At 52.4% G+C, this 41,739-nt stretch carries 34 protein-coding genes, 1 tRNA gene and 1 pseudogene; 25 read left to right on the plus strand and 11 right to left on the minus strand.

The features are described 5' to 3' along the window. Positions 1-50: 50 nt before the first annotated feature. Both FJ146_13760 and FJ146_13765 read left to right on the plus strand, forming a co-directional pair. Positions 51-491: an NfeD family protein gene (locus FJ146_13760; GenBank protein MBM4253034.1), complete on the plus strand. Its 441-nt coding sequence runs from the start codon at positions 51-53 to the stop codon at positions 489-491. A 30-nt stretch (positions 492-521) separates the two neighbouring features. Continuing rightward, positions 522-1,433, plus strand: a complete 912-nt coding sequence (locus FJ146_13765; GenBank protein ID MBM4253035.1) for a paraslipin — start codon at positions 522-524, stop codon at positions 1,431-1,433. A 27-nt stretch (positions 1,434-1,460) separates the two neighbouring features. Here the strand turns inward: FJ146_13765 and FJ146_13770 are convergent, their stop codons facing one another. Continuing rightward, positions 1,461-2,987, minus strand: a complete 1,527-nt coding sequence (locus FJ146_13770; GenBank protein ID MBM4253036.1) for a hypothetical protein — start codon at positions 2,985-2,987, stop codon at positions 1,461-1,463. A 271-nt stretch (positions 2,988-3,258) separates the two neighbouring features. Between FJ146_13770 and fbaA the strand changes: the two genes are divergently transcribed. The 5 genes from fbaA to FJ146_13795 all read left to right on the plus strand — a co-directional run bounded on the left by fbaA (position 3,259) and on the right by FJ146_13795 (position 9,225). Further along, positions 3,259-4,326: a class II fructose-bisphosphate aldolase gene (gene fbaA / locus FJ146_13775; protein MBM4253037.1), complete on the plus strand. Its 1,068-nt coding sequence runs from the start codon at positions 3,259-3,261 to the stop codon at positions 4,324-4,326. After that, complete coding sequence (locus FJ146_13780; protein ID MBM4253038.1) at positions 4,327-5,295, plus strand: RluA family pseudouridine synthase; 969 nt, start codon at positions 4,327-4,329, stop codon at positions 5,293-5,295. It abuts the gene before it with no gap. A gap of 56 nt (positions 5,296-5,351) precedes the next feature. Next, positions 5,352-6,851 carry a hypothetical protein gene (locus FJ146_13785; protein MBM4253039.1) on the plus strand — a complete coding sequence of 500 codons (1,500 nt, stop codon included), beginning with the start codon at positions 5,352-5,354 and terminating at the stop codon, positions 6,849-6,851. Continuing rightward, positions 6,835-7,578 (plus strand): hypothetical protein, encoded by a 744-nt coding sequence (locus FJ146_13790; GenBank protein ID MBM4253040.1) that lies wholly within the window; start codon positions 6,835-6,837, stop codon positions 7,576-7,578. The genes FJ146_13785 and FJ146_13790 overlap by 17 nt, the downstream gene beginning before the upstream one ends. A gap of 135 nt (positions 7,579-7,713) precedes the next feature. Further along, positions 7,714-9,225 (plus strand): DUF1566 domain-containing protein, encoded by a 1,512-nt coding sequence (locus tag FJ146_13795; GenBank protein ID MBM4253041.1) that lies wholly within the window; start codon positions 7,714-7,716, stop codon positions 9,223-9,225. Here the strand turns inward: FJ146_13795 and FJ146_13800 are convergent. Next, positions 9,202-10,407 carry a threonylcarbamoyl-AMP synthase gene (locus tag FJ146_13800; protein ID MBM4253042.1) on the minus strand — a complete coding sequence of 402 codons (1,206 nt, stop codon included), beginning with the start codon at positions 10,405-10,407 and terminating at the stop codon, positions 9,202-9,204. The genes FJ146_13795 and FJ146_13800 overlap by 24 nt on opposite strands. Continuing rightward, on the minus strand, positions 10,304-11,542 hold the full coding sequence (locus FJ146_13805; GenBank protein ID MBM4253043.1) for a hypothetical protein: 1,239 nt from the start codon (positions 11,540-11,542) through the stop codon (positions 10,304-10,306). Before FJ146_13805 ends, FJ146_13800 begins: the two co-directional genes overlap by 104 nt. 245 nt (positions 11,543-11,787) lie before the next feature. Between FJ146_13805 and lipA the strand changes: the two genes are divergently transcribed. The 14 genes from lipA (at position 11,788) to FJ146_13875 (ending at position 25,530) form a co-directional block, all read left to right on the plus strand. Then, complete coding sequence (lipA, locus tag FJ146_13810; protein ID MBM4253044.1) at positions 11,788-12,732, plus strand: lipoyl synthase; 945 nt, start codon at positions 11,788-11,790, stop codon at positions 12,730-12,732. A gap of 26 nt (positions 12,733-12,758) precedes the next feature. Next, on the plus strand, positions 12,759-13,640 hold the full coding sequence (locus FJ146_13815) for a lysophospholipid acyltransferase family protein (protein ID MBM4253045.1): 882 nt from the start codon (positions 12,759-12,761) through the stop codon (positions 13,638-13,640). 122 nt (positions 13,641-13,762) lie between these two features. Further along, a complete protein-coding gene (locus FJ146_13820) occupies positions 13,763-14,314 on the plus strand; it encodes a hypothetical protein (protein ID MBM4253046.1) in 552 nt (183 codons plus the stop codon). Continuing rightward, positions 14,311-14,781, plus strand: a complete 471-nt coding sequence (locus FJ146_13825; protein MBM4253047.1) for a hypothetical protein — start codon at positions 14,311-14,313, stop codon at positions 14,779-14,781. Before FJ146_13820 ends, FJ146_13825 begins: the two co-directional genes overlap by 4 nt. Positions 14,782-14,792: 11 nt before the next feature. Next, complete coding sequence (locus FJ146_13830) at positions 14,793-15,551, plus strand: matrixin family metalloprotease (protein ID MBM4253048.1); 759 nt, start codon at positions 14,793-14,795, stop codon at positions 15,549-15,551. Further along, positions 15,548-16,225, plus strand: coding sequence for a hypothetical protein (locus FJ146_13835; GenBank protein MBM4253049.1), 678 nt, complete (start codon positions 15,548-15,550; stop codon positions 16,223-16,225). Before FJ146_13830 ends, FJ146_13835 begins: the two co-directional genes overlap by 4 nt. A gap of 58 nt (positions 16,226-16,283) precedes the next feature. After that, the gene (locus FJ146_13840) at positions 16,284-17,456 is read left to right on the plus strand and encodes an acyl-CoA dehydrogenase (protein MBM4253050.1); all 1,173 of its coding nucleotides are present in this window, start codon (positions 16,284-16,286) and stop codon (positions 17,454-17,456) included. Between the two features lie 142 nt (positions 17,457-17,598). After that, on the plus strand, positions 17,599-19,902 hold the full coding sequence (locus tag FJ146_13845; protein ID MBM4253051.1) for a tetratricopeptide repeat protein: 2,304 nt from the start codon (positions 17,599-17,601) through the stop codon (positions 19,900-19,902). A gap of 418 nt (positions 19,903-20,320) precedes the next feature. Beyond that, complete coding sequence (locus FJ146_13850; protein ID MBM4253052.1) at positions 20,321-20,599, plus strand: hypothetical protein; 279 nt, start codon at positions 20,321-20,323, stop codon at positions 20,597-20,599. A 152-nt stretch (positions 20,600-20,751) separates the two neighbouring features. Further along, positions 20,752-22,227, plus strand: coding sequence for a hypothetical protein (locus tag FJ146_13855; protein ID MBM4253053.1), 1,476 nt, complete (start codon positions 20,752-20,754; stop codon positions 22,225-22,227). A gap of 16 nt (positions 22,228-22,243) precedes the next feature. After that, positions 22,244-23,461, plus strand: a complete 1,218-nt coding sequence (locus FJ146_13860; GenBank protein ID MBM4253054.1) for a hypothetical protein — start codon at positions 22,244-22,246, stop codon at positions 23,459-23,461. A gap of 38 nt (positions 23,462-23,499) precedes the next feature. Then, positions 23,500-24,576, plus strand: a complete 1,077-nt coding sequence (gene mtnA, locus FJ146_13865) for an S-methyl-5-thioribose-1-phosphate isomerase (protein ID MBM4253055.1) — start codon at positions 23,500-23,502, stop codon at positions 24,574-24,576. Positions 24,577-24,630: 54 nt separating this feature from the next. Further along, positions 24,631-24,707 (plus strand) — tRNA-Val (locus FJ146_13870). 325 nt (positions 24,708-25,032) lie between these two features. Then, positions 25,033-25,530: a hypothetical protein gene (locus FJ146_13875; protein MBM4253056.1), complete on the plus strand. Its 498-nt coding sequence runs from the start codon at positions 25,033-25,035 to the stop codon at positions 25,528-25,530. 105 nt (positions 25,531-25,635) lie between these two features. On the opposite strand, the gene FJ146_13880 is transcribed toward FJ146_13875, so the two are convergent. Further along, positions 25,636-26,547: a 2-oxo acid dehydrogenase gene (locus FJ146_13880; protein MBM4253057.1), complete on the minus strand. Its 912-nt coding sequence runs from the start codon at positions 26,545-26,547 to the stop codon at positions 25,636-25,638. A 178-nt stretch (positions 26,548-26,725) separates the two neighbouring features. Here FJ146_13880 and FJ146_13885 point away from each other — a divergent pair, with 178 nt between their 5' ends. Beyond that, on the plus strand, positions 26,726-27,628 hold the full coding sequence (locus FJ146_13885; protein ID MBM4253058.1) for a pirin family protein: 903 nt from the start codon (positions 26,726-26,728) through the stop codon (positions 27,626-27,628). A gap of 168 nt (positions 27,629-27,796) precedes the next feature. On the opposite strand, the gene FJ146_13890 is transcribed toward FJ146_13885, so the two are convergent. Next, positions 27,797-28,111: a hypothetical protein gene (locus tag FJ146_13890; protein ID MBM4253059.1), complete on the minus strand. Its 315-nt coding sequence runs from the start codon at positions 28,109-28,111 to the stop codon at positions 27,797-27,799. Between the two features lie 438 nt (positions 28,112-28,549). Further along, positions 28,550-28,654, minus strand: a pseudogene (locus tag FJ146_13895) (DUF2497 domain-containing protein). 597 nt (positions 28,655-29,251) lie between these two features. On the opposite strand from FJ146_13895, the gene FJ146_13900 reads away from it, so the two are divergent. Next, a complete protein-coding gene (locus FJ146_13900) occupies positions 29,252-30,337 on the plus strand; it encodes a hypothetical protein (GenBank protein MBM4253060.1) in 1,086 nt (361 codons plus the stop codon). 162 nt (positions 30,338-30,499) lie between these two features. On the opposite strand, the gene FJ146_13905 is transcribed toward FJ146_13900, so the two are convergent. Then, on the minus strand, positions 30,500-33,103 hold the full coding sequence (locus FJ146_13905) for a hypothetical protein (GenBank protein ID MBM4253061.1): 2,604 nt from the start codon (positions 33,101-33,103) through the stop codon (positions 30,500-30,502). A gap of 42 nt (positions 33,104-33,145) precedes the next feature. Beyond that, positions 33,146-37,801, minus strand: a complete 4,656-nt coding sequence (locus FJ146_13910; GenBank protein ID MBM4253062.1) for a hypothetical protein — start codon at positions 37,799-37,801, stop codon at positions 33,146-33,148. Between the two features lie 704 nt (positions 37,802-38,505). Here FJ146_13910 and FJ146_13915 point away from each other — a divergent pair. Continuing rightward, positions 38,506-39,009 (plus strand): hypothetical protein, encoded by a 504-nt coding sequence (locus tag FJ146_13915; protein ID MBM4253063.1) that lies wholly within the window; start codon positions 38,506-38,508, stop codon positions 39,007-39,009. 69 nt (positions 39,010-39,078) lie between these two features. Here the strand turns inward: FJ146_13915 and FJ146_13920 are convergent, their stop codons facing one another. The 3 genes from FJ146_13920 to FJ146_13930 form a co-directional block, all read right to left on the minus strand. Beyond that, positions 39,079-39,798, minus strand: coding sequence for a nucleotidyl transferase AbiEii/AbiGii toxin family protein (locus FJ146_13920; protein MBM4253064.1), 720 nt, complete (start codon positions 39,796-39,798; stop codon positions 39,079-39,081). A 28-nt stretch (positions 39,799-39,826) separates the two neighbouring features. Next, positions 39,827-40,432 (minus strand): hypothetical protein, encoded by a 606-nt coding sequence (locus FJ146_13925; GenBank protein ID MBM4253065.1) that lies wholly within the window; start codon positions 40,430-40,432, stop codon positions 39,827-39,829. Positions 40,433-40,650: 218 nt separating this feature from the next. Continuing rightward, positions 40,651-41,031 carry an ATP-binding protein gene (locus FJ146_13930; GenBank protein MBM4253066.1) on the minus strand — a complete coding sequence of 127 codons (381 nt, stop codon included), beginning with the start codon at positions 41,029-41,031 and terminating at the stop codon, positions 40,651-40,653. 286 nt (positions 41,032-41,317) lie between these two features. Here FJ146_13930 and FJ146_13935 point away from each other — a divergent pair, with 286 nt between their 5' ends. Beyond that, positions 41,318-41,521: a hypothetical protein gene (locus tag FJ146_13935; protein ID MBM4253067.1), complete on the plus strand. Its 204-nt coding sequence runs from the start codon at positions 41,318-41,320 to the stop codon at positions 41,519-41,521. The last annotated feature ends 218 nt before the right edge of the window (positions 41,522-41,739 follow it).

Consider the following 41,739-nt stretch of genomic DNA (forward strand, 5'->3'; position numbering starts at 1 on the left):
CTTTGCCGAACACCACGTGTGGCGTACGTAAGTACTCAGGGAAGGTGGCGATGGAATTCACGGCGAATCATGCATTATGGTGGCTAGGGCTGGGTGTGGCGCTACTCGCCATGGAAGTCCTCACAACGAGTTTTGGCTTCATCTTCTTCGGGATTAGTGCGCTTTTTGTCTCCGTGATTTGCTGGCAATTTGGCCTAGCCGACGTCATTTGGGAGATGGTGGTCTTCGCGGTCATGGGTGGCGTTTCGGTGCCTTTATTCCGGAGTCGCGTGCGCGCTCTGCTCAACAGATCGAAAAATATAAGTATCGATACTGGTAAAGAGATGCTTTTGACTGCGGCCGTTGGCCCGCGGGCTGAGGCTACTTGTGAGTACCAGGGTGCTCCTTGGTCGGTATTTAATGATTCCGATCTTGCGCTCCAGGTTGGGGATCGTGTCACTATCACTAGGGTCGATGGTATTCGACTTGTTATTAGGCCGTTACACTCGTGAACCGCAGATGAGGTGGGAGTTATGGACATGATGGTTGGTACAATTTTCGTCGTGCTGGCGTTTGTACTGGTGTTTTACATCGTCAGGATCGTGCCGCAGCAGAGCGCTTATGTCGTCGAGCGCTTGGGTAAGTACGATCGTACATTGACTGCAGGGTTACACATCATTTTGCCCTTCATTGATCGCGTTAGTTATAAACATTCACTCAAAGAGCTAGTCCTGGATGTTCCTGAGCAGCTTTGTATTACGCGTGATAACGTACAGATTCACGTTGATGGCGTACTCTTTATGCGTGTGATGGACGCTTCGCGCGCATCCTATGGGGTGTCGAACTATCAGTGGGCCGTCAGCCAGTTAGCTCAGACAACGTTACGCTCTGAATTTGGTAAATTAGATCTTGACCGGACATTTGAAGAGCGTGAGTCGATTAACGGTCAGGTTGTATTGGCTCTCGATAAGGCGACCGAATCTTGGGGGGTAAAAGTACTGCGTTATGAGATCAAGTCGATTACGCCACCCAAAGACGTGATCGAGGCGATGGAAAAGCAGATGCGCGCTGAGCGTGAAAAACGCGCAAAGATTCTCGAGTCCGAGGGTGATCGTGATTCGAAGATTAACCGGGCGGACGGTGTGAAGCAGGAAACCATCAAAGCCTCTGAGGCCCAACGTCAGAAGCAAATCAACGAGGCTGAAGGTGAGGCTTCTGCTATCTTGGCGATTGCAACAGCGACCGCAAATGGTCTTAGGCAAGTGGCCAGCGCTCTCGCAGCTGACGGTGGCCGTGAGGCCGCGCGGCTGCGTGTTGCGGAGAATTGGGTTAATAATTTCGGCGAGCTTGCTAGGACCACTAATTCCATGATCGTCCCAGCATCGGTCAGCGATATGAGCGCCATGCTAGCGACGGCATTTGGTGTATTCGAGCAATCAAAGACTAAACAATGAAGTACGATAAATCATGCGCGGTCCCATTCAGATGACCGACCTCACTGTGGCCCGCGCATTGTTGCCATTTGGTGTGTCGACACAAAATCCTTGCTGATTAGCGCTCGCTCCCGGGGCGATCTTAGCGTTCCACTCAGCAATTGGTTGGAAGGTGACGCTGTCCCCGCCGGACGAGACGTTAACGTTCCATTGCTGGGCCAATTTCGTCCCATTTAAATCTAGGGTTAGCGTCCACGAGGTCAAGTTGCTGGAGCCATTGTTAGTGACGATGACATCAGCGCAGTATCCGCTTTGCCACTGCGATTTGATATTGATGGATGCCGTGATACCACTGTCGCGGTTCGCTGGGGCAGGAGTGGAAGCAGGAATCGGATTAGGCAATGGTGCCGGTGCCGTCCTCGGCGCTGACGACGGCCTTGGCAATGGCGTCGGTATCGGCGTGGGTATCGGAGCGGGAGCATTAGGTATCGTTGTCGTTCCTGGAACTTCAGGCGTGACTACCACAACGTCGTCAGCTTTCTGTGCCGCGCTTGGGGCTGTCACCTGCAGATTTGCATTACGTGCGAGTTCAAGAGCGCGCGCCTGCCAGAACTGGCCCGCACCTGGTCCACCTCCACAGTTGCCGTCGGATTCGCCAGGTGTTTTGATCCACAGGTAGGCATCGACACCGGTGATGTTAGTGCGGGAGGTTGGTATCGTACCGAGACCCCGGCCGGACGGGTTGCACCAATCATTATCACCAGCCGCACCGCGACCGTTACGACTGGAATCGATAACAAAATTCTTTTTGACCAGAGCGCGAATTTTACTTCCGTAGTCCACGACGCGTTTGTTGTCGAAGTAATTGCTCGTATTCAGGGCAAAGCCGGCCGCCATTTCAATTCCTACCTGCTTCAAGCGCTCCGCAGCGATGTCCGGCGCTAACCAAGCAGGATGACCTACGTCGACATATACTTTGGCGTTGGGAGCTTTCTCCTTGAACTGAGTGATAGCAAATCGCAGGAGGTCGTAGCGCTCGGCTAGCGCTTGCGCGTTCAAACAATCTGTCAATGCAAGCGCATCTGGCTCTAGCACGATATAGGCCTTGGCCTGGCCAACAGCGGCTGCGAATTGAGAAATCCATGTGCGGTACTGACCCGCCGGAATTCCACCTGCCGAATGACTGCCGCAGTCACGATAAGGGATATTGTAAGGAACCATGACGGCAGCGGCGTTAAACGAAAGCGCTTTGTTCGCGTGGGCTCTCACGGCGGATCCGATGTCGCCACTCCAAGCACCATACCAAACGCCAACCGTGTTATTGGCAACTAGTTCCATGAGTTTGGTGTCGGGATGATTTTGACTGCGCAGCGTCGCGGCAGCACTCTTGGCGGCCGTACTCGGCGCCACGAGAAATCCATTGACCACTTCGGAGCTGGACTGTTGAGCCCCGCCGGTGCTCTGAATCTTGCTTACGGGTGAGGGGCGACAGCTAGAGACGAAGGCCCCCGCGACTCCGACGGCACCACCTAGGACGAAGGTTCTCAGCGTGTGTGTCAGCTTAGCGTTCATCATGATTAGGCGTCTCCTACATCGGGGAGGGGCAACAACGAGTGCCCTCTGAGGTCGTATGCGGGAACCATTTTGCAAGCTGAGTGCCAGACCGGTGTTTTTGAATAATTCAATAATTACGTTAAGTTATTGATTATCTACGAATCGCCAGTCTGTGCAAATCTTAGTTTGCGTGTAAAAAGGATTGGCGATTGGTGGCTCCTGCAATAATCTGCCGTTGCCACGTAATAGGCTGTTTTTTATTCACGATTTCGTTAGCTGAGGTGGTTTATCCATGGCTAAGTTCAAAGCTGGTGTGATCTTCGGCGAGGACCTTAAAGCTCTTTATGCGGAAGCGAAGGCGCGGCAGTTTGCTCTGCCCGCGGCCAACGTCACAAGCACAAGTACGATCAATGCCGTCTTGGAGACGGCGGCTAGAGTGCAATCACCTGTGGTGGTTCAAGTGTCGCACGGCGGAGCGCAATTTTACGCCGGCAAGGCACTAAACAATGATCATCAGCGGGCAACTATCGTCGGTGCAGTATCTGCAGCCGAGCATGTGCACCATCTGGCTGAACTTTACGGAGTGACTGTTGTACTTCATACGGATCACGCTGCACGCAAGTTACTGCCGTGGATTGACGGACTACTCGATGCAGGTGAGAAGTTTCACAAACTTCACGGCAAGCCTCTTTTCAGCTCGCACATGTTGGACCTGTCGGAAGAGTCTCTGAGTGAAAACATTGAGACCTGTGCGACCTATCTAAAACGGATGAAAAAGATCGGGACCTCGATCGAGATCGAGCTAGGTGTTACTGGTGGTGAAGAGGACGGTGTCGACAACACGGGAATCGACAGTTCGCGGCTGTATACGCAACCACAGGACGTCTGTTTTGCTTACGATGAACTATCCAAGGTATCGAACCATTTCACGGTGGCGGCATCTTTTGGCAACGTGCACGGTGTTTATAAGCCGGGCAATGTCCAGCTGCGGCCGGTCATTTTGAAGAATTCCCAGGACTACGTCTCGAAAGAGAAAGGGACTGGACCCAAGCCGGTTGATTTTGTATTCCACGGTGGATCAGGATCGACTGCGGCAGAGATTCGTGAAGCAATCTCTTACGGTGTCATTAAAATGAACTTGGATACCGATTTGCAATGGGCTTTCTGGGACGGAGTGCACAAGTACTACCGTGAGAAGAAAGACTACCTGCAGGCGCAAATCGGCAATCCCGAGGGCGATGATCGGCCCAACAAAAAATATTACGATCCACGCGTGTGGCTGCGGTCTGGTGAACAAGAGTTTTCGAAACGGCTTGAACAAGCGTTCCGTGAGCTCAATTGTATCGGTGCAAACAAGTAGATGAAGACTTATGACCTGACGGTAGGCGCTGCCCAAAGCGGCATGCGCCTTGACGTATACTTAGTAGCCGCTGAGCTTGGCTTGTCGCGGCGTAAGATCCGGCAGGTGATTGACGTTGGTGGTGTGTACGTCAACCGCAAGCGAGTGCGCATAGCGTCGCGGCAGGTTTGTCGCGGCGATAAGATTCGTGTGGAGTACAGCGAATCATCCCTAAAGACGATACGTGCAGCAGAGCCCCAACTGGCAGCTGAGGCGCTGCTTTACGAGGCTCACGGGGTTGTTGCCATAAACAAACCCCCAGGCCTACCGTCTCAGGCGACCAAAGATCAGTCGGTGATGCACGTGGTGCCAAGCTTGGAGGCGCTCTTTAAATCGTTAGGGCGCCCCAAGACCCCGTTCACATTAGTGCATCGCTTAGATAAGGAAACCTCTGGCGTCATCTTGGTCGCGACTAGCGCTGCCAGGGCTACATGGCTCACCGATCAGTTCAGGGAACGCGCTGTGCGCAAAACTTACCTGGCCTTATGTTACGGGGTGGCCAAGTCCAAGTCTTTTACGGAGCGTGCTTTCCTAACCGAGATTGATAAACGGTCCGGGGATGTCAAAGTGGTCCGCGCCGGTGGACGGACGGCAGTGACGCACTTTCGGGTGCTCAGTGAAAATAAGGAACTAGGTATAAGCCTCGTTGCTTGCCACCCAGAGACAGGGCGTAGCCATCAAATCAGGGTACATCTGCAGCTAAACGGTCTGCCTATCATTGGGGATAAACGCTACAGTGGCCCCAGTAAGCGCCCCCTACCTGCCCAGTTGGCGGAGTTGAGTTCTCTCCACCATTTTCTCCATGCCTATAGTTTGCAGTTCGCGCCGACTGCCGGCAGCAAGCCAGTCCTCGTGAATGCGTCCATGCCGCCCAGGTTTATCAATTTCATCAATGCCTCGGGGCTGCTGTTTGACGCTAGTCAGGTTTAAGCACCGCATATGGTAACATTGTATGCAGGTTAGTTAATCTGGCATGCAGTGGGTCCATGTACCGAGGGACAAAAAATTTCCTTTATATTTTGATCGCTGTTGCCGGCCTAATCTCAGGCAAGGCATTTGGAGCGATATCAAGCGCGCTGCATGTGATCCTTGTTGCCGATGATGTCCAGATGGATCGCTTAGGTGGTAGCAAGGTTTGGGGGCGTGCATGCAAGACCTTGGGTAAGTCTCTGAGCCAGAGAACTGGTCCTTGGGGCTTCGGTATTATGACATCTTATGATTGTCAGGTGGTCAAAGCAGCACCATCTGCATTCAAGGACTGGACTTTAATCGTAACGGCGACTGCCGAACGTATTAAGCTAGAACTCTACTTTGCGGAAATAGCGAAACCAGTCGCTACTACCGGATTTAAACCTGCCGATAAGCCCCTTGAAATCATGGCAAAGCCAAAATTTACCTCGTGCCTTAGCCTGGAGCTGTTAGAGCAATTGCCAGCGATTTCTCGCTTGGGCAAAGTCGTCAATAAAGGCGATAAGTCACAAATCACGATTAAAAATCAGAGTACCTATGAGAATTTGCTACCACCTCCGGTAGAGCTGCTTATCTACACTCTGGACTATGATGCTCCGGCAAAATTGTGGCGCGTTCATGTCGTTAGTTCTGCTAAGCGTACTGATTCGCCGACGGACAAACAAATCAGTTGGATGCTAGATCGACCGATACCGAATGGTGTGGGCCCGCTTTGGTTCCATGATGCTTCGGGCCGCAACATGCATGAAATTATGCATGAAGAAGTGATCCAATCGACCCATGATCAAATGCTAGCTAAAAGTCTAGCCGCTGTAGTTTCCAGCAGCGTGAAGGCGCAGTTTGCTGGAGGTTTTTTGGGCATGCGCTATGGGCGCTCGATCACTACCGGTCAGTTAGTCAATCGGGTCGGCCAGCTTTCCGTTCTAGCAGAGCTGCGCGGATCTCCGATTAACGGCCTCCGACTCTACTACGATCTTTGGCCAGAGGTTTCTGATACTGCACAACTAGACGCGGTGAAATTTGGAGCTAGTCGCGCAGTTTTGGGTTGGTCGTTTGGGTTGACTTTGGGCGGTCCTTTCGACCGCATGGATTTTGTACCCAAACTGGGACGATGGAGCATATTACTAGACTATAATGTTAAAAATCAGAGCGGTTTGATTCAAACGGTTCAGTTTAAAACCACAGGTGCATTGAGTGCGGGCTTAGAAATCGGCCTAGAAAAGGACATCGGTCCACTTATGCTGCGCCTTTGGTTAGCAGATGATGTCGGTTCTAATCCGTTGCTCCGTACCTTATCGACCCGCGTCGACGATTTGAGAGCTGGCGCTGATCTCTGGATCAAGGGCGTATCCGTGAACCCTCTGGGTAAATCCACAAATTTGACGTTTTTGTTGTTTGGTCTTTATGAAAATCTCAGTTTACGCAAAAAAATCGCTGGCGACTCGGGCGAAGTTGCTATCGACGCACTCAATCTGCAAATAGCCATTGTAGGGGGTGGTCTTGCGCTTACTTGGTAAATACCTGCTATTTTTATTTTTGCTTGCGCACCCAACGTACGCCGCTGCGCCGTCCGGCGGTTCAGATCCTTTGGCACAAATTAAATCAATATTAAAGCAAAAAGGCGGCGCCCTGCCTCACCGCGTGGTTTTTATCGCTGAGCTTAGCGCTGCGCGCTTTCCTCTATTTACTGAGCTTGATACCGCGGTTTTCAATAAACTGAGCTTTGTCACCGTGATTGAGCCCCTGGATGTCAAAGCGTCGATCTTAGTGAACAACCTGCCATGGCCAGATGGTGCGGACGAAGTCCGGCTTCAAACCATTTTTAATCTTCTGAGTCCAGATATCATTGTCGTTGGTACGCATGATGGTAAGCCATGGCGCATTTACACCCTGGTAAATGGCATACCGCGCGTGATTGTGAGTGCAGCTGGACCTTATGGTTTCGCCTCAGAGCCGCGGATATTGCTCCGTTGGCTTTTGCATGCTTTAGGTTACGACGCTGTAGTGACTCATGTGAACGGTAATGTTGTGACTGTGGTGGGGATTTCCGGTGATATCGAGCGTTCACCAGTAGGGCGTGTCCTAGACCAAAGTGCTGGGCGCTTTACGATCGAGGCTGACGTGAAGAGTGTGATTACCGAACTCAAGCTGATTTCCGCTAAAGGTGCAGTAGGTGAGTTTAAAATTCAGGGCCTGCCGAATGACCGTAACCCTATAGTCGTTGGGTCTAAAGTCGTCTTTTAGGCGCCGCGAAGGGTAGATGCAAATAATTTAAATTATTAATTTTTATTTAATATTCTCAAGGTTTTTCATGCCCGGTCGATAGGTCTAGAGGTAGTTCTGGTGAGTCACCGCTATCCTGGTATCGGAGTCGTGTAAATGGGCAGCCGGTCTCACAAATTAGCGATCTTGCTGAGCGCTTATGCCCTCGGGTGCAAGGGCGGCGTGAAGGCCAGCGTCGCCAACAACGCGCCGGCCGCCGCTACGGGGCAGGTGTCTTGCCTGCCGACTGGGCCCTTTGGGCCAGATTGCCCAGCACCAGCCCTTAAGATCACAGACGTGAATAAGATCATCGTGCAGCCCGGCGACAATCTCGTCTTGAAGGGCGAAAATTTTCGCAGTGGTCTGCGAGTAAAACTGACGTCCAGTGCCGGCGACCAGGATGCTGCGTTTGTGACTGAGAGTGCAAGCCAACTAAATGTCAAAATTCCGACGAACCAGACTGTCGGTCTGGTAACCATAAACCTGACTCAGGACGGTGTGAACCAGCGTGTCACTATCATGTCGGACGGAGGTAAGTCCGATTTTCCCGTGACTAACATGACGCCCGATTTAGTTTGTGGTGGTCTCAAGTTCTACGATGGTAACGGGACTCTGCAGGTAGGCACACGTAATTGCGGGTCCGGTGGATCAGCGTCTGGATGTAATGTTGATGGCCAGGTAGGATGTCTATCCACAGCGGATTTTCCAGCAATCAAAATCGCCGCCCTCGATCCTTGGAACCTGCGCCACGGTGTCACCACGGCTGGTGTGGTTGGGCGTTTACCGCTGAACTGCAGGAACACTGTGGCTAAGGATAATTTTAGCGCCCAGTTGCCACGCGCTGTTAGTGCTACTGGGAACCCATCGATCTTCACTCTAGCGAATCACGGACTAGATAACGGTCAAAAGGTGCGCCTTAACTATGATTTGGGTCTCAACTGGCCTGCGAGCGATGAGCTTTATACTAGAGATCTGGTGGTCAATAGGATAGACGACAACACTTTTAGTCTTCTGGATGGTAGCACAATAGTCACCGCAACCTCGTTAATGAACAATATGACGGTGTCTCGCGTTCAGCTAAGCGAAACAAACAAATACTCAACCCTTGACCACGCGCTGAACTACATGGGTTCAGGGTATCTCTATAGCAATCCTTGGCCAGCCGGAGCCGAATGTGGTGGACTTGAGGTTGTAAAAGGCGACACCAAGGTTTGGCGCGATGTGACGTTAGATGCCACGCTCGCGCCGAGTAGTTGCTCCGCGACGCAGCAAAATTGCGCCTACCTAGACAAGATTTCTAACCTAACTTGGACAAAGAAATATATGGTGCCTCTGGACTGGGCCAACGCAATGATTGTCTGCGACGCGCTAGATTACAATGGTAAGTCAGACTGGCGGCTTCCTACGCAGTTGGAATTGATGGCCGCCGCAGCTCACGGCGCTGTCACTATCGAGAGTATCGACTGGATTCCCAAAGATACGATGCTATTGAGTTCAACCACGGTGTCACCGGTGCTTGGCCAACTGGCAGAGGATTTGACGTATAAAGCGTGGCAGACCAGCCTAGCCGACGGGCTCACGCAAAGAATCGATAAATCTTCTGTATCAGAATTCGCCTGTGTGCGCTGAACCACCACGACTTAGTCGATCACAAATAGCTGGCCAAAGTCCACCCGCTCTTTGGGAAGGTAGCTCTGCAACGATGACATGCACGTCACTATGATCTAACTCGCGCAGAGCGTTGAAAAGTCCACTGGCGACTAATTGATCGTCGGCAGGAAACTGGATGATTTTTCCGGCGCTGAAAAGATCTTTATCCAAGCCTAAGCCATCTAAAGTGATTGGAAGTGCTCCAAAACTCATAATGCCAATCCGGCTTATTCCGGAGAGCCGTCCTATTTTGTATGCGAGCTCTGAGGTCAGCCCTGCGCCCGCGAGAATGAGTGGCTTCGACGGCGCATAGTGTAGCTTCAGCATGCCGGGGGCTGCGGGTTTATCGGTCAGCGGAATTTGTAATTCCGTAAAATGCGCCCGCGCTACAGTTGTAATTTGCTCCACTGGCAGACCGCCTGGCCGTAGCAGGGTCAGCGTGCCATCGTGATTCACGGCGACTATAGTGGACTCCACACCAACTGGCGCGGATCCGCCGTCAAGCACGAGGGGGATGAGGCCGCCAAGTTCCTCGATGACATGATCAGCAGTCGTGGGGCTGATGCGATTTGAGCGATTGGCGCTCGGTGCTGCGAGAGGTTTTTGGGAGGCCTCTATTAAGTCGAGAAATGCGGCGTGACGCGGCATGCGAAACCCTATTGTCGCAAGACCACCAGCGACCACGGCGGGGAGTGCCTCGCCCCTTGGCAAAACTAAGGTTAAAGGTCCCGGCCAAAACGCCTTCATCAGGCGATCACTCACGCATGTGGCCGCATCGCTCAGTGTACGTGCATCTAGGAGTCGCTGACTAAGCAACTTGGCACAGGAGTTAGAGTGACGGCCAACATGGACAATGAGTGGATTAAAAGATGGGCGGCCCTTGGCAGCATAAATCTTGGCGACTGCTGCTTCATTGGTAGCGTCAGCTGCCAACCCGTAAACAGTTTCGGTCGGCACAGCAACAACCTCGCCACTGACGATGAGTTCTTTAGCTACGTGAGTGGCGCGGTCTGAGCATTTAAGGCGTTGTGTTTTCACGGTCCTAGTCACAGCCCTCTCACTCGGCTCCACCAGCTCCGTCACTACCCACGTTCTCAGAAGCACTCCAAGCGATGCCGCGCGGAAGGAATTCTTGGTTGGGGGTGGGCGCCTCTTTAGCAAGCTTGTCGCCGCGACAGATTAGATAATCAAATTTAGCCTTAGTTGGCTTCGACGCTGATGCTGCCCGTTTAGCGTTAGACGTTTTTGACACAGCGACTGATAAATTGCTGCGTTCTGGGCGCCCCACAACGACGGCCTCTGGCATAGTGAGCTTTAAGCTCTTGGCTAAGGACTTGCTGGCAAAGGCAAGTAGGGTACCGCTTAAGTGACTGCGGCTGATGCCAATGGATTTATCAAGCGTTTGCATGATCTTCGGTTGTTGCCACGTTCCCTCGCTATAACACCAATCACGACTCAACTTCAGCATGGGGCAGGGTGTCCGCGCGATGCAGGGGTATAGCGGTTGATACCCAAGTTCCGCGAGCTGGTCACGGAGTTCCATGGTAGCCCTGGCAAAGGTCTGTGAGGCGGGTTCGAGAACTAAAAGTAACGTGTTCCCCTGCGCTTGATCTGTCAACAGACGCATAATGCGGGCGCGCGCTGGAGCATTGCGGGCGAGTTCGTTCCATACGTAGCCGAGCGAGATACCGTGAATGGCATGACTTTTGGCCGTCGGGATCATTGCTGCATCTAGGCGCTCCAAACCTACGCGGTGCGTTTTGACTTTGGCGCCGCAACCAGCTTGCGCGAGCAAGCGTGATGCTGCCGCAAGTAAACTCGAACTTGTGTCGTAGAGATGGATATTAAGTGCCGCAGGCGGTAGGCCTGCCCCCAACAAGTAATCAACGACCGCATGGGCAACGGCTCCAGTGCCGCAGCCCAAATCGTACCAAGTGACTTCGGTCTTGGACGCAAAGTGCTTTAGGTATCCGGCAAAATCGGTGCGGTCTTGCAAGCGTCGCAGCAGTAAGCGTGTGCGTGCTGCATTAACGAGATGAAAGCCAAGTAGATAGGCTACGGTGAGCTGCTGACTGCTGAGCATGCCACGGCTGACCTCCTGACGTTCCTTGGTGAAGGCCTCCCAAAGGTCAATGATAGTCCCAGTCTCTTGGCGCAACACCTTACCAAGAATTGCCTCTGGTGTCTGGCCCTCTCGCGATGTTCCGCGTGGCAACTTGGCAAACTCCAGAACAGTGTCACGCCACGCGGTGAGCATGCGTCCGGGGAGGTTGATGGGCTGATTGAGGCTAGTCATGGTGTTGCTTACTCCAGGGTACACGGGCCGCCCAGGTGTAGTCGGTTTTTGGCACGAGGTCCACCGAAGTGTGCGGTGGACCGCTGAGCCCTAGTGTCAGTGATTATAACTATATAAAATTATTGAATAATCGTCACTACTCTCTTGAAGGCGTCGCACACTTAAGGCTTGTTCCCTCGCGGATTAGGGTATAAATCACAGCCAGGTCAGCCTGATGCTACCAACGCGAAGTGAGTTCACTGATCATGTCCACAGAAGACCCAATGGCCACCGAATTACGGCCCGCGGCAGCGCCGCAGGATAAACCTCTGCATGTTGGTAAGCCTGCTTGGCTGAAGACAGCCATTCCGACTGGCGGCACCTACTTTCAAATCAAAAAAGACCTCCGTGAGCGCAAGCTTTATACGGTCTGTGAAGAGGCCAAATGTCCTAACATCAGCCAGTGTTGGAGCCAGCGCACCGCCACTTTTATGGTGCTGGGTGATACATGCACCAGGGCCTGCCGCTTCTGCAACGTCAAGACTGGTAACCCAGGTGGGTGGTTAGATCCGCACGAGCCCGACCAAACGGCAGAATCGGCTAAGGCTATGGGGCTAAAATACGCCGTGATCACGATGGTCGATCGTGATGACTTGCCCGACGGTGGTGCCGCCCATGTGGGGCGCGTGATTCACCGCGTCCGTGAACTGAGTCCGCACATCAAGATCGAAATATTAGCCGGTGACTTTGCGGCGCAGGACCACTGTTTGACTACTCTACTCGCCGCTAAACCTGACGTGTTTGCACACAATCTAGAAACGGTGGAGCGCTTGACTCCGCGGGTGCGCGATGCCCGTGCAGGCTATTTGCAGTCGCTGCGCGTGCTGCGTCGCGTGCGTGAGCTGGCAGATTACCGCGTCTACACGAAAAGCGCGCTGATGCTCGGCCTAGGCGAAACTCTCGCTGAGGTGGAAGCAACTCTGGCTGACATGCGTGAATACGGCGTCGAGTTTGTGACCATTGGGCAGTATATGCGTCCGACCAAGAAGCATCTGAGCATCAAGCGTTGGGTGCCGCCAGAGGAGTTTGATGAGATCGCGGCCAAGGCACGCGCCATGGGCTTCCTGTCCGTGGTCTCTGGCCCTCTGGTACGGAGTTCGTACCGCGCGGCCGAATTCTTTAACGCAGCCACCTCCGGTGCGGAGCCGTAGTCACACGTGGATGGGGGTGGTTTGGGGTGGATCGTTGGCTGGATCGTTTACTTGCGGGCATACTAACGGCCCTTTGGCTTGTGCTGGCTGCTTTGCCTATGATCTTTTTAGACCGGCTAGCGGCGCTCTTTGCGCCAGTGTACCGGCTACTGGCGCGGCGCGATAGGCAGCGTCTTGAGTCCAATGTTCACAGGATTTATGGTCTGCCTCCGCAGAGTCATTTTGCCCGCATGTTTAGTCGTCAGGTCTTTCGCGAGCAACTAACTATCGCTCTTGAGACGATGCGTCTTGTGCGCTTTCCAAGTCGCGCGAGGATCATTGGCTTCGATGAGCTTGAAGGGCGAGTGGCCGCGGCCGAGGCCGCCGGTCGTGGGCACATCATGGTAACCGCTCATTTGGGTAGCTGGGAGCTTTGCGCTTACTATGCGCAAAAAGCTGCTAAGCGGCCTCTACACGTGTTGGCTAAACCGGCAAAAAGACGTTTTCTCACTAAATTTCTCGATAAGTTAAGGGCGCGCATGCAAGTTCACGTGCTGTGGACCGACCGCAAAACCTTGGTTCGTGACATGCTGGGCGCCTTGAAAAAAGGCGAGTCGCTTGGTTTTGTGATGGACCAGAAGCCCGAGGGGCGGCAGGGGCCGCGGGTGCCCTTTCTAGGCATCCCCACGGAATTTGTGACCGGGCCCGCAGCGATGACCATCCGCTCAGGTTGTCCGGTCATAGCGATCTTCTGTGTACGCGAGGGTTGTGGCCAGTATCGACTACTTAGCAAAACTTTGCTCGGCGCTGACCACGGTGAGACTGATGAGACGGCGATAACGGCGCTGTTCGCGGATGCCATTACTGATGCCATCCGCGCTTATCCCGAGCAGTGGACCTGGTCTTATAAAAGGTGGCGCGAAACCTAGATGGTTGCAGCGCGGTAGTCATACCTCATACAATGGTAGGCACTGGTTACCTGTGAAGTGGCGATGCGGTGAGTTGGTAGCACTGTAACCGACTAGCCCTTAATGCGAAGGAGCCGTGGCTGGTGAAACGTTGCACCCTTGGCGCATATCTGATTATTGCGTTGTTGCCGTGGGCTTCCGGGAACGCAGTAGCTTTGCCGTCCCAGTCGTACGAGCTAGGCGTTGCTGGGGTTAGCGGCGGTGATGACCATGCCGATCCTGCTGGTCTCGTGCGCGTGGCAATCGGCAGCTCTCACTACGGACAGATGCTGCTATACGGCGCCGATTTTGGCCCGGTGAGGGCGCGCAATGTTTTAATTTCCGGTGGCTTTCATCATGCGCTCAAAGGACTCGACCGCGTCGAGATGCAGTTTGGGCTCACCCTAATGGATGAGTACATTGGTATCTACAACTCAACGCGCAAACGAGCGGACAACACGGATCAGCCGAAAATCAGCGAGCACAATTTTAATATCGGCGGCATGTTGGGGCTACGTCTAAACTTGATGCAAAAATCTCGCTACACGGCGAATCTGGGGTGGGAAAGTCACCTGTTCCTCGCAGGCAGCGCCGCAATTTATCTCGTAACAGGCGTGAAACAAGCCTGGTACGCATCGGTTGGGGTGTCAATATGAGGCGCCTGAAGTTGACGGTACCAAGGGCTATCTCCTCCGTAATTTGCGTGGTCGCCTGCACTTTTATGAGTCTCGCTGCACCGTTGCAAGCAGGGTCGATTGGTCTTCTGTTCGGTCCCGGCAACGCGGGTAATGGAGGGTCTAATCCTGTTGGTATTCCTCCAGGTGGTACTGATATTGCCATCAAGTATGTGACATCCGGTAACAGCGAGTTAACGGTGTCCCTTGTCCCTGGAATTTTATTCGGTAAACGTTTCAGTGATGGGAATTTCTACACCAGTCTCGGTGCCGGGGTTTTGGTTAGCGCTAGCGGTCTTGGACTTGGGGCCTACAGCTCCTTTGGTTATCTCTCGGGCACTGGCAGTGGGATACACTTCAACGCTGAATACACGCAAAGTATTGGCGCGAACGGTAAAGGTTGGACAGCTCCGGGTGCAGGTCGCATCGGTGCGGTTTGGAGTTTCTAGGAGGCCTCGGCATGGCGCGTAAGTTAATACTTGGGATATTTATCGTTGCCTCATGGCCACTCATGACCGGCTTTGTCTTGCTTGGCAAGGAGGCGGCGACCTTGCCAGCTACGGTCGATGCACCGTCGATCGAATTGCTGTGGGACGGCAAGGCACCAACCATAGCCGAAAAAGAAAAATTTGCTGATGGGAGCTACGGCGGTAGTAGCGATGCCGAGATCATGGAGCGGATTCTGAAAAAAGCCGCGGCCACCTGGTCCAATGTGCCTGGGAGTTTTTTGCGTCTGACAGTTAATGCCAATACGGCAGCCGTTGAGGATGCAGGCGATAAAAAGTACAGCATTATCGTCAAGGCCCTAGAAAGCGCCACGGAGGGTGGTGTGGCACGGCCAGTCGTTAACGACGGCATCATTGACGATTGCGATATCGCTTTGCCACCATCGGAGATTGATGCCAACGCCCTGCTACATACATTGACACACGAATTTGGGCACTGCCTAGGACTTGGTCACGCACATACTAACTACAAAGCCATCATGGGTTACAGTGGCAGCTCCAATCAGGTTGAACTTGGTGCCGACGACATCTCTGGCGCTATTTACCTTTATGCCGATCCAAATGACGCTGAGGCTAAAAAATTCCGGCAACTGGTTGGCATTGGGTGCGGCAAGATAGCAAGTGCTTCGACCAATGAAGGCATTTGGACGATGATAGCAGCGCTGCTCTTACCATTGGTGACCGCAGTCGTGGCGTGGCGGAGGGCGCATTGAGCGATAGGCTACAAAGGCTCAGGCAGATTTTGCATGTAACGCCACGCAGTGCTATCGAGTCGTTTCTAGTATTTTTTGGGCTCTGTATGGCAGAGCCATCGCCAAAATCACTCATGGTCGGCGGCTGTATCGCGGTCCTCGGCGAGGCGTTGCGCCTGTGGGCAGGAGGCTATCCAGCCTTAGCTTTGCGTGCGGGGCCCTGTCGTTGGGTAAGGCATCCGCACATTCTGGGTTCCGCACTACTTTTTGGGGGCCTGGCTATGGCGACGACGAACTTTTACGCCATGTTGTTAACGCTCTTACTCCTGCCTTTGGCCTACAAGGGACGATTTAAACGTGCAGAAGCGGCGGCCAGGCAGCTGTGCGGTCCCTGGTACGCCGATTACGAGGCAACGGTTCCAGCCCTTTTGCCGCGTCTTTGGCCAGCCTCCAAGGTGTTCCATAAGGGCGCGAACCAGCTGGTCAGTAAACTGGAGTCACGGCAATTTTCTTTTGAATTAAGCTTGCTTAGAGGCCGCCATCGCGAGCTCGACACAGTGTTTGCGATGGCCCTTGTCACTGGCGTGCTGTTTTTACTGGTGCAATTTGGACCGCGTGGCCTAGTCCAGTGGTCGATCTTTGGTATTCTGGTTTTCATGGCGGGTATCCGGACGGCTTATTACCGGTTGCGTTGAGATTGGTGATCAGCGATGCTCCGGCTGTTGCAACCTATTTTTTAGAGGCTTAACTATTATGCCGCATTCATCTCCGTTTCCTGACTTCGTCGATATCAAAGATCTCCTGACTGAAGAGCAACGCCTCGTAGAGCAAAGCGTGCGCGAATTCGTTGCTAAGGAAGTTGAGCCGCGGATCAAGGACTGCTACTTGGAGGAGAAGTTCCCGACGGAGATTATTCCGCGTCTTGGTGAACTTGGTCTCCTCGGCTCAAACCTAAATGGCTACGGGCTCCCCGGTATGGATGCCATCGCTTATGGTTTGGTGATGCAGGAGCTTGAGCGTTGCGACAGCGGTCTCAGAAGCTTTGCCTCGGTGCAAGGATCGCTGGTGATGTACCCTATTCACGCCTTTGGCAGTGAGGCGCAGAAGGAAGAGTGGCTGCCCAAACTTGGTAGTGCCAAGGCCATTGGCTGTTTTGGTTTGACCGAAGCTAACGGTGGCTCAGACCCAGGCGCCATGATGACGCGCGCTGAGGATAAAGGAGACCACTGGCTATTAAACGGCTCCAAGATGTGGATCACCAACGGCAACCTGGCCCAAGTCGCAGTCGTTTGGGCTCAGACTGCCGACGGCATCAGAGGATTCGTCGTTCCGACGAATAGCAAGGGATTCACTGCGCGTAAGATGACTGGGAAGCTGTCGTTGCGGGCATCTGTGACTTCGGAGCTCTACTTCGACAACATCAAGCTACCTAAAGATGCGATACTGCCTAAGTCCGCGGGACTCAAATCAGCTCTCGCCTGTCTCACGCAAGCGCGGTACGGCATCGCTTGGGGCGTCCTTGGTGCCGGTGAGGCCTGTTTTGACGAGGTGATCGGCTACGTCAAGGATCGCGTGACTTTTGGGCGCCCGATTGGTCACAGTCAGTTGATCCAACGTAAGCTTGCTCTGGCGCTGTCGCGACTCACCCAGGGTAAGCTCCTGGCCCTTCGTCTTGGGCAGCTGAAAAATGCGGGCAATTTGCACTTTGCCCAAGTTAGTATGGCTAAACAGAACAATGTTGAGGCTGCACTCGAGGTTGCCAGATCTTGCCGTGATATGCTCGGTGGCAACGGTATCATGGCAGAGTATAAGAGCATGCGTCATATGTGCAACTTGGAGACAGTTTATACCTACGAAGGCACCAACGATATTCACCTGCTGATTGTCGGTGCGGAGATAACTGGGACGCAAGCCTTCGGTGCTTGAACGCGCTCTAACTCACTGAATAAATAGTGGCCCTTGGTGCTTCTTGTCGAAGCACCAAGGGCTAAATCTTGTCGATGTGTAATGTTTGCCGGCTAACGGTCGATAACTCCCTGAGGGCTCTACCAAGTCCTCAGGGAGTATTATGCTGCGGTCAGTCGAACAACAACTCGAAGAGGCAAACAAGCTGATTTTCGTTAAGCGCTACGCTGACGCTGATCAGGTGTTGGCGCATCTAGTTGCCAGTGAAGATGGTCGCGATGAGGCCTTGGTCCATTTCCGCCGTATTGAGTTGGCGACCATGCTTAAAAGCCTCGACAAATTGCGGCAGCATTATGCGCAACTTTTGCAGAGAACTGCCAACCTAGCATTGGTTGAGACCTGCATTGTACTCATTCAGCAGCAGGGCGATATGCTCGCACCCAGCGAAGCGGCCGCCCAGTTTCAGGAGCTGATTCGCACCCACGGCGCAAGTGCTGCAGCCTACTACGGCATCGGGTACGCCATGGAGCAACTGGGTAGTTACGAGCGGGCGATTTTTAATTACCAACAAGCCCTCAACATAGACCCGAATTGGGTTGTTGCCTATTTTGGTCTTAGTCAGGTGCACTATCAACTCGGAGACGACAAGCGAGGGGATCATTTCTTTTATCTTTTCGAGCGTGCTGCGCCGTACAATGTTTACGGGAACTTTGAAACGCATCGCCAACTCTGTCAGGACTTTCTGCAGCGCGAACGTTATTTAGATGCCGAGGTTGCCATCCAAACGCTGTCCACCTGGTGGATAGAGAACAAGGGCAATTGCCCCCTGGAGATTCAAGTATACGAACTCTTTGCCACGGCGCGTATTTCTGAGTCGCAAGGAGACCGAGTCCAAGCAGCAGATCGTCGCCAACGGGCTCATGCGCTCGCCGACAGTGCCTTGGTCGATGAAAAAGTTGCAGAGCATGTACTCTATTTTATTGCTAAGGTTCTTGAAGATTTCGACAGTCTCAGCCGTGCCTGCGTCTTTTATGAAAAGATTTTGCGACGCAAGAATGCAAGCTCTCAAGTGATCCAAAAAATTGGTTCTCAGTTTTTGGCTCTCGGAGAATTTGAAATAGCCAAGGAACTATTCACAGCCGCTTATCAAGTGCATCCAGAGCACAGTGACGTGAGATTTTGTCTCTTGGTTAGTCATTTGAAGCTTGCTGGAGTTAATGTTGAGGAATACTTGATCGGCAGAGAGCGATTGCGTCAGCTTATCAGTGGCAACGGTGACAAGGTTGAATTGCTTGCGTTACTTCATAGCTTGATCGCGAAGTTTGCTGGTGACGCCGACGTCCAGGGCCATATTGCTGATGTTTACCTTAAGCTCGGCAATATCGAGCGCGCCGGCAAGCATTTTGACAAGATGTATCAGATCGATCACCTGAACCGCTCGACAGCACTCAAGTACGCTAACTTTGTACTCCATTACCGCGAAGCCGATCAGGCTAACGGCATTTTGGATCGCATCAGCGCTGACGCCACCTTGCCTAGCGATGATCGCGCCGAAATATACTGGCTTAAGGCGAGCTTTTTCGCGCGCAAAAAGGACTTTGCGGAATCTCAGAATATTTTGCGCAAAGTTCTTAAGATGGATCCCTGGAATGTTTCCTATCTTGTGCAAGAAATCATCAACTTGATGAATCTAGCTACGCTTGACGCCGAGCAGAAGAAAATAGACCCAGTGTTGACCGCAATCACGAGTGGCGATGATTCCCCGCTGTCATGGCAGGAATTTGACCAAAAAACCGACCGTATCGAAGATCAACATGCTTACGAGCTGGCCTATGCTCGTCGCAAACTCCGTTATCTTTATGCCAACGGATCCGACGACACGCTGCAGGATTTGGTGCGTTCTGCCTGTCGCCAAGATGCGGCAATGGCAACCTATGAATTCATTAAACTGCTGAATACTAATTTTGATAGTTACAGCATCTGCTGGGCACTTGGCACGCTTTATAAGGAACTGTGGCAACTCGAGACTGCAGGGGTCTGGTTTGAACAGATGCTGATGTACTCAAGCATTCCATCGGGTGCTAAGGCTCGTGCTTATCTCGAATTAGCCGACTGCTATATTTGGCAAAACAGGAGTTTCGACAAGGCTGTCGAGTACGCCAAGCTCGCTCTTGATCTTGCTGAGGGACAGGACGGCCGTAGTAATCGGACCTTGGCCCATGCATACCTAAAGATCGGACAGATCAGGCACGCCAAGCAGGTACTCGATCAAATGGACGCGGATTCCGATCCGGAAACGCGATATCTTCAAGGGCTTTTGCACTACCGCAATGGTGCGCGTGACCACGCGAATCGCATCTGGAAGCCTCTGCTTACTATGCGTAGCGAAAGTCTACGGTTTCACAACATAAAGCAGGATATTCTGCGCTATTACTTCGAAGGTGCACCGTATCTGAAAGTCAATTAATGACCTGGTCGGCACTATCAGTGAGCCTAATCAGCACCCAATTGTTAAATTTCCAAAAAGTTTCGGCCACCTAGCCAGAAAAAACATTGACTATGAGAATGTTTTATGGAGAATAGGATCCGAGCTAAGACATCATAAATTGTAGGTATTTGAACACACGGTGCGGATCCATAGGGTTAGACCTATCGTTTCATCATCGTGGCGGTTTAAGGCCGGGGTATATACTTAAAAACCCTACCTAAAATCGTGTCAGTTGCGATTGCGCTAAAGTTTTCGGTCAGAATGCCGATACAGCCACATCAAAAACGTGCCTGTAGAGGGGAGAGGCATTGAGGCCTCAGAGTTTTTTGCTGCTACTTAACGACCATGGGGGGACGTTGTGAGGCTTAAAATCGAACGACTCGGGAGAACGGCGACTATGCAACACACATCATCGGAATGTTGCAATTGTGGAACCGAAAGTAAGTGCCGCAGGCGCGAATTCAGCGAACAAGCCTGGACCGTGCTGCTTCTCTGGAACGAGGTCCAGCCTTCGGCTGTAGACCAGCCACTTTGTGACAGCTGCTACGATGAACTCCGTGAAACCCTGATAGACCGCGCCGAAGAGCTCGATGGAGCCCTTAATAATGTCCAGAACCCTGCCAAATCGCGTCCTGCGACGGGTACAGGACGGTCCAAAGTACGCCGGGCTGGGTAACCGCAGTCCCCCCTGCTTAAGTTACTAAGATGGAAGGTCCCGCTCTGGGACCTTTTGTTTATTTCAAGGGTACACCTCTCAAGTTGTCGTGACGGCTGCCGATGAACGAGTGACAGCCACCATCACGTCATACCTTCTGGGAGGAATACCGGATGATGCGAGCTCAACTGCTCAGCCGTGTCCAGCGTACCTGTGAACTTAGCCAGCGCACTCTTTTGACCCCGGAAAAGGCGTATGCACATGGCTTTGGTGGTTACGGTGAGGCGCTCCGCTTTATGTGGAGTGGTCAGTATGCAGAGGCCGCTAGTCATGCCTCGGCAATGTTAGCTGAAAATCCTGACATGGTGGGGCGATTCGCAGTGATCCGACTGTGGATTGAGGCTCTCGCCGAGCAGGCCGATCGCCCCTCACTGCGTTTGGTGAAGGAGCTGCTGTTGACTCTCGGTCGCGCCAATCCTGAGGATCAAGCCACCTACTTTGCACTCCGCGGCTTAGCTCACTATGAACTTGATGAGCTCGATGCAGCGCGCTTCATGGCTAAGTGCTGCGAGGACTATAAGGCTGACCCCTACTGTCTTGAATTGCGCCAGTTGGTCTCTAATCGTGACGAGCAGCTTACTTTCCCGTTGCTCACAGAAGTTCCCCTCGTCGACTATTATCATTGGCAAACTGTAGCTCGTACACTTCTAGCCACTGGCTATCGTGACGAATTGAATCTCATCCTCTCATCAATACGTGAGCAATGCCCTGTCGCATCGCTGTCTCACCTCTTTGAATTTCACTTATGCATCGAGGCCGGTTTTTATGCGGCAGCTGCACTAGTGGCTGAACGGATGACGGAGCTCTACCCTGATTCAGTCGATTATCGTTATTACCAGGCTTATGCCCTTTATGAGGATGCTGATTATCCAGCTGCGCGCAAAGTTCTTGCAAAACTATTGGCCGAGGGGCATGGAGATGACCCTGAGGTGACCGGTCTGCTCGGTCATACACACGCTAAGTTAGGTAATGCCGAAGAGGCAGCGCGATGCCTGCAACGTTCTGTATCGTTGCTTAAATCACACGGGCTACCTTACTCGCATCTGTCGCTGGAGCTTTCCGACGTCGAGGAAGAATTGCGTGGCGATGAACTTGACCCAACCTTAACCATGCCGCAACAGACGCGCAAATGGCTGATTAATTTGTCTCCCCGGCGGTACAACGAGTTAGTTACTGGTTCTACCGAATCTATAGAGAGACTCCTCCGCCCGATGGGCCCCGAGCCTCGCCTCGGTGATATCTGCTTTTTTGCCACGACGACACGTAGCCCGCAGGGAACTCAGTGGAAGATTGTCGCCATCTATATGGTTGACTCCTTGCCGATGTGTCATCCAGTCGATGGCTATCACTCGGCGTTGCGTCTCGTAGCCCGGTTACCTGATGGATTACCCGTTGATATAGAAATGAGTGACGAACAACCGGGGACTGAAACCAGACGTGTACACAAACGTGATCAGCACATTACTTACGGCGTCTATGAACTCGACAATTACGCCATCGATATCATCGAAGAAGCGGTCCATTTAAGTCGTGAAGACATGATCGAAAGACGCCGCGGCAGTGCGCAAAGCCGTCGCCCGACAGCTTAATTCCAAGGAGACAGCCATGTTTGTCATGAACAAAAAAGTTTTGAGTATGGGCGTGGTCATGGGACTTGGTTCCGCACCACTCGCGGCGCAGAATGCAACTGCTACACTTCCTCCAGGTCTGACTACGCCACCTCCGGCCGAGGCTACGCCGCCCGCGACGGAGCAAGCTGCAGCGCCGCAAACGGCTGCACCAGCAGAGCCTACCGCATCAGCGGCACCTGTTGAACCAGCTGCACCGCCTCCACCACCGCAACCTGTCATGGTGATCGCCGACGGCAGTCCGGTATCGGTTAAAGATGGTGACTTTAAGATTTCACCACCGCAAGGTTGGGAAGTTTACACGCAGCGTCCCGATTTGACGCTACTGGCGCAGCCACCGATGCAAGAGGGAGTGAAGTATCAGCGGACCTTGCAGGTGGCCGCATTCTCTGGTCCACGCTATATCGACGCTGTCACTGCGAAAGAGTTTGAGGAAAAAATTCCCCAGCGTTTCTCCCAAGCTAATCCAGCAATTTATGAATACCGGGTTCGTAACCAAGTGCCGATAGAGCTTAATGATGGGCGCAGGGGCCTTCTATTCTATACCGAGTTTCAGCTCGAAAAAACTGCTCTGATGCAAGCCCACATTCTCGTGTCGTCGACCTCGAGGCATTACTTGGTGACTTTCACCGACGTTGCGGAACACTTCGAGGGCGAGGGAGCCAATCAGTATTTGGCTGAGGCCTGGACTTCGATGGTCTCAACACAATTGGGTACACCAACTCCAGAGCGCTTTTCTAATCTAACGATGGTTGGTTCAGCCATTGGTGGATTGATCGGCATGGTACTCGCCTTTGTTTGGTGGCGGAGGCGGCGCGCTGGACAGCAGTTCCGCGACTTCGCCGACCAAAGTGAATTAAGCGGTCACGGTGTCGCGCCAAATACTAACGTATCTGCAGTGTCGACGATGGCGAGTTCCGTATCCATGCCTTTAGCGACAAGCGTCGTAAGTAAAAGCGGCGTAACGCCAGTGACCGGAGTCAGTCAGGTCAGTATGCCGATGACGGGGCTATCTAACTTCAGCCAGCTCAAAGTTGCCTCGCAGCAGGCATCGGTCATCGACTTCTCGTCGCACGGGGTGGTCAAAAAAGCGGAGAAAAAGCCGAAGGAAAAGCCCAAGGAGCAGACCAAAGACCTTAGCTCCATCGACGACGATGATGACGAAGATCTATTTGACGACGATCTAGCTGTTTAACGGTATAGTGCTGGCTCTAGCGAAAAGGTAGGGCCAGCATGGTTTCTAGTTGCAGATACCAAGAAGGTGTCCTCCACTTATTGGATCAACGGCAGTTGCCTGGTTCAGAAGTTTGGGTGGCATGTACCTCTGTAGATAGCGTAGCGCATGCCATTGAGACGATGGTGGTGCGCGGTGCTCCCGCCATCGCTAATGCTGCTGTCCTGGCTCTCGCAGGCAGTGCGGTGCGGCGGGCTAGAGAGCGGGGGAGCTGGCGCGACGACCTAGGAGTATTTGAGTTGGAGCTGACGCGACTTGGCGCCACGCGCCCCACCGCAGTGAATTTGTTTACGGCACTTAATGTGATGCGCGACCTGGCGGCTAAATTTACACTCGAGACTCCGAGGCATGAAGTCGCTGCTAAACTTGAGGCTGCGGCCCACCGTATCGTTGCTGGGGACGTGTCCACCTGCGAGGCGATTGAACAATATGGCTTAAGTTGGGTGCGGCAGCAGCGCTTCGGTAAGAAGCTAAGGATACTTACCCACTGTAATACGGGCGCCTTAGCTACCGCAGGCTCTGGGACGGCACTTGGCATCATCAGGGCTCTATGGGCTGCGGAGCTTTTATCATTGGTATACGTGGACGAAACCAGGCCATACCTCCAAGGGTCGCGTCTAACCGCCTACGAGTTAGAGCGCGAAGGCATACCATTTAGGCTCAACTGCGACAGTGCTGCTGCTGTCTTGATGCAGAGGGGCGAGGTGGACTTGGTCTGTGTTGGGGCTGACCGCATTGTGGCCAATGGCGATACGGCCAATAAGATTGGTACCTACAACCTGGCTGTTCAGGCCCATTTTCATCAAGTGCCCTTCGTAGTGGCCGCCCCAACGACGACTTTTGACCTGCAGCTAAATGACGGTAAAGCTATAGCCATTGAGGACCGTTCTCCTGAAGAGTTGAGACAGATCGCTGGGATAAGGATCGCCCCGCCAGCTGCCCCCGTCTTCAATCCCAGCTTCGATGTCACTCCTGCAGCGCTTATCACCGCCATCGTTACCGACCGCGGGTGGATTGCACCTGTCAGGGCGACAGAAATTAGAAAAGTTCTGGCCGCTACGGCGGTTTGCAGTTGACAGGACACGGCATGTTCTGGGAAAACCTGGGTCTCACGGAATTTCCGTCAGGACAGGCGTTTAGCTCAGTTGGTTAGAGCACCGCGTTTACACCGCGGGGGTCTACGGTTCAAATCCGTAAACGCCTACCATTTCTCTCCATAAATCTCTCTCTCTCTCTTCAATCCAATGTCATCCAGCGCGGCCCAAGTATAACTAATTGCATTCATTGATGTGGGCTACCTTAGCTGCGGTCATAAGTATAGCGATGTTATGAGATCATCATAATTTCATCGTCGTATTTTATTGAAAATCATCAACCCAACCAATTAATAGTACTGATTAATTTTATTAATTATAATAAAAAGCTTGATTTATTTTTAAAATAATATAAAAACACTTCTGCCTGGTAAGAATGAGTTTAACAACCCCTAGTGAGGACCACCTGTCCTCGAATCAATTGCCTGGAGGCTTCAGATGAAATTAGCAAAATCACTCATCGTCGTGGCTTTGGTTGCTGGCGTTAGCGCGTGCGGCACCAAGAACAGCAGCGAGCAGCCTGTAGCTGCTGACGTTAAAGCAGCTGCGATCCCAGCCGGAACTATCGTTCGCGTTCCTGTTGACGCTAGCGGGAACCCAATCGGTGAGCCCACCATGCGCACCATCTCTGCTGACAAGTCTATCGTTAGCGATGCAGTTGCTCTAGAAGCCGCTTTCGAAAATGGCAAAGACCCAGAGAAGGTCGTTCAGAGTAAGGATGAGCTCAACGGTGATTCTTCGACCCAGTCATGGTGTGGTTGGGGCCGAGGCGGGCTAGGATACGGTTACGGCTACGGATACTACGGCGGATACGGCGCCGGCTACTGGGCAGGCTCCTACTCCCCAATCCTATGGTGGGGCGGTGCGTCTTACGGCTACGGGTACGGCGGATTCGGCGGACTCGGTGGCTATAACTACTACGGCTACTGGCGCTAATTCTAAGCGGTTAATAGCCGCTTGGTAAAGCCGCACAGTTTAGTACGGTTTGGCTGGGAAACTTTCGAGTTTCCCAGCCTTTTAGTTTTTTGCGTCAGCTCGCTATCAAGCGGGAACCGCGACTGCCTGGTGCCCTGAAGCAACCTTGGGTGTAATACCCACGGCTTCGTTGAGAGACTCCTGTAAGCCGCTGAGTTCTGTTTCGGGATCCTCGAAAATCTTGACCATCGCTCGCGATAGCTTCGAGGCATGAACGCCATCGATGAGCCGGTGGTCAAAGGTGACACACAGCGGCACCGTTTTGCCGACGACGAGTTTGCCGTCCTCAACCACGGGTTTATCTTTGATGGCTCCGACCGCCACTAGTAGTGGTACACGGGAATAGGCCACAAGGGGGGCAAACCCAAAATCAAGACCAAGTGATCCAATGTTTGTGATCATGACGCTACCCATCGGGTCTTTAGGTGTACCGAGTAGCGGCGACCAAATGTTGAGTGTGTACTGGATGAAACTTGCTGCATCAAGCACCCATCCCGTGAGCCAACCTGGAATCCGTGCCATCAGAGATTTCATCTGTGAGTACGATTTATCAGAACGATCACGCACCGACGCGATGCGTTTGTTCATCTCAGTGGTCATGGCCGCTAGAGACTTACTCTCAGCCTGACGGACGATAATTCCTGATAGATCCTGTCCCGATTGGTCCGTGGCAACCTGAAAAAAGAGTGTCACATGGCGCCGCCGGTAAATCTTGCCGTATCTAAGTACGCTGTTGATTTCGGGGTGACGCCGCATAGATTCTGCCAGCGCCTTACCAATGAAGTTGGTGATCGTGATGCGTTCCCCGCACTCCTCACTCACGCGACTCATGTATGCCAGGACCTTTTCACACCTAAGTTCCAAAATGCCGTACACACTTGGATCCTTGGGCGTCCGCCAAGTGCCAATGGCAATTTTACGCCACGAGGATTGATGTTTCGGTGGGGTTAGGTCGAGGTGTCGTTCAATCAATGCCACAGCTCATCCTCTAATCTCAAGGGGGTTAACGATTCCTGAACTGAAAGTGGATCAGTGCAAGTTATAGGCCAAGGTATCCGTGCAGAAGTGCATGATATGATGATTCTTGCTAGCGGCTAAATTCTGCAGATTATCGGTGGATCTAAGACCTTAATTCTAACATAAATAGGTTTACAAAATGACTGTCTCCTCGGCTAAGTCGCAAAAGAAGATTGCTCGGATCGTGGCCGCACGGCCAGTGCTCGAAGGTGGTGGTTTTTTGGTTCATCGCCCATTTCCTACTCCTGAACTGATGCAGGTCGATCCTTTTTTGCTTCTCGATGAAATGGGACCAGTCATCTATCCCCCTGGAGGAGCTAAAGGGGCGCCAGACCATCCCCACCGCGGCTTTGAAACGGTGACCTACCTGCTTGCTGGGGAGATGGAGCATCGCGACTCGGCTGGGCATGCCGGCAAGCTCACTCCAGGAGACCTCCAGTGGATGACGGCAGGTGCCGGTGTCGTGCATTCGGAGATGCCGTCGGAGGCCTTTCAAAAGTCGGGCGGCAAGATGCATGGCTTCCAGCTATGGGTCAATTTGGCTGCCAAAGACAAGATGATGGCTCCGCGTTATCAGGAGCTCAGCGCCCAAAGTGTGCCTGTGGTTGACCGCCCTGAAGAAGGGGCTAAGGTCCGCATCTTAGCTGGCGCCTTTGGTGGCGAGACGGCCGCTACGCAGACCACCGAACCCATTCTGTATCTTGATATCGAACTCGCTGCTCAAGGCAGCTTTAAAGTATCTGTGCCCATAGGGCAAACATGTCTTGTTTACTTATTCGAAGGCAAGTGCCACGTCGGTGCCGATGGTGCCGAAGTGCGGGCCCACACGCTGGTCCTCTTTGAGGAGGCCGGTGACCTAATCGTGGCTAAGGCCGCAGCCGGCCCCTGTCGGTTTTTGGTCTTGGCGGCACGCCCGCTCAGAGAACCGGTAGCCCGCCGCGGCCCCTTTGTCATGAATACTGAGGCCGAAATCAGGCAGGCCTTTGTCGATTATCAAGAGGGGCGGTTTGCAACGATTCCCCCACAAGTTAAGAGGAGTTGAGACTGGCCAACTGGCCAGTAACTTACCGATTTTATAGAATTATTAATAAAAGTTATAAAAAAACTTGAAAATTTTAATATAGTTTGATAAAAAGCTTTCCGCCCCTATGGTGTAAAAAATATCCCCTGCAAGGAGAGCCTATATGTTGGTGTCACCACGCAATCCACGTCAGTGCCTCTTGCTACTTTTAGCCCTTGGCGCCTTGACTTCATCGGCCTGCGGTCGCAGTAAAAGTAAACCCGCCGCGGCTCCTGCCCCGACCACTCCAGTTGAGGTCGAGGAAGATGAAGACGAAGATGAAGACGAAGACACCCAGCCGCAGCTACCGGCTGGAGCGAACGACCAGTCGCAAGGACAGGCACCATCGGTGGTGTTCCTGGACGGCGCAGGTCTCCAAGGTAATCCTACTGCTAAATCGGTTAAGTTTACCGTGATCGGATTGCCCGCCGGTACCAGTCCGAGTGATATTAAATTCGAGTGCAAGCTTGCGACTGAGGGGAGCTACGCCCCGTGTAACGGGAATGACACTTACAACTTTAGCAACCTACAGAATGGTACGAGCTACACTCTCGAGGTGCGGGCGACGATCATCTCAACCAACGTCACCCTGCCAGCTGCGAGCATCTCATTCACAGCACAAGGCCAAGCCGACAACGGCAGCAATCAAGCCACTGGTAACGGCACAGGTACAGCACCCCAGGGTGGCGTAGATCCCAACAATCCTAACGGAGCTAATAACGGCTTCGGCGGCCAAAACGGCCAGCCCGGTGGGAATAACGGCTTCGATGGTCAGAACGGCCAGAACGGTCAACCAGGTGCCAACAACGGCTTCGGCGGTCAAAATGGTCAGCCTGGTGGTAATAATGGCTTCGGCGGCGGTCAACCCGGCATGGGCGGTGGCGGCGGCTTCGGCGGCGGTCAACCCGGCATGGGCGGTGGCGGCGGCTTCGGTGGCGGTCAACCTGGCATCGGCGGCGGTGGCTTCGGTGGCGGTCAACCCGGCATCGGCGGCGGTGGCTTCGGTGGCGGTCAACCCGGCATCGGCGGCGGTGGCGTCGGTGGCGGGCCCGGAAGTGGTGGCGGCGGCGGTGGCTTCGGCGGCGGTCCTGGTATCGGTATCGGCGGCGGTGGCTTCGGTGGCCCGGGCATTGGTATCGGTGGAGGCTTCGGCGGCCCTGGAATTGGAATCGGAACGGGAATTGGTTTCGGCCTAGGCGGCGGCCGCGGTGGTCCTTGTATCCGCGGATTAGGTCGACCGATCGGGCGCTGCTAACAGGTCCGGAATCGAAGCGCGCTTCAATCTAAATCACTGCCAACACCCGATTAGCTCACGCTGGTCGGGTGTTGGTCTTTGTTCGCTACTTTTGTGGGCAATAGCTGCAGATCGGTGCGCTAAATCTCATGGTACGGGAGGCTACGCCTTCTGGTTTCCGCCGCTGCTTCCAAGTGCGGAATGTTACGCAAGGCGTCTAATCAGGAAGGTGAACAAAAAGTAGCAAATTTTGCTATTTGTAAAAAATTGATGACTAAATCTAAAGTTATTATCTGAAAATGCCGATACGGATTCTAGTAAAAAACGATGGCAGTGCTTTTGGAAAAGTAAATTTTTAGAGGAGATCCGTAATGATAAACCTTAAGGCTCGCCATGAGCAAATTGATTTTCTCAAACAATTTCGGTCGGTAAAAGCACTTTTGGCGTTAAATTTGGCCGTCGTGAGTGCCACCTCAGGGACGCTCGGAGGCTGCACATCTGGATCTGACGGTGCGGTAAGTGACTTATTAGGGGCCGACGGAGAGATCGCGGCGGAATTTGCGCAATTCTACAGTGGCATGGATTTAGACGATCAGTTTAAGTCCAAATTTAAAGACCTCATCGACAGAGCAGCGACGGACGGTATCGATAAGCTTAGCGATACCATTGTAGTTAAAGGACAACAGCTCACGGGATTTAAAGCCAAGGCCAAAGTTTTATCATCGGCATCCAATTTCGCAGCGGTTGACGGAAAAAAATATACCCTCCGCGACTATTTTAAGAAAAATGGCGTGCTGACTGAGCGTCTAAATGCCAAAGATCTGGGTGTTGGTTTCAACATGCTCCGCCTCATCGGCACTGCTCCAGCCAATTACGATGCCATCATGAAGGCAGTGAGCAAATTTTCCGCTGACCAAGCATTGCGAGGCGCAAGCTCGCTAGTGGTCATGGATGCCTTAATCCAACGCTACGGCCTACCAAAAGGGCTTACGTTACAGTCCGCTGACGGGGAAAAAAGCGGCCTGATGTTAAAATCTGACGACGTAGCTACAGAAGCCATAAAGCAGACTGGAGAACTAGCTAAAACGGTTGTTCAGTCTGGCGAGCATCTACTAAGTAAAGAAAACGCTAATTGCGGCAGTCTCAATAAGACGACCGATGCGAGCTCAGACAAATATAATGAATGGCAGCGTTGTCATGGATTCGGACCGCAGGCTCCTTGGGAGTGTAATGCTGCTGCAGAGAATGATGAAAAATTTGGCGGTGATTCCCCTAAAAAACCAGCGACGATGTGTTCGGGCCTGGGATTCAAATGGAAATGCGTATGCACAGGTAAATCCGACCAGCTCAAAGACTGTAAGTGGCAGCTACCTGAAGAGAACATTCCTCCGCCACCACGAGTCATATTAAACAGCTGCAAGAACGGGTCGACGAATGTCGTCAAACCCCAAGATTGAATCGCATCCTTACCGTCAAATATTTCGACGAGCTTAGCATATCTCAACTCACATGACCTCAACCTCTCGAACCGCCTGGTGCGGACCCGCATGACAGGTGGTCTGGTCTGGTCGGGGCGCAGCTAACCGCTGCGCCCTATGCCGATCAATGATAGTTAGTCGTTACCAGGAAGCTGCGTTCACTTGGCTGCTAAGCAGATACATGGGCACCCCACCATCTGATTGTCCAAGAAAACCATCTTTACTTTGGCTGGTAATGATTAACCTGGAGTATGCGTCCACAGTCGATGCTAGACCCAGAGTTGGAAAATTTGCCACCCCAGATTGACGAGCGCTTTTCTCGTTGCCATTCTGATCGTAATTGACTGCAAAAACGTCAGTCGTTCCAGTAGCCACACCACCATTGAGACCACCAGCCGTCTCGCCGACCACTACAACGCCTTGGTTGCCGTTGATTGCTAGAGATTTTGGAACGGTAATCACACCAGCCGCCCCCCTTTGTCGACTCCAAATCTTAGTCCCATTTCCATCAAGCTTCAAAAGTACAAAATCTGTGGCACCTTGCTTGGGATTACCGTCAAAACTAGTTGTAGTTTCGCCAGCGATATAAATATTTCCGTCTGGAGATATCCCAGCCCCTCTTAAAACAGCCGCGCTGCCGCTGGCCCCAAAAGTTTTTGTCCAGGCTTTAGTTCCGCTGGCGTCGTATCGCGTGATGAAAAAATCGGCACTACCAATGCGGACGTTACCGTCTAAAGAACCATAGGTAGTGCCTATGATAAAAATATTATTGGATGCATCCGTGATTATGTGTGCCGCTGACGTCGTGAATCCACTGGTACCAATCATTCTGGTCCAGAGCTTATTGCCATTTGCGTCGAATTTAACCAAATAAGCATCATAGCTCCCTGTGCGCGACACACCATCTAAGTTGCCGTTAGTTCTGCCAGTCACATAAACATTACCGCTAGAATCAGACCCGACCGCAAAACAGTAAGTGATCGAAGCTGATACCCCCATCTGCCGGCTCCAGAGTTTACTGCCCGATTTATCGTATTTGACCACTAGCAGGTCAAAGGTTCCTGTAAGTGTGTTACCGTCCACAGCGGTATCGGTGTACCCAGCAATCAAAATATTTTCCTGCGGGTCTTTGGCTACACCAAGCATGTATAGGACTTTCCCAGCAGCGGCCCCAAGCTGCCTTATCCACTGCCTTCTACCCCATCGATCAAATTTAACGAGCATCAGGTCCGCAAAGCTAGAAAGATTGAAGCCCGGTAAACTTCCAGTAGTATACCCTCCGACATAGATATTGCCCTCTGCATCAGTCACAACACCGCGAGGATCAGTTTTTCTTGGCGCAATAAAGCCTCGCTGTATCGTCCTAAGTCTATTGCCGGATGAATCATACTGTATTGCGAGTAAATCTAGCGATCCCGTCAACGTATTGCCATTGAGTCCTGTATTCACGTATCCGAATAAATAGGACTCGGAATTACTTGCTGCAACGGCTACGCCGTAGGAATCCTTGCCTGATGCACCATTCACTCGTGTCCAAAGTCGGTTGCCATTCCCGTCGTACTTAACGATGTAAGCATCACGCGTACCAATCTGAGCGTTTCCATCTATCCCACCGCCTGTGCTATAGCCGCTTATGTAGGCCTCCCCTGATGGGGTCGCTGAAACTCCGTAGGTGTATAAAGACGAACCAAAATTTCCAATTTGCTGCATCCACTGTAAAGTTCCAGCGCTATTGTATTTAATGGTCAGGGTATCCTGAACACCGGCCATGGCAACCCCAGCCACTACACCGGTTGTCTCGCCCGTGATATATACATTTGAGGACGAATCAGTTGCGATGGCTCTTGCTGCTGCCCCGCCAGAATTTGGTCCGTTTAGTCGGGTCCACTGTCTGTTGCCTGCTCCGTCATATTTGGTCACAAAGAACGCATACGAACCGGATTTTGTCACGCCGTCCAAATTACCATTGGTCCAGCCGGTGAGATAAAAATTGCCATTCGGATCAATGGCTGCTGCAGTCCCCATAGTTGCACTTCCTGCTAATCCAATATGCTTAGCCCACAGCGCGTTACCACTACCGTCAAATTTTGCTATAAAGCCGTCCTGGGTTGTGCCAATCATGGCGGCGCCCTGAATTGACGCAGAAGTATCCCCACCAATAAATACGTTGCCGCTGCTATCCACGCCAACACCGTAAGCTCTAGTAGTTGCTCCAGAGGTGGCGCCGATCTGCCGTGTCCATAATTTGGTGCCAGTAGAGTCAAATTTTGTCACAAAGGCATCGGTAGTTCCAAGTCGCACGTTTCCATCTATACTCCCCGTCGTAAAGCCAGCGATGTAAACATTAAAATTTGAATCGATATAAATATGCCTAGGTGATGCGGTGTAAGACAAGTGGCGTGGACCAATTAATCTGGTCCAAATTAGATTGAATCCGCTGTCATATTTTGAAATAAATGCATCAAGATTACTGCCAATGACTTGTCCGTCCATATCGGCATTAGTCTCACCGGCTACATAATAGTTGCCATTTGTGTCACGAGTTATGAATCGTCCGTAAACCGACGATGGACCGACACCGTTGAGCAAAAGCGCCCAGGTCCTAGCCATGCCGGTTGTCGACCAACCGAATCCGTTGTAGTAACCAGCAGCGATTAGGCCGGGTGATCGTAACAATAAAAAAATCATGACAGCTGCGGCAATAAATCCCGCTACTTTAGTTTTTATTAAAAACCCAGCCCTCATGACTTCTCGCTTGTCACCAAATTTGGTTTTTCAATCTCGCAATCAGAATCCACTCATCCAACTAATGAGACAAGTCGCAACCCCCGAAATACTTATCTTCATGATCGAATAGGTACTATATTTACCGCTAATAGTTGGACCGTTGTCAGGAATAAATCTAGCATCTGTACAACCTGAAAACGCGTAGGTCCTCGCTACACCATCTGTAATCACCAGCGTGTAAGACCCCCCGTCAACCATGTTACTTAGTGCGATGGTCGAACTTCCCACACTTGAGAGAACCTGCACGTTACCATTTGCAAAATCGACTGCATTGCCACTCGCCACCGTAGCCTGCACGGACGCAATGGATCCACTCACCTGCAGCCTTGCCCCTGGTGACGCAAGGCCTATCCCAGCATTTCCCGCACCATCGATTACTAGTCGATTCGCAGCAGCCGTGGCATCCCAAATAGCGAATTTGCCTGCACCGGCGCCGTTTGCAGAGCCATAACTACCGAGTATCCAGTCACCCCCACCTGCCGACGTGTTCTTCAACCGCATGGAAGTATCGCTAGTGCTCGATGACTCAAGGCTGAGAGTCTTAGTTGGAGTTGTGGTGCCGACACCTATATTGCCGCTCGTTGTTATATTCCCGGAGGTGCTCATAGCCGTGCTGCCACCGATAGTGCCAGACATGATCGCTGATCCTGAAACTTTACCAGCAGTGCTGATGGTAGCTAACTTAGTGTCACTAATTGCAGCCGATGCCGAAATATCAGCGTCTACAATTTGACCGTCTGTGATGTCTCCAGACCCGATACTCGACAGCGTTGCCAGATTGCCTAGGCCTAGGCTAGCGCGGCCAGTAGCGGCAACCAGCCCCGTCGCTCCACCATCCCATTTGAGCCGATCGGTAAAAGCAGAGTCCCAGTTAGCAGAATTGTCAGTGATGGTGGTCCATGTGTCGGCAGCGGTGCGTTTTGCCAATCCATTGGTGGTAAGTGATTCGAGCGCATTAAGGTCGTTACCTAGCTCCAGAACGATGTTGCCAGAACTTGTCACCGGACTACCACCACTAACTATGATGCCTGCCGCAGGGGCCGTGATTCCAACACTGGTCACCGTGCCAGCAAGCGGGGTGGACCAAGTTGCAAGGCCGTCAGCGTCACTCGTCAGTACTTTGCCTGCACCAGGTGCACCACCGCTGATCTTGACCGTTCCATTGACGTCCAATTTTGCGGCTGGGGCTGTTGTTCCGATACCGACGTTGCCGGTAGAACTGATCCTCATCTTCTCTGAAAGCGCACCACCGCTTGATTGGGCCTTAGTCGAGAAGGTCAAGTGAGCTGAAAGAAGTGTGTCGTCTATTGATTGAATCCGGGCTTCAATCGGCTGGGTTTGCGCTGAAGGACCGACGCGGAAATCAATTGACCCTCCAGCGCCGCCATTGACGCCGAGATTGGTGATGCTAAGGCGAGGCCCTAGTGCGCCACTTGCAGTGCTGGACACATCAAGGATCGAACTTGGAGCCGTCGTCCCAATCCCGACGTTGCCAGTCCCTGTTGGTAGTAGTGCTATTGATGTGTTGGCGCTTACACCTTCCAACGTAACCAAGCCAGAAGCACCATAGCTGAGCTGGCCGTTGGACAAAGCCGAACCATAACGCAACACCCCTGCAACATCGAGCTTCGCGCCTGGCGTAGCAGTTCCTATCCCGACGTTACCGCCCGAATAGACAAAGTTAGCATCGCCAGTAAGAAGGCCTCCGCTATTGTATTGGATCTGGTTGGCCGCCCCAGCAGCCGCCGCAGTTGGAGTTGCCCAAGTACCATCACCACGTAAAAACTTGACGTTATCGGTGGCAGCAGGCCCCGGTACGGCGCCAGCAGTACCTGCAGCGGTTCCATTCGCACCACCCATGGTTGGCAGGTCTCCGGCGACTAGAGAACGGAAAGTTGGTGCACCGGTACCATTGGTCGGCCCAGCAAACACATAGTTGGCAGTTGTGGTCACTGCGCCAGTACCGCCATTGGCGACGCCGAGGACGCCAGAATTGATCAGAGATGCACTATGTGCGGGGATATCACTCTCTGTGAGTGCTGCCCAGACCGGAGCATTGGCGACACTGCCAGTTCCGGTACTTGATAAGAACTGCCTGGCGGTTGATTGATTGCCTGCGAGCCGTGTATCCGCACCACTAGCTCCCGCATATAAAATGTCACCGATTGTAGTCAGTGGCGATAATGCATCGAAAGCAGTCGATGCCGTAGTCGCTCCGGTACCACCGTTAGCTATGGCCACCGTACCGGTAACGTTCGTGGCGTTTCCGTTTAAATTCGCTGAGATTGTGCCGGCAGCGAAGTTACCCGAGGCATCACGCTTCACAATCGTTGAGGCCGTGCTAGCACTTGTCGCGGCCAAGGTATCGTTGATTGAGGTGGCGATTGCGGTAGATGTCTTGCCGCCGACTGTCGCGACGGTAGGGTTAGGGAAGTTGCCACCTAGGTCACCACCGGCAGCGCCGGTGGGAACTAAACCAGACACCCAACTCAATGTTCCTGTACCGTTGGTGGAGAGCACCTGGCCTGCAGTACCGTCCGTACCTGGGAGCTCCCAGGTGAGCTGAGAGGCAAGCGTGTCAGGTGCTTTGAAGGCGACATAGTTGGTGTTGTCTTTATCGGTTAGTACTAGTTTATTTGCGTTTGTGCTGTTGCCCTGTACCGTGATGCTTCCTTGAGATGTCACCGTTGATGCCGTGAGTGCTCCGGTAACTGCACTACCAGTCGTATTGATGGTCGTAGAGCCACCGATGCTCGAGGCGCCGTTGATTGCCGCTCCGGTCAGAGTCTTGTTGCTTAATGTCTCTGTCGCGTCGCGAGTGACCACGGTACCGGAGATCGGAAATGTGGCTGCAGAGTTTACGCCGGTACCACCGTTAGCAGCACTCAATTGACCAGTCGTGATCTTGCTCGCATCGAGATTAGGAATGTCAGCGCTTTCGAGCGCCTCGCCGCTGACCACCTGACCGCTAGCATTGGTAACAACCTTGGCGTAGGTACCGGCGTTACCAACAGTCGCAAGGCTCACGGTAACGGTCCCACTCGCAGGCGAGACTGCGATGCCGGTGCCTGCAGTAACGCTGTTTACTTTGTTAGAGAACGCTGTGTAGTCAGTGTTAGAAATGAGCCCTGCGGTCACACTAACACCACTAGAGGCCATGGGGATATTGAGCGTGTGGACGGTGCCAACTGGGGTGAATCCTAGAGTTGTCCCGCTGGTGCTCGTGCCAAAACTCTGCGTGCTTGCAGTGACACCACCCAGCTCAGTCAGTCCTGCTCCCGAGATGCCGAGGGCTTTAGCCGTCGCTCCATCCCAGTACTTAATCTCGTTGGTCGAAGTGTTAAACCAGGTTTTCCCTTTATCCGGAGAACTCGCTCCACCGCCAATTAGCGTCCCCAGCATGAGCGATTCTGATGCATTATCAAATCGCCCTAGACCGAAAGTTTTGTCTGACGCCAGTCTCAAGTTACCGACATTGGCGAGGGCGTTTCCATTCATGTCGATAGCACCTGACACGGTATCGCCAGCTCTATTGAGTGGTGTGTAGCCTAAAGTATTTTGCTTCGCGTTAAACGCCGACCAGTCAGTGGATGAGAGATATCCGTCCGCTGTGTCTGTCGCCAGAGGGATTTTATTCGCAGGTAGTGCCGGTATTTCACTTGCTGAGATTGTGTCGACGGTGATGACTGCGCCGTTTGAGCTTTGTTTTAAGAACTGCCCTGTCCCGCCCGTTCCGCTGAGGTCAGATCCCGTGCCACCGCTTGCAAGTGGCAGCACTCCAGTAACAGCGGATGTGCTAGCGAGATTTAAGGCGCCAAATGACGGCACACCACCAGCCGTTGGTACTCTCAACACCTGGTCAGCACCGCCTGCTGCAGTGGTGAGCAGATTATTCGCACCGTTACCGAGGACGACACCGTTTGATGTGAAATTGGTGGCGCCGCTACCACCGCTCGCAACACCGAGAGTGCCGATCACTTCAGTCGCCAGGTTGATGTTGCCCGATGCTGCCGCTGGTAAGCTTGCCGCTACCCACTTGCCGCTCTTGTAAGTAAGTACTTGGTTCGCCGTGGGCGCCGCACCTGCCTCGGTTTTAGCTGTTAGGTTGGCGGAACTCAGGTCGTCCCACTTCACGCCTCCAGCGCCGTTGCTGACGAGCACGCTACCTGATGCTGCGTCTTTCACACCATTGATTCCTAGCCTGCCGCTCGTGGTGTCAAACCCAACGCTCCTATTATCAACAGGGACACGCATAGCGAGCGGGATGTAGTTAAACTTCTGCCGTGGATAGGTCTTATCTCCCGTCGAGATTTCGATATAGACAGGCTCGCTGCCGTCTCGGAATATTTCCTGTACCTGCGTGGCCATAAACGGGAAGTACAGGGTGAAGACGCCTTGGCTCAGAAATACACTGGCAAACTCGAAGGTCTGCCCGAGCTTAGTCCCATCGAATTCTGCCGTCCAAAACGTCGCCTCCATGGCGACTGGCCCCACTTTGGGGGCACCAGAGGATTCCGTGAGCCTTCCCGAGTACGTCATTGGTAGACTGCCGGCTCCCTGCGCCTGGGCTGCAGTCGTCATGCCGATGCTAATCAGAGCCGCCAGCACTGCCAGTGCTCCAGTAGTCGCGGAGGTTTTTAAACCCCGGATGCCCAATGCGCGCCCCCTCAGTCAAGCGGACTGATCAATAGTTACCTAGACCAGTCGGCCTCGAGGGGATCCGTCTTTAGGATTATTTTTGGTTACATCACCACCGGGCCGAAAAGGCGATGATTCCGGCAAGATGGATGACGCTGTTTCGACTGCCAGGAAGTCAGGGTAGGTGCCATTTTATGGGTGCAATTTGATGCCACGTCTCGTTTTTGAAAACCTAAACGAATTCAGATGCTTGAAAACATTGAGCCCTCGTTTCTTAGTGACTTTTACTAGGCACAAGTAGCTCGCTAAAGAGTAAAGCATATAAATTTAGTTACTTGCGACTTACAACGAAGTTAGAGAATCCGTCTCTACCGGATCAGTGTTTCGATCCCAGGCGGTAAGTCGGAAGGTACTTTCAGCCGGGGCTGCGCTATCTGGTTGGTGATAATGCTGAAGATATTAGGTATTCCAATGGAGTTTAGTGACGGTAGACTCGTCGAGCATCTTTCTCATCAATGCCATCTCCCGACACCGCCATTTCCCAAGCGTGTTCGCTTTATAAATATTAATACTAAAGTTTTTTAAGAAAATGCCGATAAATGAGGCAACTAGTTCGGTTGTAGGAAAAATACGTAGACATTATTTACGTAGGTACGTCCAGTTATTTCTGGGACTTAAGAGTTTTGACATCAAAATTGGCGGCGACTAAAGGAGATTCTATCGTGAGCGTCAAGAAATTTACTGGTGGCCTCGTGAACCAGGCATTCAACTGTTTAATCCGAGGCATCACGGGTTTGGGGCTAACCCTGTTCGTGGCAGCATGTGGAAAAACAACAACCTTATTTGACCGCTACGGGAGGCAAGCTCCGTCGCCCCTCGAGACCACTCAAAGTTTGGTAGGTACGACCTGGAGTCAAAAAGGTGCATCAGAGGCATTTTTTTTTATTAACCGTAGTTCCGTAGAAGGATCCGATGGCTGCAACGGATTTGGACAAGAAGAAGAGAATGAAGGAGAAGCATATTTCATTTTTGCCCCTGATGGGACAATCAAGCAGAATGCGTCATTCTTTTCTACGCTGATGGCGTGCGATCCTTGGCCTCAAGGCTTGTCGTCTTACCCATGTTCGGACTGGAAGTCCTATCGGCTTTACGGCGGTAAACTATCGATCACAACTGCTGACGGATCAATTCACACGTTTACACAGCGGTATTCATCGCCCATGTGAGCTTTAGTCCCACTTCCGGTGCTGCGACTAAACTTTAAACCCCAAAATTAGCGGCGATCATCCTAGCTCCTACTGATAGATTGGAGAACGCCGGAGTTCCCCAACTAATTCTCTCATTTGTACTTGAAAGACAGAAAACAGCCCTTCTAGCTTTGCTCGTGGCATTAGTGGACTAAGTTGCTCAAGAAATATGAGTTCAGTAGCCTGATTAACAGCTACATCGAGTTGACGAAGAAACTCGTCCATAGTCATCGATTTAGTCTTTTTCAAAGTGGGAAGTCGGCTGTTGATACTCCTCAGTCTGCTTTTCAGAACGTCGGCGTTGGGCATTGTTTTGACATTCACATACCAGTAGTAACAGTCGTAAAGGTCTCTCATCAGCCTGCGCTCGTTCCAGGCTGCGAGCTTATGGGCAAAAGCTACATCGTTTGACATGACGCGGATAATGCGCGGGAGCGCACCCACCTTTTGAGCCAGCAGCTGGGTGGTTAGAGTTGTCGAAGGCATGCTTTCGGCTACGTTATATTCAATCTGAATCTCTGCTCTGCCTGCTCTCACAAGGTAGCGTCCAGAATTGGAGTGGAACGATTTCCGAATTAATGCTCCTGGTATTTTAGCGAGTATTCTGTCGACACCTGGCTCAATTTCTTTTTTCGAGGCAAATGGGCTGAAAACATAGTCGAGATCATTAGTCGCTCTGTCGCTGCTGAGCAGCATGAGTTGCATACCCCCCTTCAATAGAGCGTGGTCCCTGAATTCTTCAGCAAACTGATGGATAATCCAAAGCATGAGAACGTCGTTTGATATCTGGTCTCGCTCAGGTAGCTGCACACATCATCCCCTTGGCAAATTCGACGAACTTAGGATTTTTGTATTGTTGAAGGTAGAGCAGAAACTTTTCCTGGTTGATATATCCCCAATTAACATCGTTATAGACGTCAAAAGGAAATTGAATACCGTGCTGATGAAAATATAGGGTGTCCAGGAGTGCCTTCTCAGGCGTCGCTTTGCGAATTCCTCGAATTGTTTCGTAGCCGAAAAGAAGATGATCAACTGATCCCAGATGCCTTACTGTCCAGGACGGTCCAACGTATGTTTTGGATCGCCCTAGTTTGAAGGCATCGATCTGATTCCTGGGCAAAATGCCGATGATCAGATGTTCCGCCAGTATGTTTCCGAAGCTAACGTAGGACTCCGGACATATTTTTTGGCTCAACACCTGCGCGTCAAATTGCTGAGTGACATAGATTCCCTTTATGAACCTATGCAATGTGCCGGCGCTCTCTAAATGTGCGATCCGACGATACGTGGCAGTCTTGTGCGACTCGGCGAATAAGGTCGCTAATTCGGAGAATAGGAACACCCCGCCCAAAGTCGGGCTGTATTTCTGAATTAAGATACTGTCTTCAATGAACTTTTTCATAGGCATACTAAGTATACAGATGTGTGTACTTTATGTACATATAAATTTATATGCGTGGCTAGTACACGATTTTGTGATTTATCAGTGCTTTTGAATTATACCATTAATATTAGGTAGATCGAGCCTCCGCCGATAATTGCGGCGGTGATGGCAAGACCAAGGTCTTACAAGAGCCCAAACACCCAAAGCGGGATGATGCGAGGATCTGCGGAGAATTCTCAAGTATCCCGGACTACATAGGAATGCTCTTCGTTCTTGATTTGCCGTTTGCCTTTGCGCGGACCGCCCACTTCGAACGTGTAAGGACCAACAGCAAAGTCAGCCTGTCCCGGATGCAGACTGACCTGGTGGTGGCTTAGTGCCATACTGGTCAGGAAGAAAGTCTCGCGTATCGATCCTAAATCGGGTTTTAGTTCGGCATATGCATAATAGAGAGCCGTGTTGCCGAGATAAAACTTTTCAAGTTTACGTAGAGACTTTAGTGTGTAGCGGTCGAGGCTGCGGATGATTCCAGCATCCTGTAGGCATGCAAGGTAGTGCTTGTTGGTAGGACATTCAACCCCCATTGCCCCAGCACCCGGGCTTGCTTCCTGCTCCAACCTTCCCTCCTCCGCAACCCACTGTGTGCCTAAATGGCAGGATTTCTCTGTATCGGTGTCTGTTGCTGCCACCTTGACCAGGAGCAATCTCCGCAATGGTCCGTAGCATCTGCCACCCAGGCAATAGGGCGCCCCAGCCCATGAGCTAACTGGACTCCACCTCGTCATCCAGCACATGCCTCGCTTAGCTCAGGTGTTCACTCGACCAGTCATCAGACTCAAAGTGGAACTCCCCCTGCTCGCAGCGCGGCGGTGCGCGGGGAGGCGGGTCGTAGTCCAGGCCCCTATGTTTCAGATAGCGTCTGGCTTGCATGGGGTCGGTTACGGCGCAGACCTTGACGAGATTGCCGCCACATTGAGCGCACGTGGTGACGGCGGACGTGAGCGTCAGGTGTTGAGCATTACTAAACAGCTTGACGATTGGCGGGCTGCCATCGCGTTTGCGAGGTCGCTGCCTGAGGTGGATCCAGAGTGCATTTGTATCTGGTGATCGTCCTTAGGTGGTGGCCAAGTTCTAACCATCGCGGCTGAAGACCACCGTCTACGTGCCGCCATTGCGCAAGTTCCTCACATCAGCGGCTGATGGTAGGACAATCAACCCCCATTGCCCCAGCACCCGGGTTTGCTTCCCGGGCCAACCTGTCCTCCTCCGCAACCCACTCTCTGCCTAAATGGCAGGATTTCTCTGTACCAGGCGCCTTTGTGGCC

Source organism: Deltaproteobacteria bacterium (genome assembly GCA_016874735.1).
Taxonomy (GTDB): Bacteria; Bdellovibrionota_B; Oligoflexia; order Oligoflexales; family CAIYRB01; genus CAIYRB01.

What these genes read in the sequence shown, in the direction of transcription:
- FJ146_13760 (MBM4253034.1), top strand. Translation starts at nt 51, where the DNA reads ATGGAATTCACGGCGAATCATGCATTATGGTGGCTAGGGCTGGGTGTG.
- FJ146_13765 (MBM4253035.1), top strand. Translation starts at nt 522, where the DNA reads ATGGTTGGTACAATTTTCGTCGTGCTGGCGTTTGTACTGGTGTTTTAC.
- FJ146_13770 (MBM4253036.1), bottom strand. Translation starts at nt 2,987, where the DNA reads ATGATGAACGCTAAGCTGACACACACGCTGAGAACCTTCGTCCTAGGT.
- fbaA (MBM4253037.1), top strand. Translation starts at nt 3,259, where the DNA reads ATGGCTAAGTTCAAAGCTGGTGTGATCTTCGGCGAGGACCTTAAAGCT.
- FJ146_13780 (MBM4253038.1), top strand. Translation starts at nt 4,327, where the DNA reads ATGAAGACTTATGACCTGACGGTAGGCGCTGCCCAAAGCGGCATGCGC.
- FJ146_13785 (MBM4253039.1), top strand. Translation starts at nt 5,352, where the DNA reads ATGTACCGAGGGACAAAAAATTTCCTTTATATTTTGATCGCTGTTGCC.
- FJ146_13795 (MBM4253041.1), top strand. Translation starts at nt 7,714, where the DNA reads ATGGGCAGCCGGTCTCACAAATTAGCGATCTTGCTGAGCGCTTATGCC.
- FJ146_13805 (MBM4253043.1), bottom strand. Translation starts at nt 11,542, where the DNA reads ATGACTAGCCTCAATCAGCCCATCAACCTCCCCGGACGCATGCTCACC.
- lipA (MBM4253044.1), top strand. Translation starts at nt 11,788, where the DNA reads ATGTCCACAGAAGACCCAATGGCCACCGAATTACGGCCCGCGGCAGCG.
- FJ146_13825 (MBM4253047.1), top strand. Translation starts at nt 14,311, where the DNA reads ATGAGGCGCCTGAAGTTGACGGTACCAAGGGCTATCTCCTCCGTAATT.
- FJ146_13830 (MBM4253048.1), top strand. Translation starts at nt 14,793, where the DNA reads ATGGCGCGTAAGTTAATACTTGGGATATTTATCGTTGCCTCATGGCCA.
- FJ146_13840 (MBM4253050.1), top strand. Translation starts at nt 16,284, where the DNA reads ATGCCGCATTCATCTCCGTTTCCTGACTTCGTCGATATCAAAGATCTC.
- FJ146_13845 (MBM4253051.1), top strand. Translation starts at nt 17,599, where the DNA reads ATGCTGCGGTCAGTCGAACAACAACTCGAAGAGGCAAACAAGCTGATT.
- FJ146_13850 (MBM4253052.1), top strand. Translation starts at nt 20,321, where the DNA reads ATGCAACACACATCATCGGAATGTTGCAATTGTGGAACCGAAAGTAAG.
- FJ146_13855 (MBM4253053.1), top strand. Translation starts at nt 20,752, where the DNA reads ATGATGCGAGCTCAACTGCTCAGCCGTGTCCAGCGTACCTGTGAACTT.
- FJ146_13860 (MBM4253054.1), top strand. Translation starts at nt 22,244, where the DNA reads ATGTTTGTCATGAACAAAAAAGTTTTGAGTATGGGCGTGGTCATGGGA.
- mtnA (MBM4253055.1), top strand. Translation starts at nt 23,500, where the DNA reads ATGGTTTCTAGTTGCAGATACCAAGAAGGTGTCCTCCACTTATTGGAT.
- FJ146_13875 (MBM4253056.1), top strand. Translation starts at nt 25,033, where the DNA reads ATGAAATTAGCAAAATCACTCATCGTCGTGGCTTTGGTTGCTGGCGTT.
- FJ146_13885 (MBM4253058.1), top strand. Translation starts at nt 26,726, where the DNA reads ATGACTGTCTCCTCGGCTAAGTCGCAAAAGAAGATTGCTCGGATCGTG.
- FJ146_13900 (MBM4253060.1), top strand. Translation starts at nt 29,252, where the DNA reads ATGATAAACCTTAAGGCTCGCCATGAGCAAATTGATTTTCTCAAACAA.
- FJ146_13905 (MBM4253061.1), bottom strand. Translation starts at nt 33,103, where the DNA reads ATGAGGGCTGGGTTTTTAATAAAAACTAAAGTAGCGGGATTTATTGCC.
- FJ146_13920 (MBM4253064.1), bottom strand. Translation starts at nt 39,798, where the DNA reads ATGCTTTGGATTATCCATCAGTTTGCTGAAGAATTCAGGGACCACGCT.
- FJ146_13925 (MBM4253065.1), bottom strand. Translation starts at nt 40,432, where the DNA reads ATGAAAAAGTTCATTGAAGACAGTATCTTAATTCAGAAATACAGCCCG.
- FJ146_13935 (MBM4253067.1), top strand. Translation starts at nt 41,318, where the DNA reads ATGTTTCAGATAGCGTCTGGCTTGCATGGGGTCGGTTACGGCGCAGAC.